This window comes from Kitasatospora sp. NPDC089797, from assembly GCF_040684795.1.
Classification (GTDB): Bacteria; Actinomycetota; Actinomycetes; order Streptomycetales; family Streptomycetaceae; genus Kitasatospora.
In genome coordinates, this window is sequence record NZ_JBFBGS010000042.1 from 1 (window position 1) to 55,553 (window position 55,553).

51 protein-coding genes and 1 pseudogene (1 of these 52 running past the window's edge) are annotated in these 55,553 nt (G+C 72.8%); 23 read left to right on the top strand and 29 right to left on the bottom strand.

Annotation, left to right across the window (positions count from 1 at the left end; all coding sequences use genetic code 11):
• Window positions 1-99 precede the first annotated feature (99 nt).
• On the bottom strand, window positions 100-1,305 hold the full coding sequence (locus AB0O91_RS29025; RefSeq protein WP_363439051.1) for a D-alanyl-D-alanine carboxypeptidase: 1,206 nt from the start codon (window positions 1,303-1,305) through the stop codon (window positions 100-102).
• Between the two features lie 140 nt (window positions 1,306-1,445).
• On the opposite strand from AB0O91_RS29025, the gene AB0O91_RS29030 reads away from it, so the two are divergent.
• Together AB0O91_RS29030 and AB0O91_RS29035 are read left to right on the top strand one after the other, a co-directional pair.
• On the top strand, window positions 1,446-1,703 hold the full coding sequence (locus tag AB0O91_RS29030) for a hypothetical protein (RefSeq protein ID WP_363439054.1): 258 nt from the start codon (window positions 1,446-1,448) through the stop codon (window positions 1,701-1,703).
• Between the two features lie 102 nt (window positions 1,704-1,805).
• Window positions 1,806-3,422: a hypothetical protein gene (locus tag AB0O91_RS29035; protein ID WP_363439057.1), complete on the top strand. Its 1,617-nt coding sequence runs from the start codon at window positions 1,806-1,808 to the stop codon at window positions 3,420-3,422.
• Window positions 3,423-3,503: 81 nt separating this feature from the next.
• Here AB0O91_RS29035 and AB0O91_RS29040 read toward each other — a convergent pair whose 3' ends face one another.
• The 7 genes from AB0O91_RS29040 to AB0O91_RS29070 all read right to left on the bottom strand — a co-directional run bounded on the left by AB0O91_RS29040 (window position 3,504) and on the right by AB0O91_RS29070 (window position 10,514).
• Window positions 3,504-4,274: a succinate dehydrogenase iron-sulfur subunit gene (locus AB0O91_RS29040; protein ID WP_363439059.1), complete on the bottom strand. Its 771-nt coding sequence runs from the start codon at window positions 4,272-4,274 to the stop codon at window positions 3,504-3,506.
• Window positions 4,274-6,016: a succinate dehydrogenase flavoprotein subunit gene (gene sdhA, locus AB0O91_RS29045; RefSeq protein WP_363439062.1), complete on the bottom strand. Its 1,743-nt coding sequence runs from the start codon at window positions 6,014-6,016 to the stop codon at window positions 4,274-4,276. The genes AB0O91_RS29040 and sdhA overlap by 1 nt, the downstream gene beginning before the upstream one ends.
• A 51-nt stretch (window positions 6,017-6,067) precedes the next feature.
• Complete coding sequence (gene sdhD / locus AB0O91_RS29050) at window positions 6,068-6,559, bottom strand: succinate dehydrogenase, hydrophobic membrane anchor protein (RefSeq protein ID WP_350511246.1); 492 nt, start codon at window positions 6,557-6,559, stop codon at window positions 6,068-6,070.
• Window positions 6,560-6,567: 8 nt separating this feature from the next.
• Entirely contained in the window at window positions 6,568-6,948 is a 381-nt protein-coding gene (gene sdhC / locus AB0O91_RS29055) for a succinate dehydrogenase, cytochrome b556 subunit (protein WP_188308537.1), read from the bottom strand.
• A 268-nt stretch (window positions 6,949-7,216) separates the two neighbouring features.
• Entirely contained in the window at window positions 7,217-7,702 is a 486-nt protein-coding gene (locus tag AB0O91_RS29060; RefSeq protein ID WP_350511505.1) for a 2-oxo-4-hydroxy-4-carboxy-5-ureidoimidazoline decarboxylase, read from the bottom strand.
• A gap of 338 nt (window positions 7,703-8,040) precedes the next feature.
• Entirely contained in the window at window positions 8,041-9,684 is a 1,644-nt protein-coding gene (locus AB0O91_RS29065; RefSeq protein ID WP_363439065.1) for an alpha/beta hydrolase, read from the bottom strand.
• Window positions 9,685-9,758: 74 nt separating this feature from the next.
• On the bottom strand, window positions 9,759-10,514 hold the full coding sequence (locus tag AB0O91_RS29070; protein WP_363439068.1) for an SDR family oxidoreductase: 756 nt from the start codon (window positions 10,512-10,514) through the stop codon (window positions 9,759-9,761).
• Window positions 10,515-10,848: 334 nt separating this feature from the next.
• Between AB0O91_RS29070 and AB0O91_RS29075 the strand changes: the two genes are divergently transcribed.
• From AB0O91_RS29075 to AB0O91_RS29110, 8 genes are all read left to right on the top strand, one after another.
• On the top strand, window positions 10,849-12,102 hold the full coding sequence (locus AB0O91_RS29075; RefSeq protein WP_363439071.1) for an amidohydrolase: 1,254 nt from the start codon (window positions 10,849-10,851) through the stop codon (window positions 12,100-12,102).
• A gap of 256 nt (window positions 12,103-12,358) precedes the next feature.
• Window positions 12,359-13,414, top strand: coding sequence for a BMP family ABC transporter substrate-binding protein (locus AB0O91_RS29080; protein WP_363439073.1), 1,056 nt, complete (start codon window positions 12,359-12,361; stop codon window positions 13,412-13,414).
• A gap of 213 nt (window positions 13,415-13,627) precedes the next feature.
• Entirely contained in the window at window positions 13,628-15,292 is a 1,665-nt protein-coding gene (locus AB0O91_RS29085; protein ID WP_363439219.1) for an ABC transporter ATP-binding protein, read from the top strand.
• 3 nt (window positions 15,293-15,295) lie between these two features.
• Window positions 15,296-16,453 (top strand): ABC transporter permease, encoded by a 1,158-nt coding sequence (locus AB0O91_RS29090; protein ID WP_363439076.1) that lies wholly within the window; start codon window positions 15,296-15,298, stop codon window positions 16,451-16,453.
• Window positions 16,450-17,715: an ABC transporter permease gene (locus AB0O91_RS29095; protein WP_363439079.1), complete on the top strand. Its 1,266-nt coding sequence runs from the start codon at window positions 16,450-16,452 to the stop codon at window positions 17,713-17,715. Before AB0O91_RS29090 ends, AB0O91_RS29095 begins: the two co-directional genes overlap by 4 nt.
• The gene (locus AB0O91_RS29100; RefSeq protein ID WP_363439082.1) at window positions 17,712-18,122 is read left to right on the top strand and encodes a cytidine deaminase; all 411 of its coding nucleotides are present in this window, start codon (window positions 17,712-17,714) and stop codon (window positions 18,120-18,122) included. The genes AB0O91_RS29095 and AB0O91_RS29100 overlap by 4 nt, the downstream gene beginning before the upstream one ends.
• 122 nt (window positions 18,123-18,244) lie before the next feature.
• Complete coding sequence (locus tag AB0O91_RS29105) at window positions 18,245-19,522, top strand: thymidine phosphorylase (RefSeq protein WP_363439084.1); 1,278 nt, start codon at window positions 18,245-18,247, stop codon at window positions 19,520-19,522.
• A 209-nt stretch (window positions 19,523-19,731) separates the two neighbouring features.
• Complete coding sequence (locus tag AB0O91_RS29110; protein WP_363439087.1) at window positions 19,732-19,965, top strand: helix-turn-helix domain-containing protein; 234 nt, start codon at window positions 19,732-19,734, stop codon at window positions 19,963-19,965.
• A gap of 62 nt (window positions 19,966-20,027) precedes the next feature.
• On the opposite strand, the gene AB0O91_RS29115 is transcribed toward AB0O91_RS29110, so the two are convergent.
• Window positions 20,028-20,582: a Uma2 family endonuclease gene (locus AB0O91_RS29115; protein WP_363439090.1), complete on the bottom strand. Its 555-nt coding sequence runs from the start codon at window positions 20,580-20,582 to the stop codon at window positions 20,028-20,030.
• A 26-nt stretch (window positions 20,583-20,608) separates the two neighbouring features.
• Window positions 20,609-21,901 (bottom strand): MFS transporter, encoded by a 1,293-nt coding sequence (locus AB0O91_RS29120; protein ID WP_363439093.1) that lies wholly within the window; start codon window positions 21,899-21,901, stop codon window positions 20,609-20,611.
• A 92-nt stretch (window positions 21,902-21,993) separates the two neighbouring features.
• Between AB0O91_RS29120 and AB0O91_RS29125 the strand changes: the two genes are divergently transcribed.
• The 3 genes from AB0O91_RS29125 to AB0O91_RS29135 all read left to right on the top strand — a co-directional run bounded on the left by AB0O91_RS29125 (window position 21,994) and on the right by AB0O91_RS29135 (window position 24,862).
• The gene (locus AB0O91_RS29125) at window positions 21,994-22,962 is read left to right on the top strand and encodes a LysR family transcriptional regulator (protein ID WP_363439096.1); all 969 of its coding nucleotides are present in this window, start codon (window positions 21,994-21,996) and stop codon (window positions 22,960-22,962) included.
• Window positions 22,963-23,111: 149 nt separating this feature from the next.
• A complete protein-coding gene (locus AB0O91_RS29130; protein WP_363439099.1) occupies window positions 23,112-24,269 on the top strand; it encodes an adenosine deaminase in 1,158 nt (385 codons plus the stop codon).
• A 212-nt stretch (window positions 24,270-24,481) separates the two neighbouring features.
• Window positions 24,482-24,862: an ATP-binding protein gene (locus AB0O91_RS29135; protein ID WP_363439102.1), complete on the top strand. Its 381-nt coding sequence runs from the start codon at window positions 24,482-24,484 to the stop codon at window positions 24,860-24,862.
• 34 nt (window positions 24,863-24,896) lie between these two features.
• Here the strand turns inward: AB0O91_RS29135 and AB0O91_RS29140 are convergent, their stop codons facing one another.
• Window positions 24,897-25,082: a PspC domain-containing protein gene (locus tag AB0O91_RS29140; RefSeq protein ID WP_207813471.1), complete on the bottom strand. Its 186-nt coding sequence runs from the start codon at window positions 25,080-25,082 to the stop codon at window positions 24,897-24,899.
• Between the two features lie 372 nt (window positions 25,083-25,454).
• Between AB0O91_RS29140 and AB0O91_RS29145 the strand changes: the two genes are divergently transcribed.
• On the top strand, window positions 25,455-26,849 hold the full coding sequence (locus AB0O91_RS29145; RefSeq protein WP_363439105.1) for a hypothetical protein: 1,395 nt from the start codon (window positions 25,455-25,457) through the stop codon (window positions 26,847-26,849).
• A 73-nt stretch (window positions 26,850-26,922) separates the two neighbouring features.
• Here AB0O91_RS29145 and AB0O91_RS29150 read toward each other — a convergent pair whose 3' ends face one another.
• Window positions 26,923-27,468, bottom strand: a complete 546-nt coding sequence (locus tag AB0O91_RS29150) for a hypothetical protein (RefSeq protein ID WP_363439108.1) — start codon at window positions 27,466-27,468, stop codon at window positions 26,923-26,925.
• Between the two features lie 160 nt (window positions 27,469-27,628).
• Between AB0O91_RS29150 and AB0O91_RS29155 the strand changes: the two genes are divergently transcribed.
• Entirely contained in the window at window positions 27,629-28,303 is a 675-nt protein-coding gene (locus AB0O91_RS29155; protein ID WP_363439110.1) for a PhzF family phenazine biosynthesis protein, read from the top strand.
• On the opposite strand, the gene AB0O91_RS29160 is transcribed toward AB0O91_RS29155, so the two are convergent.
• From AB0O91_RS29160 to AB0O91_RS29175, 4 genes are all read right to left on the bottom strand, one after another.
• The gene (locus AB0O91_RS29160; protein ID WP_363439113.1) at window positions 28,273-28,896 is read right to left on the bottom strand and encodes a VanZ family protein; all 624 of its coding nucleotides are present in this window, start codon (window positions 28,894-28,896) and stop codon (window positions 28,273-28,275) included. The genes AB0O91_RS29155 and AB0O91_RS29160 overlap by 31 nt on opposite strands.
• Before the next feature lie 168 nt (window positions 28,897-29,064).
• Window positions 29,065-29,391 (bottom strand): hypothetical protein, encoded by a 327-nt coding sequence (locus AB0O91_RS29165; protein ID WP_363439116.1) that lies wholly within the window; start codon window positions 29,389-29,391, stop codon window positions 29,065-29,067.
• A complete protein-coding gene (locus tag AB0O91_RS29170; protein WP_363439119.1) occupies window positions 29,388-30,926 on the bottom strand; it encodes a HAMP domain-containing sensor histidine kinase in 1,539 nt (512 codons plus the stop codon). Before AB0O91_RS29170 ends, AB0O91_RS29165 begins: the two co-directional genes overlap by 4 nt.
• A gap of 59 nt (window positions 30,927-30,985) precedes the next feature.
• Window positions 30,986-31,663, bottom strand: coding sequence for a response regulator transcription factor (locus AB0O91_RS29175; RefSeq protein ID WP_360495283.1), 678 nt, complete (start codon window positions 31,661-31,663; stop codon window positions 30,986-30,988).
• Between the two features lie 637 nt (window positions 31,664-32,300).
• Between AB0O91_RS29175 and AB0O91_RS29180 the strand changes: the two genes are divergently transcribed.
• Window positions 32,301-32,909 (top strand): SigE family RNA polymerase sigma factor, encoded by a 609-nt coding sequence (locus tag AB0O91_RS29180; RefSeq protein ID WP_363439222.1) that lies wholly within the window; start codon window positions 32,301-32,303, stop codon window positions 32,907-32,909.
• Between the two features lie 222 nt (window positions 32,910-33,131).
• Here the strand turns inward: AB0O91_RS29180 and AB0O91_RS29185 are convergent, their stop codons facing one another.
• The 4 genes from AB0O91_RS29185 to deoC all read right to left on the bottom strand — a co-directional run bounded on the left by AB0O91_RS29185 (window position 33,132) and on the right by deoC (window position 37,417).
• Entirely contained in the window at window positions 33,132-33,755 is a 624-nt protein-coding gene (locus tag AB0O91_RS29185) for an ATP-binding protein (protein ID WP_363439225.1), read from the bottom strand.
• A 239-nt stretch (window positions 33,756-33,994) separates the two neighbouring features.
• Window positions 33,995-34,921 (bottom strand): aldehyde dehydrogenase family protein, encoded by a 927-nt coding sequence (locus tag AB0O91_RS29190; RefSeq protein ID WP_363439122.1) that lies wholly within the window; start codon window positions 34,919-34,921, stop codon window positions 33,995-33,997.
• Window positions 34,914-36,395, bottom strand: a complete 1,482-nt coding sequence (locus tag AB0O91_RS29195; protein WP_363439125.1) for an aldehyde dehydrogenase family protein — start codon at window positions 36,393-36,395, stop codon at window positions 34,914-34,916. Before AB0O91_RS29195 ends, AB0O91_RS29190 begins: the two co-directional genes overlap by 8 nt.
• Before the next feature lie 5 nt (window positions 36,396-36,400).
• A complete protein-coding gene (deoC, locus tag AB0O91_RS29200) occupies window positions 36,401-37,417 on the bottom strand; it encodes a deoxyribose-phosphate aldolase (protein WP_363439128.1) in 1,017 nt (338 codons plus the stop codon).
• Window positions 37,418-37,585: 168 nt separating this feature from the next.
• On the opposite strand from deoC, the gene AB0O91_RS29205 reads away from it, so the two are divergent.
• Window positions 37,586-38,266, top strand: a complete 681-nt coding sequence (locus AB0O91_RS29205; RefSeq protein ID WP_363439131.1) for a PH domain-containing protein — start codon at window positions 37,586-37,588, stop codon at window positions 38,264-38,266.
• Window positions 38,267-38,329: 63 nt separating this feature from the next.
• Here AB0O91_RS29205 and AB0O91_RS29210 read toward each other — a convergent pair whose 3' ends face one another.
• The 3 genes from AB0O91_RS29210 to AB0O91_RS29220 all read right to left on the bottom strand — a co-directional run bounded on the left by AB0O91_RS29210 (window position 38,330) and on the right by AB0O91_RS29220 (window position 41,658).
• Window positions 38,330-40,048 carry a phospho-sugar mutase gene (locus AB0O91_RS29210; protein WP_363439134.1) on the bottom strand — a complete coding sequence of 573 codons (1,719 nt, stop codon included), beginning with the start codon at window positions 40,046-40,048 and terminating at the stop codon, window positions 38,330-38,332.
• A 157-nt stretch (window positions 40,049-40,205) separates the two neighbouring features.
• Entirely contained in the window at window positions 40,206-41,027 is an 822-nt protein-coding gene (locus AB0O91_RS29215; protein WP_363439137.1) for a purine-nucleoside phosphorylase, read from the bottom strand.
• 193 nt (window positions 41,028-41,220) lie between these two features.
• Window positions 41,221-41,658: a gamma-glutamylcyclotransferase gene (locus tag AB0O91_RS29220; protein WP_350511220.1), complete on the bottom strand. Its 438-nt coding sequence runs from the start codon at window positions 41,656-41,658 to the stop codon at window positions 41,221-41,223.
• Between the two features lie 99 nt (window positions 41,659-41,757).
• On the opposite strand from AB0O91_RS29220, the gene AB0O91_RS29225 reads away from it, so the two are divergent.
• Both AB0O91_RS29225 and AB0O91_RS29230 read left to right on the top strand, forming a co-directional pair.
• Complete coding sequence (locus AB0O91_RS29225; RefSeq protein WP_363439140.1) at window positions 41,758-43,206, top strand: NAD(P)H-quinone dehydrogenase; 1,449 nt, start codon at window positions 41,758-41,760, stop codon at window positions 43,204-43,206.
• A 200-nt stretch (window positions 43,207-43,406) separates the two neighbouring features.
• Window positions 43,407-44,402 carry a DeoR/GlpR family DNA-binding transcription regulator gene (locus AB0O91_RS29230; protein WP_363439143.1) on the top strand — a complete coding sequence of 332 codons (996 nt, stop codon included), beginning with the start codon at window positions 43,407-43,409 and terminating at the stop codon, window positions 44,400-44,402.
• Window positions 44,403-44,510: 108 nt separating this feature from the next.
• Here the strand turns inward: AB0O91_RS29230 and AB0O91_RS29235 are convergent, their stop codons facing one another.
• The 6 genes from AB0O91_RS29235 to AB0O91_RS29260 all read right to left on the bottom strand — a co-directional run bounded on the left by AB0O91_RS29235 (window position 44,511) and on the right by AB0O91_RS29260 (window position 50,157).
• On the bottom strand, window positions 44,511-46,286 hold the full coding sequence (locus AB0O91_RS29235; protein WP_363439146.1) for a biotin carboxylase N-terminal domain-containing protein: 1,776 nt from the start codon (window positions 46,284-46,286) through the stop codon (window positions 44,511-44,513).
• Window positions 46,287-46,522: 236 nt separating this feature from the next.
• The gene (locus tag AB0O91_RS29240; protein ID WP_363439148.1) at window positions 46,523-47,299 is read right to left on the bottom strand and encodes a hypothetical protein; all 777 of its coding nucleotides are present in this window, start codon (window positions 47,297-47,299) and stop codon (window positions 46,523-46,525) included.
• Between the two features lie 66 nt (window positions 47,300-47,365).
• Window positions 47,366-47,968 (bottom strand): nucleoside triphosphate pyrophosphatase, encoded by a 603-nt coding sequence (locus tag AB0O91_RS29245; protein WP_363439150.1) that lies wholly within the window; start codon window positions 47,966-47,968, stop codon window positions 47,366-47,368.
• Between the two features lie 61 nt (window positions 47,969-48,029).
• Window positions 48,030-48,170: a hypothetical protein gene (locus tag AB0O91_RS29250; RefSeq protein ID WP_350511215.1), complete on the bottom strand. Its 141-nt coding sequence runs from the start codon at window positions 48,168-48,170 to the stop codon at window positions 48,030-48,032.
• Window positions 48,171-48,316: 146 nt separating this feature from the next.
• Window positions 48,317-48,538, bottom strand: coding sequence for an acyl-CoA carboxylase epsilon subunit (locus tag AB0O91_RS29255; RefSeq protein WP_363439152.1), 222 nt, complete (start codon window positions 48,536-48,538; stop codon window positions 48,317-48,319).
• Window positions 48,539-48,567: 29 nt separating this feature from the next.
• Window positions 48,568-50,157, bottom strand: coding sequence for an acyl-CoA carboxylase subunit beta (locus AB0O91_RS29260; protein WP_363439228.1), 1,590 nt, complete (start codon window positions 50,155-50,157; stop codon window positions 48,568-48,570).
• Window positions 50,158-50,520: 363 nt separating this feature from the next.
• Here AB0O91_RS29260 and AB0O91_RS29265 point away from each other — a divergent pair, with 363 nt between their 5' ends.
• The 4 genes and pseudogenes from AB0O91_RS29265 to AB0O91_RS29280 form a co-directional block, all read left to right on the top strand.
• A complete protein-coding gene (locus AB0O91_RS29265) occupies window positions 50,521-51,414 on the top strand; it encodes a biotin--[acetyl-CoA-carboxylase] ligase (protein WP_363439155.1) in 894 nt (297 codons plus the stop codon).
• A gap of 173 nt (window positions 51,415-51,587) precedes the next feature.
• Window positions 51,588-52,709, top strand: a complete 1,122-nt coding sequence (locus tag AB0O91_RS29270) for an adenylate/guanylate cyclase domain-containing protein (RefSeq protein WP_363439158.1) — start codon at window positions 51,588-51,590, stop codon at window positions 52,707-52,709.
• A 374-nt stretch (window positions 52,710-53,083) separates the two neighbouring features.
• Window positions 53,084-54,202: pseudogene (locus AB0O91_RS29275) on the top strand (sensor domain-containing diguanylate cyclase); the annotation flags it as partial.
• A gap of 1,013 nt (window positions 54,203-55,215) precedes the next feature.
• A protein-coding gene (locus tag AB0O91_RS29280; protein WP_363439160.1) for a hypothetical protein crosses the window boundary here: on the top strand, window positions 55,216-55,553 show its 5' portion. The gene runs 85 nt beyond the window's last position; the window shows 338 of its 423 coding nt (coding positions 1-338); it begins with the start codon at window positions 55,216-55,218; its stop codon lies off the right edge, out of view.

The window sequence follows — 55,553 nt, forward strand, 5'->3', positions numbered from 1 at the left end:
AAGGCTGGGCACTGATCTCGGCCGCCTACGATTCGGAGGAGGCGGCGGCGCCGACGGCGGCCCGCCCCCCGGAGTGAGGGGGCCGGGCCGCCGCGCGGATCACCGCCAGGTCCGGCCCGCCCGGGCCACCGCCCGGCGCCGCAGGGCCACCGCGGCACCGGCCGCGACCACCACCCCGACCAGCACGGCCGTCCAGCCGCCCGGGCCGAAGCCGTCGTCCCCGGCGGCGTCGGCCGCGGGCCGGTCCGACGCGGGGTGCGGCGGCGGCGCGGGCGCCCCGGCGGTGCCGCCGGCCTGGCCGGTCGGCTCCTCGCCGCCCGCCTGCTTCTCGTCCACCAGCCGGCCGACCGGCCGCACCTTGCCGGCCGCGGCGAAGCCCCAGTCCAGCAGCTCGGCCGTCTCGTCGTAGACCCGCTGGTAGCTGGCCGGGTGCATGACCGTCACCAGCAGGGTGCGCCCGCCGCGCTCGGCGGCGCCGACGAAGGTCGAGCCGGCGTTGGTGGTGGTCCCGTTCTTCACCCCGATCAGGCCCGGGTACTTGCCCAGCAGCCGGTCGGTGTTGGCGATCCCGAAGCTGCCGCGCTGGCCGGTGTTCCGGTCGACGGCGCCTGGGAACATCGCCTCCTTGGTCGCGCAGTACATCCGGAAGTCCGGGTTGCGCAGGCCGGAGCGGGCGAACAGGGACAGGTCGTACGCCGAGGACAGCTGGCCGTCCATGTCGTAGCCGTCCGGGGAGACGACCTTGGTGTCCCGGGCCTGGAGGGCGTCGGCCCGGGCCTGCATCTCGTTGACGGTCGGCTGGATGCCGCCGTTCATGTGCGACAGGACGTGCACGGCGTCGTTGCCCGAGCTCAGGAACACCCCGCGCCACAGGTCCTCGACCCGGTAGTCCAGGTTCTCCTTGATGCCGACCAGGCTGCTGCCGGCGCCGATGTTCTGGATCTCCTCGTCGGCGACCCGGTGCACCGCGTTGCGGTCGAACTTGGGCAGCACGGTGTCCGCGAAGAGGATCTTCAGGGTGCTCGCCGGGGGCAGTCCGAGGTGGGGGTTGTAGGACGCCAGGACGTCCCCCGACGTGGCGTCGGAGACTATCCAGGACTGGCCGGTGAGGTCCGTCGGCAGCGCCGGCGCGTCCGCCGACGGATCGACCTGGACCCCGGGGAGGCCGAGCCGCTCCCCGCCGATCGCGGTCGACGGGGGCGGCGCCTGCGGGGCCGCGACCGCCGCCGGGGCGGCGAGCAGAACCGGGAGGGCCGCGGTGACCGCGGCGCACAACTGCGCGATGGTGTGGCGGGGTGTGGACACCGGTTGACCGTACCCAGAACGACGCCCCGTCGTCCGCCACACCGGACGGGTCCTCCGCACGAGGGGCCCGCCCTACGCCGATCGGCCGCCCGCGCATACTGGGGAGGCACACCGCCGCCCACCCCGCCGAGGACCGCCCCATGAAGCTCAGCCGCCGCACCTCCTGGTTCCTGACCGCCTTCGGCGTCTGGTCGATCATCATCTGGACCACCTTCGTCAAGAACCTCTGGAAGGACTCCGGCGGCCAGGCCTTCGCGAACGGCGACCACTCCCAGCCCACCGCCTTCTTCTGGATCCACCTGCTGCTCGCCGTCACCTCCTTCCTGCTCGGCATCGCCGTCGGTGCCATCGGCCTCCGCGGCCTGCGTGCCACCCGCCGCACGCCGGCCACGGACTGACCGCGGTTTATCCCTGTTGCCGCTGTCGGTACCCGCTGGCAAGATCCTCACCGTTCTCACGCACGTACCGGACGTGCTGATCACAAGGGGTGGGGGATCTCCATGACACTTTCGCGTGCCCGCAGACTCGGCGGGGTCACCGCGGCGGCGGTGGCCGCCGGTCTGCTCGTACCGACGGCGGCGGTGGCCGACACCGCCCCGGCCGTCACCGGCACCGCCCAGGGGGGCAACGCCAACACCGTCAAGGCCTGCGACCCGGTGGCCGATCCGACCTGGATCGGACGGACCATGGACGGCCCGGCGCTCAACGTCAAGGTCACCGGCACCGCTGCCCGGTTCAGCGTCTGGGACGTGACCACGGGCGCCGAGGAGCCGGTGTTCACCGGCGAGGCCAACGCGGGCTACAACCAGCAGGCCGGGCTCACCGTCCCCAAGCTGCTGGACGGGCACAGCTACGCCTGGCACGCCTGGGCGCTGCAGGGCACCCAGACCTCCGCCCCGTCGGCGGACTGCCACTTCACGGTGGACACCACCGGCCCGACCGTCACGGTCTCCTCGACCGACTTCCCGGCGAGCGGCAAGGCCACCAAGTACGCGGGCCAGAAGGGGACCTTCGTCCTCAAGGGCACCGACCCGGCACCGGCCGGCGGGGAGTCCTCCGGCATCGCCTGCTTCCGGTACGCCTGGAACTACATCGGGGTGGCGGGCTGCGACGCGGCGAACGCCGTGGAGCCGGGGGACGACGGGACGGCCAAGGTCGACCTCAAGGTCCTGGACTGGGGCAGCAACAACCTCATCGTCCAGGCGATCGACAACGCGGGCAACGTCTCCCAGACGACCTACTCCTTCTACGCCCCGTCCAACCCGAACCCGCCGAAGACCCTCGGCGACGTCGACGGGGACGGTGTGGCGGACATCCTGCTGCCGGACGCCAAGGGCAACCTGCAGTACATCGGCGTCAACGCGACCGACTCCACGCCGACCACCACGATCCCCGCCAACCGGTCTCCGCGCGACGGAAGTTGGGCGCAGCTCCAGGTGGTCCACCGGGGTTGGTCCGATGCCCATGCGCCGTCGATGGACGACATCTTCATCCACAAGCCCGGCGACGCGTACCTGTCCCTGTACCGGAACTTCGACTACGGTTCCTTCACCCAGTCGATGACGGGCGCGAGCCGCTCCACCGACTGCGTGGACGACTCCGGGCAGGCCGTTCCGTGTCCCGCCGACTACGCGAAGAACTGGTCCAAGGCCGACCAGATCGTCGCGTTCGGTCCGGTGACCGATGCCACCTCGCCGTCGCTGCTGACGCTGGAGAACGGCAACCTGTGGCTGCACGCGGGCGGTGACTTCAGCTTCGGCTTCCAGAAGGTCCGCAAGCTCACCACCTCCGGCGCCTGGAGCGGCTACGACCTGGTCGCCCCCGGCCCGGACGCGGCCGGCAACCTGGCCCTCTGGGCCCGTGACCGGGCCACCGGCGAGCTGCACGCGTACCCGGTCCCGAAGAAGGCCGACGGCACCTTCGACTTCTCCGCCCTCGCGGACCCGAAGGCGGACGTCGTGGCCACCGGCTTCACCACGGCCGCCTTCCCGACGCTCGGCAGCTCGGGCGACGCGGACGGCGACGGCAAGCCGGACCTGTGGGCCGTCACGGCCGACCGGCACCTGGTGATGTACAGCGGCTGGAGCGACGCGAACGACCTGGGCGCGCTGAACTGACCCCGGAGCGCACGAGGGCCCCCGTCCGATCGGCGGATCGGACGGGGGCCTTCGCGTGGATCCGAGCGGATCAGCCCGGGATCAGAAGCGGCGGGTGACCAGCGCCCGCTTCACTTCCTGGATCGCCTTGGTGACCTCGATGCCACGCGGGCAGGCCTCCGAGCAGTTGAAGGTGGTGCGGCAACGCCACACGCCCTCACGGTCGTTGAGGATCTCCAGGCGCTGCTCGGCACCCTCGTCGCGCGAGTCGAAGATGAAGCGGTGCGCGTTGACGATGGCGGCCGGGCCGAAGTACTGGCCGTCGTTCCAGAACACCGGGCAGGACGACGTGCACGCGGCGCACAGGATGCACTTGGTGGTGTCGTCGAAGCGCTCGCGGTCCTCGGCGGACTGCAGGCGCTCGCGGGTCGGCTCGTTCCCCTTGGTGATGAGGAACGGCATGACGTCCTTGTACGCCTGGAAGAACGGGTCCATGTCCACGACCAGGTCCTTGAGGACCGTCAGGCCCTTGATGGCCTCGATCGTGATCGGCTTCTCCGGGTCGACGTCCTTGATCAGGGTCTTGCACGCCAGCCGGTTGCGGCCGTTGATCCGCATCGCGTCGGAGCCGCAGATGCCGTGGGCGCAGGAACGGCGGTAGGTGAGGGTGCCGTCCTGCTCCCACTTGATCTTGTTGAGCGCGTCCAGGACGCGCTCCTTCGGGTCCATGGTCAGCTGGTAGTCGACCCACACCGGGTCCGGGTGCTCCTCCGGGTTGAACCGGCGGATCCGGAAGGTGACGGTGATCAGCTGGGTGACACCGGCCTCGACCGCGTCCAGAGCGGCCGAGTGCTCCACAGTCGGAGTGCTCATCAGTACTTACGCTCCATCGGCTGGTAGCGGGTCGTGACGACCGGCTTGTAGTCGAGGCGGATGGAGGTGCTGCCGTCGGCGGCGACCTCCTGGTACGCCATGGTGTGCTGCATGAACTTCACGTCGTCACGGGTCGGGAAGTCCTCGCGGTAGTGGCCGCCGCGGGACTCCTCACGGGCCAGCGCGGAGACGGCCAGCACCTCGGCCAGGTCGAGCAGGTTGCCCAGCTCGATGGCCTCCAGGAGGTCCGTGTTGTAGCGGAAGCCCTTGTCCTGGATGGACACGTGCTTGTAGCGCTCGCGCAGCGCGGCGATGTCCTCGACCGCCTGCTTCAGGGTGGCGCCGGTGCGGTACACCATGGCGTTGGCGTCCATGGTCTCCTGCAGCTCCTTGCGGATCTGCCCGACGGACTCGGTGCCGGTCGACTCGCGCAGCTTGTCGACCATGCCCTGGACCAGCTCGTCCGCGTTCTCCGGCAGCGGGACGAACTCGTTGGCGTTGGCGTAGTCGGCGGCGGCGATGCCCGCGCGACGGCCGAACACGTTGATGTCCAGCAGCGAGTTGGTGCCCAGGCGGTTGGCGCCGTGCACGGAGACGCAGGCGACCTCGCCGGCCGCGTACAGGCCCGGGACGACGTCGGTGTTGTTGCGCAGGACCTCACCCTCGACGTTGGTCGGGATGCCGCCCATGGCGTAGTGCGCGGTGGGCTGGATCGGGATCGGGTCCGTGTAGGGCTCGATGCCGAGGTAGGTGCGCGCGAACTCGGTGATGTCCGGGAGCTTGGCGTCCAGCTGCTCCGGCGGCAGGTGGGTGAGGTCCAGGTAGACGTGGTCGCCCTCCGGACCGCAGCCGCGGCCTTCGCGGATCTCGGTGTAGATCGCGCGGGAGCAGACGTCACGGGACGCGAGGTCCTTCATGACGGGGGCGTAGCGCTCCATGAAGCGCTCGCCGTCCTTGTTGCGCAGGATGCCGCCCTCGCCGCGGGCGCCCTCGGTGAGCAGGATGCCCATGCGCCAGATGCCCGTCGGGTGGAACTGGAAGAACTCCATGTCCTCCAGGGGCAGCCCGCGGCGGTAGGCCACGGCCTGGCCGTCACCGGTGAGGGTGTGGGCGTTGGAGGAGACCTTGAAGAACTTGCCGGTGCCGCCGGAGGCGAACACGACCGACTTGGCCTGGAAGACGTGGATCTCGCCGGTGGCCAGCTCGTAGGCGACGACGCCGGCCGTCTTGCCCTCGTTGAGCAGCAGGTCGAGGACGTAGAACTCGTTGAAGAACTCGACGCCGTGCTTGACGCAGTTCTGGAACAGCGTCTGGAGGATCATGTGGCCGGTGCGGTCGGCCGCGTAGCACGAGCGGCGGACCGGGGCCTCGCCGTGGTTGCGGGAGTGGCCGCCGAAGCGGCGCTGGTCGATCCGGCCCTGCTCGGTGCGGGAGAAGGGCAGACCCATCTTCTCCAGGTCGAGGACCGCGTCGATGGCCTCCTTGCACATGATCTCGGCGGCGTCCTGGTCGACCAGGTAGTCACCGCCCTTGACCGTGTCGAAGGTGTGCCACTCCCAGTTGTCCTCCTCGACGTTGGCCAGGGCGGCGCACATGCCGCCCTGGGCCGCGCCGGTGTGGGAGCGGGTCGGGTAGAGCTTGGTCAGGACGGCGGTGCGGCTGCGCTGCGTCGACTCGATGGCCGCGCGCATGCCGGCGCCGCCGGCGCCGACGATGACGGTGTCGTACTGGTGAATCTGCATGGGGGGTTAACTCGCCTCTGGCCTCTGCCGATGGTCGATGGTGCTCGCGGCTCAGATGTTGGGGTCGAAGGTGAAGATCACCAGGGTGCCGAGCAGCACGGTGAAGACCGTGGCGGTACCCATGAGCCCCTTGAGCCAGAGCCGGGTCGAGTCCTTCTCGGCGTAGTCGTTGATGACCTGACGCATGCCGTTGGCGCCGTGCAGCATGGCGAGCCAGAGCATCAGGAGGTCCCAGCCCTGCCAGAACGGCGAGGCCCAGCGGCCGGCGACGAAGGCGAACCCGATCTTGGAGACGCCGCCGTCGAGCACCAGCATGATCAGCAGGTGGCCGAGGATCAGCACGACCAGGACGACACCGGACAGGCGCATGAAGAGCCAGGCCAGCATCTCGAAGTTGGTGCGGGTGCGGCGCGGCGTCTTCTTGGTCCGCTTGCGCGGCGGCTCGATGACGAAGGCGTCGGCCGGGTTACCGGTGCCGAGGCCCTTGCCGGTGTGCGCCTGCTTCGAGGGGACGACGATCGCGTCGGAGTATTCCGTGGACATCAGTCAGCTCACTTCCCGAACCAGGCGATCAGCGTGTGCTGCAGGATGCCGTAGAAGGAGCCGGCCATCAGGACGACCCAGACTCCGACGACGGACCACAGCATCTGCTTCTGGTACTTCGGGCCCTTGGACCAGAAGTCCACGGCGACGACGCGCAGGCCGTTGAGTGCGTGGAACAGGATGGCGGCCACCAGGCCGTACTCCATCAGGTTCACGAGCGGAGTCTTGTACGTCTGAATGACGGTGTCGTAGGACTCCGGCGACACTCGCACCAGGGCGGTGTCCAGGACGTGGGCGAACAGGAAGAAGAAGATGAGGACGCCGGTGACTCGATGAGCCACCCAGCTCCACATGCCTTCCCGGCCGCGGTACAGCGTTCCAGCCGGCACGGAAAAACCCTCCGGAAGCGATTGGGGGCTCGGCCGGCTTCGGTGTCGGTCAGCCCGGCCGGGTACGGTCCACCGGCCGCCAGCATCCTATCGACGCCGTGTCGGGAACCGCCTCCGGGGTCCCCAGGTGTGATCAATCAGGCACTTCTGGCCTAGCGGAGCCGGAACCGAGCGCCCCTTGGTCACCCTGGGTGCCCGCCCGGACGCGAAGCGCGTCCGGGCGGCGCCGGATTCACTCCGGGGGGTGAGCCGGTACGGCCGTACCGGCTCAGCGCGCCCCGGCCTCCGAGTGGGTGGCGACCAGGTGCTCCAGCCGGGTGAGGGCGATCCGGCGGAGTTCGTCCGCCGCGATCAGCCGCTCCTCGTCCGGGTCGTTGGCCAGCCGGGTGCGGATGGAGGAGAGTACGGCGTCGAGCATCTCCTCCGGGTCGACGCCGTCCAGGCAGACCACGAAGACGTGGCCGAACCGGGCCTCGTAGGCGGCGTGGGCCGCCCGCAGCGCGGTGTGGGCGGCCTGGCTGCCCGGGGCGCGCATGCCGAGCAGGGGCTGGGGCATCCAGCTCTCGTCGGCCAGGGCCTCGGTGAGGTCCGCCGGGCGGAGGTCGTAGGAGGCCTCGCTGGCGGCGGCCAGCAGGGACTCTATGTCGGGGTACGGGCGGTGGGCGGTGAGTCGCAGGGCCCAGCGGTGGCTGCCGCAGCAGGCCAGCAGGGCTTCCTCGGCGGCGCCGGCGTCCGCCTCGTTGAAGCGGTGCAGGCCGAGGAGGGTCGGCTCGGTGCTGGCGTCGGGCCGCTGTGACGGGATCTCGCTGGCCAGCGGGTCCTCCTCGTGAGGGCGGGAAGGCCGATGGGGTGGGGTGGTGGAGCAGCTGAAGTATGGAGGCTGCGGGGGGCGCGCGGCGCCGTTCCGGCAGCTCCTCAACGGTAGTTGAGCGGTCATCAGTTGGGGAGGGCGCGCGCGGAATTCATCCGGACGAGCTATCAAGTTGTGACGTTGACACCACTGCGTCATCCTCCGTCCCGCTTCCGTCCGCTACGACGGGCCCGGCGGTGCGGCCGCCGGGCCCGTCGGACGACCGGTCCGCGGTCGGCGGTTCAGCTGCAGCGGGTGCCCTCGGCGGGCATGGTGCCGTCGGTCAGGTAGGCCTCCATGGCCCGGTCGATGCAGGTGTTGCCCTTGCCGAAGGCGGCGTGGCCCTCACCGACCCGGGTGAGCAGGGTGGCCTTGGCGAAGCCCTGGGCCAGCTTCTCGGCGGAGGCGTACGGGGTGGCCGGGTCGCCGGTGGTCCCGACCACCAGGATCGGGGCGGCGCCCTCGGCGCGGACGGTGTGCGGCTTCTCCTGGGTCTTGAAGGGCCAGTAGGCGCAGCCGGGCTCGCTGTAGTCGGCCACGGTGACGCCCTTGGAGAGCAGCGGCGCCTCCTGGAGCAGCCGGTCGACGGCCTGCTGGGCGTGCTCGGGGGTCGGCGCGGGGCGGGCGGCGTCGGCGCAGCTGATCGCGGTGTTGGCTTCGTCCATCGGGCTGTAGTGGCCCTTCTGGTCGCGGCCGTTGTAGTCGTCGGCGGCGGCCATCAGGTAGTCGCCCTTGCCGCGCTTCATGGCCCAGCCGAGGCTGTTCCGCAGGTACTCCCAGGAGGTCTTCTCGTCGCCGTAGAGCAGCGAGACGACGCCCGTCCAGGCCATGTCGCGGCCGAGCTTGCGGCCGTCCTTGGCGGTCAGCGGCTTGTCGTGGAGGCCGTCCAGGAAGTCGGCGGCCTTCTTGGCGGCCTTGTCCCTGTTCGTGCCGAGCGGGCACTCGTCGGCGTGGTTGTCCACGCAGTCGGCGGCGAAGCGCTCGAAGGACTTCTCGAAGCCGACCTGCTGGTCGACGCCGTGGTCCAGGGTGTCCTGGGCCGGGTCGACGGCGCCGTCGAGGATCAGCCGGCCGGTGTTCTGCGGGAACTCCTCGGCGTACAGGGCGCCGAGGTAGGTGCCGTAGGAGATGCCGAGGTAGTTGAGCTTCTTGTCGCCGACCGCGGCGCGCAGCACGTCCAGGTCGCGGGCGGTGTTGCGGGTGCCGACGAAGGGCAGCAGCTTGCCGGACTTGGCCTGGCAGGCGGCGGCGTGGTCGGTGGACTGCTTGACCTGGGCGGCCTTGCGCTCGGCCGGGTCGTCCGGGGCGTCCTGCTGGTTGGCGGCGTCGAGCTGCTGGTCGTCGTAGCAGACCACGGGCGAGCTGTCGCCGGTGCCGCGCGGGTCGAAGCCGATCACGTCGAAGCGGCTGTGCAGGGTGCCGTCGTAGTCCTTGGCGCCGTACTTGACCATCTCGACGCCGGAGGCGCCGGGGCCGCCGGGGTTGACCATCAGCGAGCCGATCCGCTTGCCCTGGTCGGCCGCCGCGTACTTGATCAGCGCGAGGTCGATCGCGTCGGCGGCGGGGGCGGTGTAGTCGAGCGGGACGTGCAGCTTGCCGCACTGCATGCCGGAGGTGTCGATCTTCGCCTGTTCGGCCCGGGGGTCGGCCGGGCAGTCCGCCCAGGTGATCCGCTGGCCGTAGAAGGCCTTGAGGGCCGGGTCCGCCTCGCCCTTGGGCTTCGGGGTCGGGGTCGTGGTGGGGCTCGCGGTGGACGGCGCGGTGGCGCCGGAGGCCTTGTCCTGGGCCGTCGGGGCGGTGTCGTTGCAGGCGGCGGTGAGCAGGAGGGTGCCGGCCGCGAGGGCGGTCAGCAGCACCCGTGGGCGGGCGGCCCGGAAGATCGTCATCGCACGTGTGTACCACTGGTGTGCGACACGTGTTCGATCGGGGGTGTCGGGCCGCCCGTCCGCGACCGGGCCGGTCAGCCGCGGTGGACCTTGTGGTTGGCGGCCTGGGCCCGGGGGCGGACCACCAGCAGGTCGATGTTCACGTGCGGGGGCCGGGTGACCGCCCAGGCCACGGTGTCCGCGATGTCCTCGGAGGTCAGCGGCTCGGCCACGCCCGCGTACACCGCGTCGGCCTTGTCGGCGTCGCCGCGGAAGCGGGTCAGCGCGAAGCCCTCGGACTTCACCATCCCGGGCGCGATCTCGATCACCCGGATCGGCTCCCCGCACAGCTCCAGCCGCAGCGTCGCCGCGATGGTGTGCGCGGCGTGCTTGGCCGCGACGTACCCGCCGCCGCCCTCGTACGCGGCGAGCGCGGCGGTCGAGGAGAGCACCAGCACGGTGCCGTCGCCGGTGGCGCGCAGCGCGGGCAGCAGCGCCTGGGTCACGTGCAGCACGCCGAGCACGTTCACCTCGTACATGGCCCGCCAGTCGGCCGGGTCGCCGTGCTCGACGCTCTCGGCGCCGATCGCGCCGCCGGCGTTGTTCACCAGGACGTCCACCCGGCCGACCTCGGCCGCGAAGGCGTCCACGGCGGCCCGGTCGGTGACGTCCAGGGTGATCGCCCGCGCCGAGCCGCCCCGCTCGCCGATCTCCTTGGCCAGCGCCTCGATCCGCTCGGTCCGGCGGGCGGTCAGCACCACCTCGAAGCCCTCGGCGGCCAGCCTGCGGGCGGTCGCCGCGCCGATCCCGCTGCTGGCACCGGTGACCACGGCCACCTTCTGCTCGCTCATTGCCACTCCCTGGGGCTCATCCGGTCGTTCACCCGATCATCTCAACCCCGCCCGCGCGCCGCCGGAGGGGCCGGTGCCCGCCGTGCGGGGCCGGCGCACGGGCGCCCCGGTGGGCCGCTGCCGAAGCCGCCTGAGTCACCTTCACGGCCCAGCGGTCGTCAAGCAGATGCGGCCGTGACCACCGCAGCGGGTGATCGTTGCACAGGGCAAGCAAACCGGGGAAGGCGGCTGAAACGAGATGTCATACCCACCTGTCAGGCCGGTATGCGCCCATCCGGGGAGTAGTTTCCTGGAACTCGGGCCAAATCCCCCCAACGGGCCTATTCTTGGGGAGATGAACCCCCCTGAGCCCGCTCAGCCGGGCAGCACTCCGGCCGTCGCCCTCCCCGCCGCCGAACTGCGCGCCCGGGTCCGCAGGCTGGAGCCCGAGCTGATCGCCTTCCGCCGTGATCTGCACCGGCACCCGGAGCTGGGCCGACAGGAGTTCCGCACCACCGGCCTGCTGCGCGACCGGCTGGTGGCGGCGGGCCTGGAGCCGCGGGTGCTCCCCGGCGGCACCGGTCTGCTGGTCGACCTGGTCCCGGCCGGCACCGCCCCGGGTACCGAGTTCCTGGCCTTCCGCGCCGACATCGACGCGCTGCCGATCGACGACGCCAAGACCGACGTGCCCTACCGCTCCAGCGTCCCCGGCCGGGCCCACGCCTGCGGCCACGACGTGCACACCGCGGTGGTGCTCGGCCTCGGCCTGGTGCTGGCCGGGGCGCTGCGGTCCGGTGAGCTGCGCCGCCCGGTCCGGCTGGTGTTCCAGCCGGCCGAGGAGGTCATGCCGGGCGGTGCGCTGGACGTCATCAAGGCGGGCGGGATGGACGGCGTCGGCCGGATCTTCGCGGTGCACTGCGACCCCAAGGTGGAGGTCGGCCGGATCGCGCTGCGGGTCGGCGCGATCACCTCCGCCTGCGACCGCCTGGTGCTGCACCTGGACGGCCCGGGCGGGCACACCGCCCGCCCGCACCTGACCACCGACCTGGTCACCGCGATCGCCAGGATGGCCGCCGACCTCCCGGCCGCGCTGGCCCGCCGGATGGATCCGCGCTGGGGCGTCAGCCTGGTCTGGGGCCGGATCGCCTCCGGCTCCGCGCCCAACGTCATCCCGCAGCACGCCGAGTTGGAGGGCACCGTCCGCTGCCTGGAGCTGGCGGGCTGGCGCGAGGCGCCGGACCTGCTGCACGAGTTGATCGCCAAGCTCGCCGAGACCTACCGGGCCAAGTGGACGCTGGACTACCACCGCGGGGTGCCGCCGGTGGTCAACGAGGCAGTCTCGGTAGGGCAGTTGGAGGCGGCGATGACCGCCCGCTTCGGCGGGGGCGGCGCCGAGGTGGTGGAGGGCACCGAACAGAGCCTGGGCGGTGAGGACTTCTCCTGGTACCTGGAGCACGCCCCGGGCGCGCTGGCCCGGCTCGGCGTCCGCGCCCCGGGCGACACCACCGTCCGCGACCTGCACCAGGGCCGCTTCGACGTGGACGAGCGGGCGATCGGCGTCGGCGTGGAACTCTTCGCGGCGCTGGCCCTGGAGGGCGACCGGAGCTGACCGTTGCCCGGGGGTTTGTGGCGGGCGCGTGACACGGTTGTCGAGATCGGGCGTTTCGAACGGTTCCGTACACTGGCCCGGACCAAGTCTCGGATTCACCGTCCGCGCACGGGAAAAAGGGCTCGGGGACGGCCTTCAGACCACGGTTTGATAACAACCCGAATGCTCCGGCACCCCGTAACACAACCGTGTTCTACGCGCGTTACGGTGGCGTCCGACCACGCTAATCGGGTGCGTGTGAGAAGGAGAAACTCCCTTGCGCCGTTCAATGAAGCTCGCCGCGGTTGTGCTCTCGGGTTCCCTGGGCATCGCCTCGCTCGCCGCTTGCGGCGCAAAGAGCACTGACAGCAACGCCTCGTCCGGCTCGTCCGACAGTCTCAAGGTCGGTATGGCCTACGACATCGGCGGCCGCGGCGACCAGTCCTTCAACGACTCCGCCGCGCGCGGTCTGGACAAGGCCAAGTCCGACCTGGGCGTCTCCGTCACCGAGGCCGAGGCCAAGCAGGGCGAGGCCGAGGCCGACAAGGAGACCCGGCTGAAGAACCTGGTCGACGCCGGCTACAAGACCATCATCGCGGTCGGCTTCGTCTACCAGCCGGCGGTCAACAAGGTCGCGAAGGACAACCCGAACGTCAAGTTCGCGATCATCGACTCGAACGACAAGGACCAGCCGGCGAACGTCACCTCGCTGCTCTTCGCCGAGCAGGAGGGTTCGTACCTGGCCGGCGTCGCCGCCGCGAACAAGTCGAAGAGCCACCACATCGGCTTCATCGGCGGTGTGCAGACCGAGCTGATCAAGAAGTTCGAGGCCGGTTACAAGGCGGGCGCCAAGTTCGCCGACCCGAACATCCAGATCGAGACCACCTACCTCACCACCCCCCCGGACTTCTCCGGCTTCGGTGCGCCCGACAAGGGCAAGGAGGCCGCGCAGGGCCAGCTCGACAAGGGCGCGGACGTCATCTACTCCGCCGCCGGTGCCTCCGGCAACGGCGCCATCGAGGCCGTCGCCAACGCGGGCAAGCTCGCCATCGGCGTCGACTCCGACCAGGCCAACCAGCCGGCCCTGGCGAAGTTCAAGAACAGCATCCTGACCTCGATGGTCAAGAACGTCGACACCGCGGTGTTCCAGTACATCCAGTCGGTCAAGTCGGGCACGCCGTTCACCGGCATCAAGCTCTTCGACCTGAAGGCCGGCGGTGTCTCGCTCGCCACCACGGGCGGCAAGATCGACGACATCCAGGACAAGCTGAAGGCCGCCGCCGACTCCATCACCAGCGGCGCCACCACCATCCCGACCGCGCCGGCCAACTAAGGCCCGCGCGTCCTCGGACGCGATCCGCGCCCGCCGCCTGCCCGGCGGCGCGAAGACCGGCTCAGTTCACGGGAGGGGCCCGGCAGGGTGCGCTCAAGGCGTACCCCCGGGCCCCGTTCCGTCCCCCCGTTCCCCCCTTCTTGGCCCTCCGAGCGCAACGTCGCGCCTCCAGACCACCAGGAGACCGCCATCACCGCATCCGACCCCGTCCCCCTGCGCAAGGACGGCACCCCCAGCGCGGGGACGGCGACCCCGGCCGTCGAACTGCGCGGCATCACCAAGCGCTTCCCCGGTGTCGTGGCCAACCACGACATCAACCTCACCGTCCGCACCGGCACCGTGCACGCCCTGATGGGCGAGAACGGCGCCGGCAAGTCGACGCTGATGAAGATCCTCTACGGCATGCAGAAGCCGGACGAGGGCACCATCGCGATCAACGGTGAGCAGTGCGAGTTCGGCACCCCCGGCGACGCCATCGCCCGCGGCATCGGCATGGTGCACCAGCACTTCATGCTCGCCGACAACCTCACCGTGCTGGAGAACGTCGTCCTCGGCGGCGAGAAGCTCCACGGCATCGGGGCCAGGGCGAAGGCGAAGATCAAGGAGCTCTCCGACCAGTACGGCCTGGGCGTGCGCCCGGACGCCCTGGTCGAGGACCTCGGTGTGGCCGACCGCCAGCGCGTCGAGATCCTCAAGGTGCTGTACCGCGGCGCCAAGATCCTGATCCTCGACGAGCCGACGGCCGTGCTCGTCCCGCAGGAGGTCGACGCGCTGTTCGACAACCTGCGCGAGCTCAAGGCCGAGGGCGTCACCGTCATCTTCATCTCGCACAAGCTGCACGAGGTGCTCGCGGTGGCCGACGCGATCAGCGTCATCCGGCGCGGCACCACGGTCGGCGACGCCGACCCCAAGGCGGTCACCGCCCGCCAGCTGGCCGAGCTGATGGTCGGCGCCGAGCTGCCCTCCCCGGAGAGCCGCGAGTCGACCGTCACCACCACCGAGATGCTCGACGTCCAGGGCCTGCGGATCGCCAAGACCGACGCCGAGGGCATCGAGCGCGTCGTCCTGGACGACATCTCGCTGCGCATCCACAAGGGCGAGATCCTCGGCATCGCCGGTGTCGAGGGCAACGGCCAGGCCGAACTGGTCGAGGCCATCATGGGCATGCTGCCGCTGGACGCCGGCACCGTCGTCCTGGACGGCAAGGACCTCTCCGGCAGCCAGACCCGGCTCCGCCGCGAGGCCGGCATCGGCTACATCCCCGAGGACCGCCACAAGCACGGCCTGCTGCTGGAGGCCCCGCTCTGGGAGAACCGGATCCTCGGCCACGTCACCGAGGCGCCCAACTCCAGCGGTGTGCTGCTCAAGCCGGCCGCCGCGCGCGAGGACACCTGGCGGATCGTCGAGCAGTACGACGTCCGCACCCCCGGCATCGAGGTCACCGCGGCGTCGCTCTCCGGCGGCAACCAGCAGAAGCTGATCATCGGCCGCGAGATGAGCCACCAGCCCAAGCTGCTGATCGCCGCGCACCCCACCCGCGGTGTGGACGTCGGCGCGCAGGCGCAGATCTGGGAGCACATCCGGACCGCCCAGCGGGACGGCCTGGCCGTCCTGCTGATCTCGGCCGACCTGGACGAGCTGATCGGCCTCTCCGACACCATCCGGGTCATCTACCGCGGCCGCCTGGTCGCCGACGCCGACCCGGCCACCGTCACCGCCGAGGACCTCGGCACCGCGATGACCGGTGCCGCCGCCGGCCACCTGGAGTCCGAGCCGGAGGCCGTCGCCGAGGCGCAGGCCGTCGCCGCCGAGGGCACCGAGGCCGCGGCCGAGCACCCGCACACCGACACCGCCGACGACCCGCAGGCGGGGGAGTAACCCATGACCAGTCCCAACCCCGCCGTCAAGCGCGGTCTCGCGCAGCGGATCAGCGGTGAGCGGATCGTGCTCGCACTGGCGGCGCCCGTGCTCGCGGTGGTGCTCTCCGTCGCGATCTGCTCCGTCCTGCTGGCGACTTCGGGCAAGAACCCGTTCGACGCGTGGAACGTGATGATCACGTTCGGCACCAAGTCGGACGGCCAGGTGCTGATCCTCAACCGGACCACCACCTACTACCTGGCCGCCGCCGCCGCGGCGTTCGGGTTCCGGATGAACCTGTTCAACATCGGCGTCGAGGGCCAGTACAAGGTCGCGGCGCTGTTCGCGGCCTACGTCGGTGCCCAGGTCGACCTGCCGGCCTTCGTCCAGATCCCGCTGCTGCTGGTCACCGCCATGGTGGTCGGCGGCCTGTACGCGAGCATCGCCGGTCTGCTGAAGGTCTACCGCGGCGTCAGCGAGGTCATCTCGACCATCATGCTGAACTCGATCGCGCTCGCGATCATCGGCCTGCTGCTCGTCCCCGGCATCTTCGCGCCGAAGGTCAGCAGCACCAGCAACTCGATCCAGACCAACCCGGTCTCGCAGTCCAGCCACTTCTTCGGCATCGAGACGGCCGGCGGCACCCTCTGGGGCTTCCTGTTCGTCGCGATCCTGGTCGGCGTGGTCTTCCAGTTCGTGCTGACCCGCACCCGCTTCGGCTTCGACCTGCGGGCCACCGGCCGTTCGGAGTCCGCCGCGACCGCCTCCGGCGTGAACGTCAAGAAGATGGTCGTCATCTCGATGGCCGCCTCCGGTGCGATCGCCGGTCTGATCGGCCTGCCCGAACTGCTGCAGAACTCGTACTACTTCGGTCAGAGCTTCCAGCCCGGCCTGGGCTTCCTGGGCATCTCGATCGCCCTGCTGGGCCGCAACAGCCCGATCGGCATGGCCTTCGCCGCCCTGCTGTTCGCGTTCCTGGACACGACCGGGTCCCAACTGCCGCTCCAGGGCGGCTTCCCGTCCGAGATCGTCGCGGTCATGCAGGGCACCATCGTCATCTGTGTCGTCGTCGCGTACGAACTGGTGCGCCGCTACGGCCTGAAGCGCCAGCAGCAGAAGGTCGGCGCCCAGATCGCCGCCCAGGCTGTCGCGGCCGCTGAGAACAAGGAGGTGTCGGCATGAGCACCGCCACCGCTGCTCGTCCGAAGGCGCCCGGCGCGCCCGCGAAGAAGCGCAAGCTGTCCTGGCCGGTCGTCCTGCTCCTGATCGCGGGCGCCCTGGTGCTGTTCTCGGCCGTGGGCATGGCCACCGGCAACCACTCGCTGACCTCCTCCGGGCAGGTCACCGCCGCGCTCAGCGCCGCGGTCCCGATCGGCATGGCCGGTCTGGGCGGTCTCTGGGCCGAGCGGGCCGGCGTGGTCAACATCGGCCTCGAAGGCATGATGGTCGCCGGCACCTTCTGCGGAGCCTGGGCCGGTTACCTGGTCAACCCCTGGGTCGGCCTGCTGGCCGGCATGGCCGGCGGTGCGCTCGGCGGTCTGCTGCACGCGGTCGTCACCGTCACGTTCGGCGTCGACCACATCGTCTCCGGCGTCGGTATCAACCTGCTGATCCCCGGCATCTGCGCGTACGTCAACCGGATCTACTACAAGGACTACCTCTCGGCGGGCGCCGGGCAGAACCAGTCCCCGCCGGCCGACCCGCTGCCGTACATCACCGTCCCGGGGTTGTCCTCGGGCCTGAAGAGCATCGAGAACCACCACTGGTTCCTGGTCTCCGACATCGCCGGCGTGCTCGGCGGCCTGGTCACCAACCTCTCGGTGGTCGTGGTGCTGGCCGCCGCGCTGATCGTGGCCAGCTACTTCCTGCTCTGGCGCACGGTGTTCGGCCTGCGGCTGCGCTCCTGCGGTGAGAACCCGACCGCCGCCGAGTCGCTGGGCGTCAACGTCTACAAGTACAAGTACCTGGCGGTCATCGCCTCGGGCGCCTTCGCGGGCCTCGGCGGTGCGTACCTCTCGCTGGTCGCCGCGCACTTCTACAAGGACGGCCAGACCCTGGGCCGCGGCTTCATCGGCCTCGCGGCGATGATCTTCGGCAACTGGATGCCCGGCGGCCTCGCCATGGGCGCGGGCCTGTTCGGCTTCACCGACAGCCTCCAGCTCCGCGACCCGGAGTCGGTGCACGTGCTGATCCTGATCGTCGCGATCGCGATGGCGCTGCTCGCCCTGTGGCAGCTGTACCGCCGGAAGTTCACCGCCGCGGTGGTCTCCTTCGTGGTGGCCGGCGGCCTGGCCGCCTGGTACGCGCTGACCGACGAGGTCCAGCGCCCGCTGATCGTCGCCACGCCGTACGTGATCACCCTGGTGGTGCTCGCGCTGGCGTCGCAGCGGCTGCGGATGCCCAAGGCGGACGGCCAGATCTACCGCAAGGGCCAGGGCAAGTGACGGCCCCGACGGCTCCGGCGCCGGACGCGGTCGACTGGGAGCGGCTGCGCGCGGCGGCGCGCGAGGCGATGGGCCGCGCGTACGCCCCGTACAGCAAGTTCCCGGTCGGCGCGGCGGCGCTGGTGGACGACGGCCGGCTGGTCAGCGGCTGCAACGTGGAGAACGCCTCGTACGGGCTCGGGCTGTGCGCCGAGTGCGGGCTGGTGTCCGCGCTGCACGCCTCCGGCGGCGGCCGGCTGGTCGCCTTCACCTGCGTCGACGGCGCGGGTGAGCTGCTGATGCCGTGCGGCCGCTGCCGCCAACTGCTGTACGAGCACGGCGGCCCCGGGCTGCTGGTCGAGCTGCCCTCCGGCGTGAGGCCGATGAGCGAGGTCCTGCCGGACGCGTTCGGGCCGGAACGGCTGTAAGCCCGGCGGGCTATGGCACCGCCGATTGTTACGCGCGTAGAGTGTCGCGAGTGGGCCGGAACCCGGTCATCTCGCGGCACTCTTCGCTTTTTGACGCATCTGAAACCCCTCTTGGAGCACGCATGGACGCCATCTCCGTCATCAGGACCAAGCGCGACCGCGGCGAGCTGAGCGACGCTCAGATCGACTGGGTCATCGACGCCTACACCCGCGGCGAGGTCGCCGACGAGCAGATGTCCGCCCTGGCCATGGCGATCCTGCTGAACGGCATGAAGCCGCACGAGATCAGCCGCTGGACCGACGCCATGATCCGCTCCGGCGTCCGGATGGACTTCTCCTCGCTGCCGCTGCCCACCAGCGACAAGCACTCCACCGGCGGCGTCGGCGACAAGATCACCCTCCCGCTCGCCCCGCTGGTCGCCGCCTGCGGCGCCGCCGTCCCGCAGCTGTCCGGCCGCGGCCTCGGCCACACCGGCGGCACCCTGGACAAGCTGGAGTCCATCCCGGGCTGGCGCGCCCTGCTCTCCAACGACGAGATGATGGACGTCCTGCGCGGCGCCGGCGCGGTCATCTGCGCGGCCGGCGACGGCCTCGCGCCCGCCGACAAGAAGCTGTACGCGCTGCGCGACGTCACCGGCACCGTCGAGGCCATCCCGCTGATCGCCTCCTCGATCATGTCCAAGAAGATCGCCGAGGGCACCGGCGCCCTGGTGCTGGACGTCAAGGTCGGCTCCGGCGCCTTCATGAAGAACCTGGACGACGCCCGCGAACTCGCCCGCACCATGGTCGGCCTGGGCACCACCGCCGGGGTCAACACCGTCGCCCTGCTCACCGACATGTCCACCCCGCTCGGCCTCACCGCGGGCAACGCGCTGGAGGTCCGCGAGTCCGTCGAGGTGCTGGCCGGCGGCGGCCCGGCCGACGTCGTCGAGCTCACCCTCGCACTGGCCCGCGAGATGCTCGCCGCGGCCGGCGTGCACGGCAAGGACCCGGCCGACGCGCTGCGCGACGGCTCCGCGATGGACCACTGGCGCCGCATGATCACCGCCCAGGGCGGCGACGTCGACGCCGCGCTCCCGGTCGCCCGCGAGCAGCACGTCATCCCCGCGCCCGCCTCCGGCGTGCTCACGGAGCTGGACGCCTACGCGATCGGCGTCTGCGCCTGGCGCCTGGGCGCCGGCCGCGCCCGCAAGGAGGACCCGGTCCAGGCCGGCGCGGGCGTCGAGATGCACGCCAAGCCGGGCGACACCGTGGTGGCCGGCCAGCCCCTGCTGACCCTGCACACCGACACCCCGGAGCGCTACGACTACGCCATCGAGGCGCTCCAGGGCGGCATCGCCGTCGCCCCGGAGGGCACCGCGTTCACCCCGAACCCGATCGTCCTCGACCGCATCGCGTAGTCATCCGACTACTCCATGTGCGGCAGCGTGGTTCACGCTGCCGCACATGGGAGTTGACCGCTTCACGGTCGAGATCGAACCGGAAGTCCGCGACTGGCTCAGTGCGCTTCCGGCACGGCACTACGCTCTGGTCGAGGAACGCGTCGATCATCTGGCCGAGTGCCCGACCACGCTTGACGAGCCACGCTCGAGGTGTAAGGAGAGCAGTGGTGAACCACTCACAGTGGAAGACCCGCCGCACGGCTCTCGGCCTCTCGCCCGCCGAGGTCGCCCGGCGGGCCGGGATGACGGTGGACGAGATCGAGTGCATCGAGGAGGCCGGGACCGTGCCCACGCTCCCGCTGCTGCTGCGGCGGCTGGCGGGGGCACTGGAAGCGGAGATCGACATCCACGTCACGCCCGACGCCCAGGCTGCTGTGCGCTTCCAGGCGCCGGCCGCCTGAACGGGCACCGCCGAGGAGCCCGTAGCCGGCCACCAGGTGCGGGTTCCTTCGCGTAGACCGGGTCAGGCGTACGTGCGCAGCCCGCTGGTGTCGAGGGTCCAGGGGCCGACCGCGACCCGGTCGCCGAAGGCGAACTTCTCGCGGGACTCGTAGCCCGGCTCGGAGTGCACGACGCCGGTGCCGGTGCGGGGATCGACGATCAGGTAGTACGGGATACCCATGGCCGCGTAGTCGCGGACCTTGTTGTGGTAGTCGTTCTCGGGGTTGGAGGCGGAAACGACCTCCACCACGAGCACCACCTCGTGCGGGAGAACCGCTCGCTGCTCGCCCTCCAAGGTCGCCTCGGGGAAGACCATCAGATCCGGGTTGCGCAACTGGCCGAGGCCGGCGTCCTGCAAGTCCGCACCGTGGTAAGCGATGTGACCCGGGTGGGTGGACGGCAGCTGGACGTTGAGCTGTCGGGCGATGCGCAGCACGGCGAGTTCGTGGCGCTTCACCGGCGACATCATCATGACGATCTGACCGTCGGCGATCTCGATCTTTCCTATCCCCGGCACCTTCGGCAGCTGATCCGCGATCTCGAGCAGCCGGGCGTACTCAGCAGGATCGATGCTCATGTTCCGGAGTGTATCGGCGCCCGCTGTCAAGCGTCGGCGACCGTTCGCCTCGTGGTGTGCGCCCGGTGGGTGGCGTAGAGGGTGACCGCGGCGGCGAGGGCCATGGCGGTGAGGCCGACGGTGGCGGCGCCGGGCCAGCCGGTGGCGTGGTAGGCGTCGGCGCCGAGGGTGCCGCCGAGGCTGTTGCCGAGGTAGTAGGCGATCAGGTAGAGCGCGGAGGCCTGGGCGCGGCCCTCGGTGGCGGTGCGGCCGACGGCCGCGGAGGCGGTGGCGTGGCCGGCGAAGAAGCCGGCGGTGATCAGCACCAGGCCGAGCAGCGCGCAGAGCAGCGAGTCGGCGAGCGAGAGCAGCAGGCCGGCGGCGGTGACGCCGATGGCGACGTAGAGGGCGCCGCGGCGGCCGAGCCGGCCGGAGAGGCGGCCGGCCGCGGCGGAGGTGCCGGTGCCGACCAGGTAGACCGCGAAGATCGAGGCGGCGACCGACTCCGGCAGGTGGAAGGGGGCGGAGACCAGCCGGTAGCCGACGGTGTTGTAGACCGCGCCGAACACCGCCATGAACAGCATCGCGAGCGCGTACAGCCGCACCAGCAGCGGGTTGCGCAGGTGTCGGCCGACGGTGCGGGCGAGCGCGCGGGCGTCCACCGGGGCCGGGGTGAAGTGCCGGGCGGCGGGGATCAGCAGCCGGAAGGCGAGCGCGGCGAGCAGTGCGAGGGCGGCCGAGGAGGCCAGGCCCCAGCGCCAGCCGAGGGCGGCGGCGGTCCAGCCGGAGACCAGCCGGCCGCCCATGCCGCCGATGCTGTTTCCGGCCACGTACAGGCCCATCGCGGAGGCCAGCGCGGTGGGGTGGACCTCTTCGGCGAGGTAGGCCATCGCGGTGGCGGGGAGCCCGGCGAGGAGGACGCCCTGGAGCCCGCGCAGCGCGACCAGGGTGGTGAGGTCGGGCAGGAAGGGCAGGACGACGGCGAGGGCGGTGGCGGCCAGCACGGAGGCCGTCATCACCGCGGTGCGGCCGTACCGGTCGGAGAGCGCACTGGCGGGGAGCAGCCCGAGGGCGAGGCCGAGGGTGGCGGCGGAGGCCGTCCAGCTGGCCTGGCCGGGGGTGAGGTCGAGGTCGGTCGAGAGGATCGGCAGCAGGCCCTGGGTGGAGTACAGCAGCACGAAGGTCGCGACCCCGGCGGCGAACAGGGCCAGGTTGGCGCGGCGGAAGGCGGGTTGGCCGGGGCGGTGGCGGTCGTCCTGGTCGGGGGTGCGGTCGGCGGAGGCATCCGGGGCGGGCGCGGGCGCCGTGGTGACGGATGCCCCGGTATCGGAGGGCTGCATGACCTCGACGGTAGGCCCGGCGCGCTTGATGCGTCCAATGCATGAAGAGTGGATGATCGATGCACTGGCGTATGAATCGAGGTGGGACGGGGATGGCCGTGGCGGATGTGCCGGACGGGGTGGACCAGCGGTACCGGGTGGCCGAGTTGGGGCCGGACAGGTCGGCCGTCCGGCTGGCGCCGCGGCTGGCCCGGTTCGCCGCGGTGGCCCGGCTGGAGCACGTGACGCGGGCGGCGACGCTGCTGGGGGTGCCGCAGCCGACGCTGTCGCGCGCGGTGGCCCGGCTGGAGGAGGAGCTGGGGGTGGACCTGCTGGAGCGGCAGGGCCGGACGGTCCGGCTGACCAAGGCGGGCCGGCTGCTGCTGGCCTCGGTGGAACGGGCGTTGGCGGAGCTGGAGCGGGGTGCGGAGGCGGCCCGGGCGGAGGCGGATCCGGCGGTCGGCCGGGTGACCTTCGGCTTCCTGCACACGATGGGCCCGGACGCCGTCCCGGCGCTGCTGCGCGGCTTCCGGGCGGCGCACCCGCAGGTGCGGTTCCAGCTCGTGCAGGACTACGGGATGGCGATGCTGGAGCGGTTGCGGGCGGGGGAGTTGGACCTGTGCCTGGTCGCGCCGCTGCCGGACGACCCGGCCTTCACCGCCCGGCTGCTGGACGAGCAGCGGCTGCACCTGGCCGTCCCGGCGGACCACCGGCTGGCCGGGCGGCGGCGGATCCGGCTGGCCGAGGTGGCCGAGGAGACGTTCGTCGGGCTGGAGCGGGGGTACGGGCTGCGCATGATCACCGACGGCTTCTGCGCGCGGGCCGGGTTCGTGCCGCGGCTGGCCTTCGAGGGCGAGGAGACGGAGACGCTGCGCGGGCTGGTGGCGGCCGGGCTGGGGGTGGCGCTGCTGCCGCCGGCCCTGGTGCCGCGGCCCGGGGTGGTGGAGCTGGAGGTGACCGCGCCGCGGACCCGGCGGGCGATCGGCCTGGCCTGGGCGGCGGGGCGGCCGCTGACGCCGCCGGTGGCGGCGTTCCGGGACTTCGTGCTGTCCCGGCGGGGGCGGTTGCTGGACCACGACTGAGGTGTCGACCGGCCGGAGGCAGCCGGAGGCGGCCGGTGGCGGCCATTGGTGGATCCTCTGGACCGGGCGGTGGAATTCCGGGCCGGGTTTGGACCATTCGGTGCTGTTCGCGGTGGTCGGTCTACGCGCGTAGGGGCTATATTTCCGCAATGGAGAAGCAGATCCCCGTCACCACCGCGGGCACCGGCCCGCGCATCCCCACCGCCGACCAGATCCGCCGTGCGCCGAAGGTCCTGCTGCACGACCACCTCGACGGCGGGCTGCGCCCGGAGACCATCGTCGAGCTCGCCGCCGCCACCGGCTACGAGGGCCTCCCCACCACCGACCCCAAGGAGCTCGGCGAGTGGTTCCGCGAGGCCGCCGACTCCGGCTCGCTGGTCCGCTACCTGGAGACCTTCGCCCACACCTGCGCCGTCATGCAGACCCGTGAGTCCCTGGTCAAGGTCGCCGCGGACTGCGCCGAGGACCTGGCCGCCGACGGCGTCGTGTACGCCGAGGTCCGCTACGCCCCCGAGCAGCACCTGGAGGCCGGCCTGACCCTGGACGAGGTCGTCGACGCCGTCCAGGAGGGCTTCCGCCTCGGCGAGGCCAACGCCCGTGCGGCCGGCCACCGGATCCGCATCGGCACCCTGATCACCGCGATGCGGCACGCCGCCCGCTCGCAGGAGATCGCCGAGCTGGCCAACCGTCACCGCGACCGCGGCGTCGTCGGCTTCGACATCGCGGGCGCCGAGGCCGGCTTCCCCCCCACCCGCCACCAGGCCGCCTTCGACTACCTCAAGGGCGAGAACAACCACTTCACCATCCACGCGGGCGAGGCCTTCGGCCTGCCGTCGATCTGGGAGGCCCTGCAGTGCTGCGGCGCCGACCGGCTCGGCCACGGCGTGCGGATCGTGGACGACATCACGGTGAACGAGGACGGCGGCGTCGAGCTCGGCCGGCTGGCCGCGTACGTGCGCGACAAGCGGATCCCGCTGGAGATGTGCCCGACCTCCAACCTCCAGACCGCGGCGGCCGCTTCGTACGCCGAGCACCCGATCGGGCTGCTCAGCCGGCTGAAGTTCCGGGTCACCGTGAACACCGACAACCGGTTGATGAGCGGCACCAGCATGAGCCAGGAGTTCGGCCACCTGGTCGAGGCCTTCGGCTACACCCTGGGCGACATGGAGTGGTTCACGGTGAACGCGATGAAGTCCGCGTTCCTGCCCTTCGACGAGCGGCTGGCGATGATCAACGACGTGATCAAGCCGGGCTACGCCGAGCTCAAGGCGGAGTGGCTGTTCAGCGCGGGTGCCGGCGCCAACTGAGCCGCCGGTCCCACCGGGTCGGATGAACGCCGCTTCCTGGCACAGAAGTTGGCGTTCATCCGACTACTCACTCGGGTGAGTGAACGCCCTTTGGAGCTCGCGCGGCCCGGTCACTACGGTGTGCCAGTCATTGCTGACAGGCCGTGGCGGCGGTCGCCCGTCGGCCGCACCGTGCGACGTCGGCCACCGACGAAGACCCAAGGGGACGAACCATGAAGCAGGCTCTCAAGGCCGCCGGTACCGCGGCGCTCGGCATCGCCATCGCGGCGGTCGGCGCCGGCACCGCCTCCGCGGCGGCCGGCCAGGCGGCCGGCGGCCTCGGGCTGCCCACCGGCGCGGTCACGAACCCCGCGGTGACCGGTGCGGTCACCGACACCGCCGCCAAGCTGCCCGGTGGCGACAAGGTCGCCGGCACCCTCGGCACCCTGACCCCGTCCGCCGGTCAGCCCGCCGCCGCCCCGGCCCCCGAGGCCGCGCCCGCCGCCCCGGTCGCCGGCGTCACCCAGCAGCGCGCCGCCCTCCCGGGCGTCCCCGGCCTGGACAAGACCCCGATCGGCGGCCTGACCGGCGCCCTGCCGGGTCTGGGCGGCTGACCCCGGCCCCGCGCCGGTACCACGACGGGCCGCCTCACGGCTCCTGGGGGAGCAGCACCCACAGCGCGAGGTAGATCAGGAACTGCGGGCCGGGCAGCAGGCAGGAGAGCAGGAAGATCAGCCGGACGGTCCACGGGGTCAGGCCGAAGCGCTCGGCGATCCCGGCGCAGACACCGGCGATGACGCGGTTGTGACGGGGACGGGCGAGACGCGCGCTCATCTGGACTCCTAGGGCTGGCGGCCCGGGCCGGTCGGTCCGGCGGGCGTACCTCCATACTCCGCCGTCGACGGCCCGAAAACCTCCGCCCACCAGGCGATTCCCGGGGTCGACAGCTCACCGCGAAGACGTAGACCGGGATCGGGGTCGACTCAGGGTCACCCTGAGGACAAAGGTCCCGGCGGAGTTTCCGGGAGGGCGAAAACCCGGTCGCCGGAAGGCCTTGCGGGAGGGATATGATTCCGCGGTCGCTGATGGTGGGGGGCATCCCAGCGGCGCCGGTACGGCCTTGTTCGGCCTGGCCCCAACGGGCCCCTCACGCCTGCGATTTCGCACTTTTGCCGGGCCACGCCCGAATTCTCCCGTGAGGTTTCCTTGCGTCATCAGCCCCGCCGACTGCTCGCCGTGGCCGCCGCTGCCGTGCTGGTCCCCGGCCTCGCCCTGACCGCCGCCCCGGCCGCCCTCGCGATCCCGACGACCGGCTCGACGACCGGCCCGACGACCGGTCCGACCGTGGGCCCGACGACCGGTCCGACCGCGGGCCCGACGGCGCCCGACCGGCAGGACCAGGCCTCGCTGATCAAGATCACCACGAGCGGCATGCCGACCACGGTCAAGGCCGGCACCTCGGTCGAACTCACCTCGACCCTCAGGAACACCGCCGACCACCGGATGGACGTGACGACCGGCTTCGTCGTCACCACCGTCCGGGGCAGCGGGCCCCGCCCGAGCCGACTGGAGCTGGCGTACCAGCGCCCCGGTGACACCCGGTGGAAGGACGCTACGGCGCTCGGCACCGACGCCGGCGGCCTCTGGGACCTGGACCCGTTCGCCACCGAACTCCACCTGGAGTCCGGCGCGGAGTACGTCTACCGGCTGCGCCTGACCTTCGCCGCCGATGCCGCCCCCGGACCGGCCGGCGCCGCCCTCAGTGCGGTGGTCTCGGACCCGACCCTGCCCCCGGAGCAGCGCGGCGCCCCGGCCTGGGGCAGCACCCCGGGCTTCACCGTCGAGAGCGGCACCCCGACCACTCCGGCCCCGGTCGGGCTCCCGGACGTGACGATCGAGGGTCTGCCCGCCACCTTCGTCGCCGGAGGCGAGGCGAAGCCCTTCAGGGCGGTGTTCGGCAACCACACCGGCACCGACCTCCGGGTCGTCCCCGCGATCGTGTTCCAGGGCGAGGGCATGCTCCGCGCCGACATGGTGAAGCTCGAGTTCCAGACCCAGGCGGGGCTCTGGATCGCCGGTACGCCGGAGTGGCACGACCTCCCCGGCACCCGGCTGGGCGTGCAGTTGAGCAGCGGTTCCAAGGACGCCGACGTCATCGCGCTGCCGAACGGCGGGACCCGCACCGTCAACCTGCGGCTCGCCTGGACCAAGGAGGCCCCGGCGGCGGCCGAGTCGGTGTTCGCCGACGGCTACAGCCTGGCCGGTCCGGGCGGGACCGAGCGCGGGACCTCCAGCCCCGGGGTCGACTTCCGGATCGAGGCCGCCACGGGCGCCACCGGCACCCCGGCCCCGACCGCCCCCGCCACCCCGACCGATGCCCCCGCCGTGCCGGCCGTCCAGGTCGCCGCCGACGCGCCGGTCCCGGCCGCCGCCCCCGCGCAGGCCGCCGCCCCGGCCCCGGCCGCCACCCGGCTGGCCTCGACCGGCGGCGGCTCCTCCTCCGCCCCGACGGCGATCACCGGTGCCACCGCGATCGCCCTCGGCCTCGGCATCCTGGTCGTCGCCCGCCGCCGCAACCGCGCCGGGAACAGCGGCAACTGACCCGGTGACAGCACGAGGCCCGCCCGCCCCCGCCGTGCTGCGGGGTCGGACGGGCCTTCCGGCGTCCCGGTGATCAGCCGGCCGGGTGCGGCGGCTGGACCGGCGGCGCGGGCTGGGCGTACGGGTTGTCCGCCACCGGCTGGGCCGGCGCGCCCGGCTGCGGGTACGCCGCGGCGCCCTGCTGCGGGGCGTTCGGGTTGAACGCGGCCTGCTGGGCGGCGTTCGGGGCGTACGGCGCGTTGGGGTTGTACGGCGCGTTCGGGTTGTACGGCGCGGTGGGGTCGTGCGGGGCGTTGCCCAGGTACGGCGAGGCCGACGGGTTGGCCGGCTGCTTCTTCGCGTTGCTGCGCTCGATGATGGCCTTCACCGAGGCGACGATCATCAGGACCGGCAGGATGAACGCCTTGAAGAAGATGAAGTACTCGCGGCCCTCGAAGACGAACGCGAGGTAGTACGCGTACCCCAGGAACCCGAGACCGAAGAGCACGTTGAGGGCCCGCAGGCCGGCCTTCGTGCCGCCGCCGACGGCCCCGAGGACCAGCATGATGGCGCCGCTGAGCGCCAGCAGGACGACGTACCAGGAGAACAGCGGGTCGACGCTGAAGTCGAGATTGTTCAAGGGGGTTTTCCTGTGGGAGGAGAAAGAAATGACGGCGGGCGCCGTCCGGGGACGAGAGCGCACAGTACTAGGGGCGACCGACATTCGTCCTCGCCTTTTCATCACGGTGTCATTGCGCCGGGTCCGCGCTGCACCGGAACGGTAATTGACGAGGTGGGAAATGACTGTTTATGAGGTGCTGCGGGTCTTTTGCGGGCCGGACGGCCGGCACGGGAACGCGCTCGGGGTGGTGCGGGACGGTGCCGCGCTGCCGGGGCGGGCGGAGCGGCAGGCCTTCGCCCGCGAACTCGGCTTCAGCGAGACGGTGTTCGTCGACGACCCGGAGCGCGGGGAGATCGACATCTACGCCCCGGGCCTGCGCCTGCCGTTCGCCGGCCACCCGTGCGTGGGCGCCGCCTGGCTGCTCGGGGTGGAACGACTGGTCACCGAGGCCGGGGTGGTGGCGGTGCGGCGCGAGGGCGGGCTGACGCTGATCGGGGCCCGGCCGGAGTGGGCCCCGCCCCGCACGCTGCGGCAGTACGGGTCGCCGGCCGAGGTGGAGGGGCTGGCGGTGCCGCCGCCGGGGGAGTGGGTGTACGCCTGGGCCTGGCAGGACGAGGCGGCCGGCACGGTGCGGGCCCGGGCCTTCCCCGGGCGCGGGGACGGCATCGACGAGGACGAGGCGACCGGCGCGGCCGCCCTGCTGCTGGCCGACCGGCTCGGGCGGGCGCTGACCGTCACCCAGGGCCGGGGTTCGCAGCTGACCGCGGGCCCGCGGCCGGACGGGCTGGTGGAGGTCGGCGGCCGGGTGGTCCGGGCGGCGGGTCAGCCGGCGGGCGGCGTCGGTTCCGCGTAGGCGCGCGGCCGGCCCGCGGCCGCGACCGTCATCGTCGGGGTGACGGTCGCGGTCACCGGCGGGACGGTCAGGACGACCGCCCGGGGCGTCCGCGGCGTCGGGCGGTCGTCGCGCAGCAGGCGGCGCAGGCCGGGGACGAGCGCCAGGTGGGTGATCATCACGCCGAGCACGGCGAACAGTATGTGGTCGACGTTGAGCACGTGCCCGGGCGTCCAGGAGGAGAGGAACTCCAGTCCGGTCGCCAGCAGGGCGGAGGCGCCCGCGGTGCGCAGGAAGGAGGGCAGCCAGGGGGCCCGGACCCGGCCGCCGGCCAGCGGCAGCAGCACGCCCAGCGGGGCGAGCAGCAGGAACTCGCCGACCACCTGCCAGGTGCTGGAGGAGCGGAGCGAGGCCAGCGGGGTCAGGTTGGCGTCGTACACCCAGGCCACCGGCAGCGGTCTGAGCACCAGCCAGAGCGCCAGCGTCAGGTGGAGGGCCAGGCCCGCCAGCCCGGCCCGGCGGAGGGAACGGTGGACGGCCGCCGCCGGCGCCGGCCTGGTCTCGGTCCGTGCGCCGGAACGCTGGTCGCGTGTCCTGGTGCCATCTCGCTGCACGGGGGGAAGGACGTGGGCCGGTGGCGCGGCGGTTCCACTCCGGTGGTGAACATTCCGGGACGCGCCCCCGTTTCCCGTCCCGCGTCCCGGCCCCACCCGGCGGTCGGTTGCCCGTTACCCGGCGGCCCTGTGCCCGCTGCCCGGCGGCCGCCCGCCCCTACGCAGCGGCTACCGGCACGACGGCGAGGCCGTCGGCAGCGCGCTGAACGCGTTGTTCGGCGGCGGCGAGCCGGGGCCGACCGGGGAGGGCGTGGGGCTCGGGGCGGCGCTCGGCCGGGCCGCGCCGCGGGCCGGGGTGACGGCCGGGGCCGCCGGGACGGGCGGGGTGGGCAGCGCGGTCGGTATGTGCGGGGCGGTCGGGCAGGCCGTCCGGCTGGCGGGCGCGCCGGCGTCGACCGGGACGGCGGTCGGCCGGATGCCGCAGCCGGTGGCCAGGGCGAGCAGGAGCAGCGCGCCGGCGGCCCGGCGCAGGGTGGTGCGGGTGGGGGAGGTCACGTGGCGTCCTTGTACTCGGCGTCGCCGGTGGGGCCGCTGCCGGTCCCGCCCGTGGACGGCGGCGGTGGGGTGAGCGGCAGGGTGAGGGTGAACACCGCGCCGACCTCCCCGTTCGCCGCCGTGATCGTCCCCCCGTGGATCCGGGCGTTGGCCATCGCGATGGACAGTCCCAGTCCGCTGCCCTCGGAGCGGGCCCGTCCGCGGTCGGCCTTGTAGAAGCGGTCGAAGACGTGCGGCAGCACGTCCTCGGGGATGCCGGGGCCGCTGTCGGACACCTCGACGACGACGGAGTCCGCCGTCTGCCGGACCTTGACCCGCACCGGCGAGCCGCCGTGCTTGAGCGCGTTGCCGATCAGGTTGGCGAAGACGACGTCGAGCCGGCGCGGGTCGACCACGGCCAGGATGCCGCGCGGGGCGTCCAGTTCGACCGCGTCGTACCAGGCCCGGCCGTCGATGCAGGACATGATCAGGTCCGCGACGTCCACCTCGTCGGCGACCAGCTTGGCGGTGCCCGCGTCGAAGCGGGTGACCTCCATCAGGTTCTCCACCAGGTCGGACAGCCGCCGGGTCTCGCTGACCACCAGCCGGACGGCGGGCTCGATCATCGGGTCCAGCGACTCGGCCTCGTCCTCCAGGATGTCGGTCACCGCGGTCATCGCGGTGAGCGGGGTGCGCAGCTCGTGCGACATGTCGGCGACGAACCGCCGGCTCTGCGCCTCGCGCGCGCTCAGCTCCTCGACCTGCTCGTGCAGCGATTCCGCAGCCCGGTTGAACGTCCGCGCCAGGTCGGCGAGTTCGTCGGAGCCGTCGACCTCCAGCCGGGTGTCGAGGTGGCCCTCGCCGAGCCGCTTGGCGGCCTCGCCGAGCCGCTTGACCGGCCGCAGCACGGTGGCCGAGGCGGCCTGCGCGAGCAGCGCCGAGCCGATCAGCGCGAGCAGGGTCGCGATGGCCAGCGACCAGCCGAGGGTGTTGAGGTCGGCCCGCTCGTTCTCCAGCGACTTGAACATGTACGCCGTCGGGCCGTTCGGCACCACCTTGGTGCCGCCGATGACGAACGGGCGGCCCTCCAGGTTCTGCCGTTGCCAGTACAGGTGGTACGGGTACGGGTTGCTCTCGCTGACCTCGCGCGGCTTGGCGACGGTGGACTGCAGCGCCGCCGGGACGTCGGCCAGGGTGAACTTCGTCGGGGCGGAGGAGGCCGGGCACTCGGGGTGCGCCTGGTCGACCACGACCACTTCGTAACTCAGGCCGGAGCTCGCCACGTTGGTGGCCAGGGTGGCGAGGTCCGAGCAGCTGGCGTTCAACGGCAGGTCGGAGACGTTGCGGCTGAGCGAGACCCGGAAGTCGTTCAGCGCGGTGTCCTGGGCGCGCTTGAGCACCGCGTCCCGGTTGAGCCAGTACGCGATGCCGGAGGCCGAGACGGCGGCGAGCAGCGCGACGGCCGCGAACACCGCGATCAGCCGCACCCGGAGCGAGCGCAGCCGCCGCCACGGGCCGGACGAGAACCGCCGGGCGGTCTGCTGATGGTCAGTCACAAGAGCCTGTCGTCGTACGGGAGTTCAGGGCAGAGAGCAGGGGGAGGGAGCGGGGGGCGTCAGGCGGGCGGGTCCAGCCGGTAGCCCACCCCGCGGACGGTGCGGATCAGCGTGGGCGCGGACGGCACGTCCTCGACCTTGGCCCGCAGCCGCTGCACGCAGGCGTCCACCAGGCGGGAGTCGCCGAGGTAGTCGTGCTCCCAGACCAGCCGCAGCAGCTGCTGCCGGGAGAGCGCCTGCCCGGGGCGGCGGCTGAGCTCCAGCAGCAGCCGCAGCTCGGTCGGGGTGAGCTGGAGGTCGAGGCCGTCCTTGGTGACGGTCATCGCGGCCCGGTCGATCACCACGCTGCCGTACGCGGACGAGTCCGAGCTCTCCCGCTCGCCGCGCCGCAGCACGGCCCGGATCCGGGCGTCCAGCACCCGCGGCTGGACCGGCTTCACCACGTAGTCGTCCGCACCGGACTCCAGACCCACCACCACGTCGATGTCGTCTGAGCGCGCGGTGAGCAGGATGATCGGCAGCTGGTCGGTGCGGCGGATCCGACGGCAGACCTCGAAGCCGTCGATTCCGGGCAGCATCACGTCCAGCACGATCAGGTCGGGCCGCTGCTCCTTGAAGAGCCTCAGACCGTCCTCACCGGAGGCGGCGGTGGCCACGCGGTGGCCCTGGCGGGTGAGGGCGAGTTCGAGGCCGGTCCGGATGGCGTCGTCGTCCTCGATCAGTAGGAGGAAAGGCACGGCCCCATTTTGGCCCACCGGAAGCGTCGATTCACCCCCCGGACCGGTGACCGCCCGTATGGGAACCGGAAGGACGGCCCCCGGCGTCCGGTACGGAGGGAGGCGGACCGGGACGAACGGCCCGTCCCTGTGACACCCCTGTGACAGTCGGCGGACAGCGCCATCACAACCGGCGGGCAGGATTTTCCATGTCGCCGCAGGACAGCGGGCCGCAAGGGCCGGCTGGAGGGCGGCAACAGGAACCGCTCGTACCGAACCAAGGGGGCGCACGATGAACGCCACGCTTCAGACCCGGACCAACCCGGCTGTCCGCACCGCGCGTTCGTCAGCGACCACTCACCGGACCCGGTACGAGATCAGGACCGACGAGAACTCCGGTGCCGTGACCGTACGGGGGTGCGCGCACAGCACCGGTGGAAACCCTGTCGCCCGCCGGGTGAGCGGCGGCAGGACAGGGGAGCTGTACGGGATCGGCCGACTGGGGAGTGCGGCCGACTCCGGCACCACCCTCACGCTGCGGGGGATCCTCCCCGTCCGCGTCGAGGGCAAGGACGCCCGGGGGGGCGACCTGGGGAAGAACGGTCTGCGGACGGTCGGCTCGGGGGAGTCGGCCGGCCGCGAGGCCGCCGGTGCGACGCTGCTGCGGCTGAACCCCGCACCGGCCCGCACCACCGAGGCGGGACAGGGGGACGCGCAGGGGGAGCACCCGGCCGTCGCGGAGGACCACATCACGGAGTTCACCGCGTACGTCCGCGAGCGCCGCGCCTCCCTGTACGCCACGGCGTACCACCTCACCGGTGACCGCTACGAGGCCGAGGACCTGCTGCAGAGCGCGCTCTTCAGCACCTACCGGGCCTGGGGCCGGATCACCGACAAGGCCGCGGTCGGGGGCTACCTCCGCCGCACCATGACCAACCTGCACATCTCCGCCTGGCGGCGCCGCAAGGTCAACGAGTACCCGACCGAGGAGCTGCCGGAGACGGCCGGCGACACCGACGCGATGGGCGGCACCGAGCTGCGCACCGTGCTCTGGCAGGCGCTGGCGAAGCTGCCGGAGAACCAGCGGACCATGCTGGTGCTGCGCTACTACGAGGGCAAGACCGACCCGGAGATCGCCGACGTGCTGGGGATCAGCGTCGGCACGGTCAAGAGCAGCATCTGGCGCGCCCTGCGCCGGCTGCGCGAGGACGAGCACCTGAACAAGTCGGGCGACACCGTCCGGGCGTTCGGCGAGCTGGTCGCGTAACGGTTCGGGGACACGAGGACTCCCGTCGGGGGACGGGTAGCGGACGGTAGCGGTTCGGGGACACCGGCTCGGGGGAGCGGGGTCCGTGGGGAGCCGGCACCGTTCGTCGAGGCGACGGCCCGGTGCGGGGGAGACGCACCGGGCCCGTCGTCGTTCCCGCGTTTCCGGGGCCCGCCGGTTCGGAGCGCGGACAGGTTCCCGCGCTCCCGGGGCCCCGTCGGCTCAGACCGCGGACAGTTCCCGCGGCCCGGCCGCCGTGCGGACCCGCCGTTCGGCCTCCGGCCCGGCGCACGGGTACGAGCCCAGCTCGACCTGCCGGCCGACGATGGCCCGCTCGGCCCGCATCAACCGGAATCCCCGGCGCAGCAGCACCGGCAGCGACTTGCGGCCCTCACGGACGTCCCGGCGCAGCCGGCGCCAGGCCGTGGTGAGGGCGCCGTTGCGCAGGCAGAGGGCGTCGCCGAGCAGGCCCTCGGCCGCGCACTGGGCGACGATCTCGGCGGCGAAGATGCCCTCGGCGATGAACGCGGCCGCGCCGTCCAGGTCCAGGGCGCGGGTGGCGACCCGGCCGTTGTCCGGGATCGAGTACACCGGCACCTCGGTGCGCCCGTGCTCGTACAGGGCGCGGATGGCGGCCACGGCCTGGTCACGGTGCCAGGCGAGCGGGGAGTCCCAGTCCACGGCGCCGTCCGGCAGCCGGGGCAGGGTCGGGTCGTCCCCGTCCTTGTAGAAGTCGTCCAGCTGGAGCACCGGCAGTCCGCTGCGCTCGGCCAGCGAGGACTTCCCCGATCCGGAGGGCCCGGAGAGCAGGATCACCCGGGCGTGGGCCGTCGGCGCGGGGTTCATGGGGGAGTCACTCACGGGACACCAGTCTGACGCATCGGGGCCGGTTGCCGAAACCGGTCGGAGCCCACCTTCTGCGCCGGGGCGGCCGGGGGCGGGGGACCGGCTCGGCCGGGAAAACCGACGGACCCGCGCCAGGGGGGGAGAGGCGCGGGTCCGTCCTGTGACCGTCCGGGCCCTGGGGGGGAGAGGGCACGGGGGACGGCCAGTCTGTGGAGTTGTGACGCTCGGGTGACGGAGGGTCAGATCCCCATCGGGTGCCAGACCGTCTTCGTCTCCAGGAAGGAGAGTAGCCGCTCGGTACCGGGCGCATCGGTCCAGTCCCGGGCGAACGGGTCCAGCTCCGGACGCACCACCCGCTTCAGGGTATCCGCGGCGGCGGCCTCCAGGGCGGGCGCCGCGCCGGGGCCGTCGGCGGCGATGGCACCGGTGAGGTCCAGCGCGTTGACGTCCTGGTGCGAGGCCAGGGTGGGCGCGATGTCCGCGGTCCGGCCCGAGATGATGTTGACCACGCCACCGGGGACGTCCGAGGTGGCCAGCACCTCGCCCAGCGAGAGCGCGGGCAGCGGGGCGTCCGCGGCGGCCGCGACCACGACCGTGTTGCCGGTGGTGATCGCCGGGGCGATCACCGAGACCAGGCCGAGCAGCGAGTGCCCGTACCCGGCCTGCGGGGCGACGATCCCGACCACGCCGGTCGGCTCCGGGGTGGAGAGGTTGAAGTACGGCCCGGCCACCGGGTTGGCGCCGCCCGCGATCTGGGCGACCTTGTCCGTCCAGCCCGCGTACCAGACCCAGCGGTCGATCGCGGCGTCCACCAGCGCGGCGGCCTTCTTCGGGCCGATGCCCTCGGAGAGCGACACCTCGGCGGCGAACTGCTCGCGCCGGCCCTGGAGCATCTCGGCGACGCGGTACAGCACCTGGCCGCGGTTGTACGCGGTGGTGCCGGCCCAGCCCTTGACCGCCGCGCGGGCGGCCAGGACGGCGTCCCGGGTGTCCTTGCGGGTGCCCAGCGGGGCGTTGGCGAGCCACTCGCGCTTCCCCGCCGCGCCGGCGGCAGACGTCGCCTTGGTCACCTCGTACACCCGTCCGCTCTCGGAGCGCGGGAACTTCCCGCCGACGTACAGCTTGTAGGTCTTGAGGACGTCAAGACGCGTTGCGACATCAGACATCGAGGTAGGCCTCCAGACCGTGGCGGCCACCCTCGCGGCCGTAACCCGACTCCTTGTAGCCGCCGAACGGCGAGGTCGGGTCGAACTTGTTGAAGGTGTTGGCCCAGACCACGCCGGCCTTGAGCCGGTTGGCCGTCCAGAGGATGCGCGAGCCCTTCTCCGTCCAGATGCCGGCGGAGAGGCCGAACGGGGTGTTGTTGGCCTTCTGGACCGCCTCGTCGGGGGTGCGGAAGGTCAGCACCGACAGGACCGGGCCGAAGATCTCCTCCTGGGCGATCCGGTGGGCCTGGCTGACGCCGGTGAACAGGGTCGGCTTGAACCAGAAGCCGGTGCCCGGGAGTTCGCACTCCGGCGACCAGCGGTCCGCGCCCTCGGCCTCGCCGGCCGCGGTCAGCTCGGTGATCCGGGCCAGCTGGGCGGCCGAGTTGATCGCGCCGATGTCGGTGTTCTTGTCCAGCGGGTCGCCGACCCGCAGGGTGGCCATCCGGCGCTTCAGGGCGTCCAGCACCTCGTCCTGGACGGACTCCTGGACCAGCAGGCGGGAACCGGCGCAGCAGACGTGGCCCTGGTTGAAGAAGATGCCGTTGACGATGCCCTCGACCGCCTGGTCGATCGGCGCGTCGTCGAAGACGATGTTGGCGGCCTTGCCGCCCAGCTCCAGCGACAGCTTCTTGCGGCTGCCGGCGACCTGCTTGGCGATCGCCCGGCCGACCGGGGTGGAGCCGGTGAAGGCGACCTTGTTGACGTCCGGGTGCGCGGTGAGCGCGGCGCCGGTGCGGCCGTCGCCGGTGACGATGTTGACGACGCCCTTGGGCAGGCCGGCCTGGCGGCAGATCTCGGCGAAGCGCAGGGCGGTCAGCGGGGTGGTCTCGGCCGGCTTCAGGACGACCGTGTTGCCGGTCGCCAGCGCGGGCGCGATCTTCCACGCCAGCATCATCAGCGGGAAGTTCCACGGGATGACCTGGCCGGCCACGCCCAGCGGGCGCGGGTTGGCGCCGAAGCCGGCGTAGTCGAGCTTGTCCGCCCAGCCCGCGTAGTAGAAGAACCACGCGGCGACGGTCGGGATGTCGAAGTCGCGGGTCTCGCGGATCGGCTTGCCGTTGTCGATCGACTCCAGCACGGCCAGCTCGCGGGCGCGCTCCTGGATGATCCGGGCGATCCGGAACAGGTACTTGGCGCGCTCGCTGCCGGGCAGCGCCGACCAGTCGGCGAAGGCCTTGCGGGCGGCGGCGACGGCGCGGTCCACGTCCTCGTCGGTGCCCCGGGCGAACTCGGCGAGCACCTGCTCGGTGGCCGGGTTGACCGTCTTCAGGGCCTCGCTGCCGGAGGAGTCGACGAACTCGCCGCCGATGAAGTGGCCGTAGGAGGTGGCGATGTCGCCGGCGGCGGCCGGGGACTCCGGGGCCGGGGCGTAGTCGAACAGGCCGCCGGCCGGCTTGGCCGCGGGCTCCTCGATGGTCTTCTTCTTGGCCATGGTGATCAGTCCACCGTCACGTAGTCGGGGCCGGAGTAGCGGCCGGTGGCCAGCTTCTGGCGCTGCATCAGCAGGTCGTTGAGCAGGCTGGAGGCGCCGAAGCGGAACCAGTGCGGGGTCAGCCAGTCGTCGCCGAGGGTCTCGTTGACCATCACCAGGTACTTCATGGCGTCCTTGGTGGTCTTGATGCCGCCGGCGGGCTTCACGCCGACCTGGACACCGGTGGCGGCGCGGAAGTCGCGGACCGCCTCCAGCATCAGCAGGGTGACCGGCGGGGTCGCGTTGACGGCGACCTTGCCGGTGGAGGTCTTGATGAAGTCGGCGCCGGCCAGCATCGCCAGCCAGGAGACCCGGCGGACGTTGTCGTAGGTCTGCAGCTCGCCGGTCTCGAAGATCACCTTGAGGTGGGCGTAGCTGCCGTCGGCGCGCTTGCACGCCTCCTTGACGGCGACGATCTCCTGGTAGACGTCGAAGTAGCGGCCGGACAGGAAGGCGCCGCGGTCGATCACCATGTCGATCTCGTCGGCGCCCGCGGCCACCGCGTCGGCGGTGTCGGCGAGCTTGACCGGGAGGGCGGCGCGGCCGGCCGGGAACGCGGTGGCGACCGAGGCGACCTGGATGTCGGTGCCGCGCAGGGCGTCCTTCGCGGTGGCGACCATGTCCGGGTAGACACAGATGGCGGCGACGCGCGGGGTGGTCGGGTCGGTCGGGTCGGGGGTCCTGCCCTTGGCGCACAGGCCGCGCACCTTGCCGACCGTGTCCGCGCCTTCCAGCGTGGTCAGGTCGATCATGGAGATCGCCAGGTCGATGGCGTGGGCCTTCGCCGTGGTCTTGATCGAGCGGGTGCCGAGGGAGGCGGCGCGGGCTTCGAGGCCGACCTGGTCGACGCCGGGCAGGCCGTGCAGGAAGCGGCGGAGCGAGGCCTCGGACGCCGCAACGTCCGCGAGGCCGCTGCCCGCGATGCCTGGGGGCACCTCCCGGCCGCCAGGCTGGGGGAGGGCATTGGCTGCAACAGTGGACATAGTCACCACACCAGCATATCTACGCGCGTAGCCGACCGCTAGGTCGACCACCTTTCCACCCGCTTTTCGTGGCCGGACCGAGACCTCAGGGGCCGGGCGCCCCCGGTCCGGGATTCGTGGCCGGACCGAGACCCGCTGGTGAGGGGTGCATGGGGCAGAATCGACGCCATGACCGAATCCGACGGCAAGCCCCACCCGGGCCCGGCCGCCCCCGGCGGGGAACCCGAGTACGCGGACCGCGTGTACCGCTCCGTCCCCGGCGTGATCTCCGGCGTGTTCCTGCTGGCCGTCGCCGCCTGGCTGATCGGCGACGCGGTGGTGACCGGCAGCGGGAAGACCCCGTACGTCGCGCTCGCGGCGCTGCCGGTGTTCGCGCTCCCGGTGTTCGCCTACACGCTCCGCCCGGCGGTGTTCGCCGACAGCGACCGCCTGGTCGTGCGCAACCCCTGGCGCACCATCACCGCCCCCTGGGCCTCGGTCGACGCGCTGCGCGCGGGCTACTCGGTCGAGCTGCTCTCCGGCGAGAAGAAGTACCAGGTGTGGGCCGTCCCGGTGTCGCTGCGCCAGCGCAAGCGGGCCAACCGCGCCCGCAGCCGCAGCAGCGCCGAGCACGCCTCCCGGACCGGTCTGGGGATGGGGCTCGCCGCCCGGACCAACCCGGCCGTCCAGGGCTCGCCCGATCCCACCCGGGCCTGGTCCGACCAGGTGACCGACGTCCTCACGGAGATGGCCGAACGCCACGGCCGCCGCCCCGGCGCGGCCGGTCCGCTGGTGGTGCGCTGGTGCTGGTGGGTCATCGCCCCGGCCCTGGCGGGCCTGGTCGCCCTGATCACGGTGATCGCGGTCTGAGACCGCGTACGCGCAAGGCCCGCCGGTCCCGGACCGGCGGGCCTTGCGCGTACGTTCCCGGGGTCAGATGCCCGCGGCCTCGGCGAGGTCCCGCTTGATCGTCTCCAGCAGGGCGGCGGCGCGCTCCCGGGCGTCGGCCAGGTCGGCCGCGGCGGCGACCGGGAGGACGACCTCCAGGTAGCACTTGAGCTTGGGCTCGGTGCCGGACGGGCGGACCACGATCCGGGCCGAACGGACGGCGTCGCCCGCCAGGTAGTAGCGCAGGCCGTCGGTGGGCGGCAGCTCGGCGGAGCCCGCCGACAGGTCGTCGGCGCGGGTGACGGTCAGCCCGGCCAGCACGGTGGGCGGCTGCTCGCGCAGCCGGCGCATGGCGTCGGCGATCAGCGAGAGGTCCTGGACCCGGACAGACAGCTGGTCGGTGGCGTGCAGGCCGTGCTCCAGCGCCAGGTCGTCCAGCAGGTCGCCCAGCGTGCGGCCGGACCGCTTGAGGGTGGCGGCCAGCTCGGCGACCAGCAGGGCGGCGGTGATGCCGTCCTTGTCCCGGACGCCCTGCGGGTCGACGCAGTAGCCGAGCGCCTCCTCGTAGCCGTAGCGCAGGCCCTGGGCGCGGGAGATCCACTTGAAGCCGGTCAGCGTCTCGGCGTAGCCCAGGCCGGCGGCCTCGGCGATCCGGCCGAGCAGGGTGGCGGAGACGATGGTGGTGGCGAAGGTGCCCTCGGCCTTCTTGGCGACCAGCGCCGAGCCGAGCAGCGCGCCGACCTCGTCGCCGCGCAGCATCCGCCAGCCGGAGGTGCCGTTGCCGCCGCCCGCCGCGTTGCCGTGGACCGGGACGGCCACCGCGCAGCGGTCGGCGTCCGGGTCGTTGGCGATCACGATGTCCGGGCCGACCGCGGCGGCGGTGCGGAAGGCGAGGTCCATCGCCCCGGGCTCCTCCGGGTTGGGGAAGGCCACGGTCGGGAAGTCCGGGTCCGGCTCGGCCTGCTCGGCGACCACCGTCGGGGCCGGGAAGCCGGCCCGCTCGAAGGCGGCGACCAGGGTGTCGCGGCCGACCCCGTGCATCGGGGTGTAGACCACGTCCAGCTCGCGCGGGCTGTGCGCGTCGACGATGGAGACGGCCCGGGTCAGGTAGGCCTCGACGACGTCCTCGCCGAGCACCTCCCAGCCCTCGGCGGCGCGCCGGACGTCGTCCAGCGAGCCGATCGCGTCGATCTCGGCGGCGATCCCGGCGTCGGCCGGCGGGACGATCTGCGAGCCGTCGCCCAGGTAGACCTTGTAGCCGTTGTCCTGCGGCGGGTTGTGGCTCGCGGTGACGGTCACGCCGGCGGCCGCGCCCAGGTGGCGGACGGCGAAGGCGAGCACCGGGGTCGGCAGCGGGCGGGGCAGCAGCGCGGCGCGCAGGCCGGCGCCGACCACCACGGCGGCGGTGTCCCGGGCGAAGTCGTACGACTTGTGGCGGGCGTCGTAGCCGATCACCACCAGGTCGCCCAGGCCCTGCTTCTTCACGTACCCGACCAGACCGGCGGCGGCCCGGATCACCACGGCGCGGTTCATCCGCATCGGACCGGCCCCGAGCTCGCCGCGCAGCCCGGCGGTGCCGAACTGGAGGCGGTCGGCGAAGCGCTCGGCGAGCTCGGCCCAGGCGAGCGTGCTGTCCTCGTCGGCCTCGGGGCCCTCGGCGCGGGCCAGCAGGGCGGCCAGCTCCTCGCGGGTCTGCGGGTCGGGGTCCTCGGCCAGCCAGGTCCGGGCCCGGGCGAGGAGGTCGGTGGTGGGTGCCTGCGTCATGTTGCCTGCTCCATCGGGAAGTGCGTCGGTGTGTCGGCCGGAGGGTTCCGCGCGAAGGGAAGAGGTGTGCACACGCGGACGGGGCCCGCGGGACGGCGTGATCGGTGGATCACGCGCCCGCGGGCCCCGTCGCTCATGATTCTGCGCCCGGCAGGCGTCAGATCCGCTCCAGGACCTTCGCCAGCAGCTCGCCCATGCGCTCGGCGGAGGCCTTGCCGGCCTCCAGGACCTCGGCGTGGTTGAGCGGCTCGCCGGTCATCCCGGCGGCCAGGTTGGTGACCAGGGAGATGCCGAGCACCTCGGTGCCGGCCTCGCGGGCGGCGATGGCCTCCAGGGTGGTGGACATGCCGACCAGCTCGCCGCCGATCACCCGGGCCATGTTGACCTCGGCCGGGGTCTCGTAGTGCGGGCCGCGGAACTGGACGTAGACGGCCTCGTCCAGGCTCGGGTCGACCTCGCGGCACAGCGCGCGCAGGCGCTTGGAGTAGAGGTCGGTGAGGTCGACGAAGTTGGCGCCGACGATCGGGGAGTCCGCGGTCAGGTTGATGTGGTCGCTGATCAGGACCGGCTGACCCGGGGTCCAGCCCTGGCGCAGGCCGCCGCAGCCGTTGGTCAGGACGATGATGCCGCAGCCGGCCGCGGCGGCGGTGCGCACGCCGTGGACGACGGTGGCCACGCCGTGGCCCTCGTAGTAGTGGTTGCGGCCGAGGAAGATCAGGGCGCGCTTGTCGCCGATCTTCACCGAGCGGATCTTGCCGGCGTGGCCGGCCACGGCGGGGGCGGGGAAGCCCGGGAGCTCGGTGACCGGGAACTCGGCCACGGTCTCGCCCAGGGCGTCGGCGGCCGGCACCCAGCCGGAGCCCATCACCAGGGCGACGTCGTGCCGCTCGGCACCGGTCAGCTCGCGCAGGCGCTCGGCGGCGGCCTGGGCGGCGGCGTAGGGGTCGGCGGAGACGACCGACTGAGGAGAAGCGTTCACGGGTCCGAGGATAGACGGCTTTCGGCTACGCGCGTAGAAATTCCGCCGCGGCATGCCGGATCGTTACCCGGTTGACCCGAAAACACAGCTCGGCGGTGCTGTCCGGGCCGCCGGGCTGTCGGTACGTACAGGAATCCGCACGGAAACGGCAGCCCGGCCGGGACGAAAGGCCGGGGTGAAAAGGGTCCCCGGTTCAGCAGGGGCGGCGGCGCAGGTCCAGCACGTAGTCGTGCGGGGCGCCGGCGCTCTCGGCCGCGTCGGCGATCAGGCCGAGGTAGCGGGCCGCGGGCAGGCCGCCCTCGTAGTCGTTGAGCACGTACGTCCAGACCGGGATGTCGCCGTCCAGGGTCTGGGCGCGCAGCTTGATCTTGCGGTAGATGCCGAGCTGGACGCCCTCCCAGCGGTCCAGGCCCTCCTCGTCCATCGGCGCGATGTCGTAGAGGGAGACGAACACCCGGTCCTTGCCGTCCTCGACGACGGTGGCCAGCGAGCCCTCCCAACCGAGCTGCTCGCCGCCGAAGGTGAGCCGCCAGCCGTCCAGCCACCCCGTGCCGCGGAGCGGGGAGTGCGGGGCTCGGCGGGTCATCTGCCGGGCATCGAGGTTGGTGGCATACGCGGCGTAAAGGGGCATGGTCGCCAGCGTAGCCCGGGTGGCGCACGGGACGGGGGCGAGTGGACGGACGTTCTGAGCCCGGACCCCCTTGTGGCGCCGCTCCCGGCGTGCGGGACAATGGGGTACGTGACTCGGATCGTGATCATCGGTGGCGGACCCGGCGGCTACGAGGCGGCCCTGGTGGCGGCCCAGCTCGGCGCGGAGGTGACCGTCGTCGACCGCGACGGTCTGGGCGGATCGGCGGTGCTCACGGACTGCGTGCCGTCGAAGACCCTGATTGCGACCGCGGAGGTGATGACCACCTTCGACAGCTCGTACGAGGAGCTGGGCATCACGGTCGACCGGGACGGCGCCGCCGAGGACCGGAAGGTCATCGGCGTGGACCTGGGCAAGGTCAACCGCCGTGTGAAGCGCCTCGCGATCGCGCAGTCCCACGACATCACCCAGTCCGTCACCCGCGCCGGGGTCACCGTGCTGCGCGGCCGCGGCCGCCTCGGGGCCGGCGGGCAGGCCGTGGACGGCTCCCGCGAGGTGCTGGTGGACGGCCCCGACGGCGCCGTGCAGTCGCTGCGCGCCGACGCGGTGCTGATCGCCACCGGCGCCCACCCGCGCGAGCTCCCGGACGCCCAGCCGGACGGCGAGCGGATCCTCACCTGGACCCAGGTGTACGACCTGGAGGAGCTCCCGAGCGAGCTGATCGTGGTCGGCTCCGGCGTGACCGGCGCCGAGTTCGCCGGTGCCTACCAGGCGATCGGCTCCAAGGTCACCCTGGTGTCCAGCCGCGACCGGGTGCTGCCGGGCGAGGACCCGGACGCCGCCGAGGTGCTGGAGGAGGTCTTCCGTCGCCGCGGCATGAACGTGATGAGCCGCTCCCGGGCGGAGAGCGCCAAGCGGATCGGCGACCGGGTCGAGGTGACCCTCGCGGACGGCAAGGTGATCGAGGGCAGCCACTGCCTGATGGCGGTCGGCTCGATCCCCAACACCGCGGAGATGGGCCTGGAGGAGGCCGGGGTCAAGCTCAACGACTGGGGCCAGATCCAGGTCGACCGGGTCTCCCGCACCAGCGCCCCGGGCGTCTACGCGGCCGGCGACTGCACCGGCGTCTTCATGCTCGCCTCGGTGGCGGCCATGCAGGGCCGGATCGCGATGTACCACGCGCTCGGCGACGCGGTGCAGCCGCTGAACCTGAAGACCGTGGCCTCCAACGTCTTCACCGACCCGGAGATCGCCACCGTCGGCTACACCGCCGCCGACGTGGAGTGCGGCAAGATGGACGCCGTCGAGGTCAAGCTCCCGCTGCGCGGCAACCCGCGGGCGAAGATGCAGGGCATCCGGGACGGCTTCGTGAAGCTGTTCTGCCGCCCGGGCACCGGCATCGTGGTCGGTGGCGTGGTCGTCGCCCCCCGCGCCAGCGAACTGATCCACCCGATCGCGCTCGCGGTGGACGCCAATCTGACGGTCGAACAGGTGGCCAGCGCCTTCACCGTCTACCCGTCGGTCTCCGGCTCGACCGCCGAGGCCGCCCGGCAGCTGCACATCCGCAAGCGGGTCGACGGCGAATCCTGAGCTCAAGGCGCACAGTTGGGGGCGGCTGCCGATCGGCGGCCGCCCTTCGCACAGGCATGATCGTCACCCGGACGGCGGGCGCAGTTCCGGGTTGTTGACGGCGCGTATTGTACGGTCACGCGCCGCACGTGCGTGAGCAATTCCGGCTACCAGCTGCAAACGCCTGAAAGCAGACGGTCACGCAGGTTACCGTCGGTTCTGTGTTTGCAGCAGAACGTCGCCAGTTGATCCTCGAAATGGTGCGCGCCAACGGAGCGGTCTCGCTCCGGGAGTTGGCCCGCGTCGTCCAGACCTCCGAAGTGACCGTGCGCCGTGACGTGCGGGCGCTGGAGGCAGAAGGGCTCCTCGACCGCCGGCACGGCGGCGCGGTGCTCCCCGGCGGCTTCAGCCGCGAACCCGGCTACCCGCAGAAGACCCACCTGTCCGCGGCGGAGAAGAGCGCCATCGCGGACCTCGCCGCCGGGCTGGTGGAGGAGGGCGACGCGGTGGTGGTCGGGGCCGGCACCACCACCCAGGAGCTGGCCCGCAGACTGGCCCGGGTGCCCGGGCTGACGGTGGTCACCAACTCGCTGCTGGTCGCCCAGGCGCTGGCGCACGCCAACCGGGTCGAGGTGGTGATGACCGGCGGCACCCTGCGCGGCTCCAACTACGCGCTGGTGGGCAGCGGCGCCGAGCAGTCGCTGCAGGGGCTGCGGGTCACCAAGGCCTTCATCTCCGGCAGCGGGCTGACCGCCGAGCGGGGGCTTTCGACGGCGAACATGCTGTCCGCGAGCGTGGACCGGGCCATGGTGCTGGCGGCCGCCGAGGTCATCGTCCTCGCCGACCACACCAAGCTCGGCGCGGCCGGCATGTTCCAGACCGTCGCCACCGAGACCATCACCCGGCTGGTCACCGACGAGCAGGCCGCCGCGGACGACACCACCGCCCGGGAGCTGGACGCGCTCGCCGACTGCGGGGTGCAGATCGAGCTGGCGCCGCTCGGGGCCGCACCGGGCGGTGACGCCCCGGTGCACGGCACCGGCAGCGGGCCGGTGCACCAGACCCAGCCCGGCCCGCTGGGCCGCCGTCCGGTCCCGCCGCCGGGCGCCGCCCCGCTGCCCGGCCAGCGCCGCCCCGGCGCCCACGGCGGCGGCCCGGTGGGCCCGGGCGGCATGCCGGTCCGGCTGGCCGAGATGGGCCTGCCGCGCGGGCGTTGAGCCCGGTCCGGCCGTGGCCCGCCGAGCGGGCGGGCCACCCCTGGAAACCCGACCGGTCCGCACCCCTCGAAGGGAGTACGGACCGGTCGTGGATTGACGGACCGCGGGTCAGTCCTTGATCTCGCACAGCGCGGCGCCGCTGCTCACGCTCGCGCCCACCTCGGCCTTGAGACCGACGACGGTGCCGGCCTTGTGCGCGTTCAGCGGCTGCTCCATCTTCATCGCCTCCAGGACCACGATCAGTTCGCCCTCGGCGACGACCTGGCCCTCCTCGACGGCGACCTTGACGATGGTGCCCTGCATCGGCGAGGCCAGGGTGTCACCGCTGATGGCCGAACCGGCCTTCTTGGCGCCCACCCGGCGCTTCGCCTTGGCCCCGCCCGCCGGGCCGGCCGCCGGGGCCGCCGCGACGCCCAGCGAGGACGGCAGCGAGACCTCGATCCGCTTGCCGCCGACCTCGACGACCACGGTCTCCCGGGTCTCCGCCTCCTCGGCCTCGCCGGCCGAGCCCGCGAACGGCGGGATGGTGTTGTCGAAGTCGGTCTCGATCCAGCGGGTGTAGATCGTGAACGGTCCGTCGCCGCCGTGCACCTCGGGCGCGAACGCCGGGTCGGTGACGACCGCCTGGTGGAACGGGATGGCGGTGGCCATGCCCTCCACCCGGAACTCGTTCAGCGCCCGCCGGGCCCGCTCCAGGGCCTGCTTGCGGTCGCGGCCGGAGACGATCAGCTTGGCCAGCAGCGAGTCCCAGGCCGGGCCGATGACCGAGCCGGTCTCGACGCCGGAGTCCAGCCGCACGCCCGGGCCGGACGGCGGGGCGAACAGCGTCACGGTGCCGGGCGCGGGCAGGAAGTTGCGGCCCGGGTCCTCGCCGTTGATGCGGAACTCGAAGGAGTGACCGCGCACCTCGGGGTCGCCGTAGCCCAGCTCCTCGCCGTCGGCGATCCGGAACATCTCGCGGACCAGGTCGATCCCGGTGACCTCCTCGGTGACCGGGTGCTCCACCTGCAGACGGGTGTTGACCTCCAGGAAGGAGATCGTGCCGTCCATCGCGACCAGGAACTCGCAGGTCCCGGCACCCTCGTAGCCGGCCTCCTTGAGGATGGCCTTGGAGGCGCGGTACAGCTCGGCGTTCTGCTCCGCGGTCAGGAACGGCGCGGGCGCCTCCTCGACCAGCTTCTGGTGCCGGCGCTGCAGCGAGCAGTCACGGGTGGAGACGACCACCACGTTGCCGTGCTTGTCCGCGAGGCACTGGGTCTCCACGTGCCGCGGGTTGTCCAGGTAGCGCTCGACGAAGCACTCGCCGCGCCCGAAGGCGGCGACCGCCTCGCGCACCGCGGAGTCGTACAGCTCCGGGATCTCCTCCAGCGTGCGGGCGACCTTCAGGCCGCGGCCGCCGCCGCCGAACGCCGCCTTGATGGCGACCGGCAGGCCGTGCTCCCGGGCGAACGCGACGACCTCGTCGGCGCCCGCGACCGGGTCCGGCGTGCCGGCCACCAGCGGGGCGCCGGCGCGCTGGGCGACGTGCCGGGCGGTGACCTTGTCACCGAGGTCGCGGATGGCCTGCGGGGGCGGGCCGATCCAGGTCAGGCCCGCGTCGAGGACGGCCTGGGCGAATTCGGCGTTCTCCGACAGGAACCCGTAGCCGGGGTGGACGGCGTCGGCGCCGGAGTCCTCCGCGGCCTTGAGGACCTTGGCGATGTCCAGGTAACTGGTGCCGGGGGTGTCACCGCCCAGCGCGTAAGCCTCGTCGGCCGCGCGGACGTGCAGCGCATCCCGGTCCGGCTCGGCGTAGACGGCGACGCTGGCGATACCGGCGTCCGAGCAGGCCCGGGCGACGCGGACGGCGATTTCCCCGCGGTTGGCGATGAGCACCTTGCGCACTGTGGCTCCCTTCTTGAACCTCGTTGAGTTTATGGATTCCTGGGCGGTACCGGCGAGTAGCCCCAGGTTGTGAACTATCCCACACGCACCGTGATGGAAATCCGGGCCCGGTCGACCGGGTTGACGGCGACTTCGCAGGTCGCGGCCGATCCGGTCGGACGGGCGTGTTCGACGGTGGGTGACCGTGGTGCGGCGCGGCGGGACGGTGGCATGGAACACACCTTCCCGCCGCCGGGTCAAACCGCGCTCGCGCCGGTGCCGGTGCCGGTGCCGGTGCCGACGCCGGCCGCCGGGGCGGCCGCGGGGCGGCGCAGGGCCTCGGCCGTCACGTCGGCGGCCAGTTCGACCATGTCCGGCCCGTAGGCCTCCGGGTTGACCACCCGCAGGACCAGCGCGAAGGTGCCGTTCCGGCCGTGCGCGCGGGCGAGTTGGCGGTGGTGCGCCACCAGGTGGCGGACGCCGGCCTGGTTGGCGGTGCCGGTCTGGCCGGCGATCAGGAAGACCGGGCGGCCGCCGTCCGGGGTGGCGATCCGGGCCAGCAGGGTGTGGGCCTGGTCCCGGTCGGCGGCGAACTCCCGGTCGCCGACCACGATCACGTTGCTGCCCGGGCCGGGCCCGGAGGTGATCAGCACCCCCGGCAGGCCCCAGGCCAGGTGGGCGGCCATCCGCTCGTTGCTGACCGGGCCGCCCAGGCACAGCTCGGTCTTGGCGCCCAGGCCGCGGTGCGCCGCGTCGTGGGCGACCAGTTCGGGCCGGGCGCCGCACTCCTCGACCAGCCCGGCCAGCCACATCAGGGCGTAGGCGTCCCGGCGGGTCACGGTGTTGGCGTGCGAACCGGCCCCGACGCTGCGCGGCACCACGATCAGGCACTCGCTGCCGGCCGGCAGACCGAGGAACTCCCGGACCCGCTCGACCTTCCGGCGCCGCCGCAGGGCCTGGGCCAGCCAGCCGAGCGCGGCGCTGATGGCGCTGGCCACCAGGCCGAGCACCACGTTGAGCACGTTGTCGGTCATCGCCCGCGTTCCCCTCCCGGTTCGGACGCCGGTCAGCTTAGGGGCACAACGGTGCGATGCGGCAGGTCACTTGCTCCACAGGTCGATGATGCGCAGGTCGAGCTCGGCGAGCAGTCGGCGCAGCAGCGGCAGGGACAGGCCGATCACGTTGCCCGGGTCGCCGTCGATGCCGTCGACGAACGGTGCCGAGCGGCCGTCCAGGGTGAAAGCCCCGGCCACGTGCAGCGGTTCGCCGGAGGCGACGTAGGCGGCCACCTCGGCGTCGTCCGGGGTGCCGAAGCGGACGGTGGTGGAGGCGGTCTCGGAGGCCTGCCGGCCGGTCGCGGTGTCGATCACGCAGTGGCCGGTGCGCAGCACCCCGGCGCGGCCGCGCATCGACTGCCAGCGGGCCACCGCCTCGGCGGCGTCGGCGGGCTTGCCGAGGGCCCGGCCGTCCAGCTCCAGGACGGAGTCGCAGCCGATCACCAGCTCGCCGTCGGTCAGCCCGGCGGCGACGGCCTTGGCCTTGGCCTCGGCCAGGACGAGGGCCAGCTCGGCGGGGGTGGCGGCGGTGATCGCGTCCTCGTCGACGCCGCTGACCACCACGCGGGGGTCGAGCCCCGCCTGGCGCAGCAGCCCGAGGCGGGCGGGGGAGGCGGAGGCGAGGACGAGGGAGCGCTGGTCGGTCATGCCCACCAGGGTAGGGGGTGCCGGGAAGGGGACGCCGGTGTCCGCCGTTCGGGTGAACGGGTCAGGTGAAGTACCGGGTCAGCATGATCAGCACGGAGCCCACCAGCACCATGGCGGCCAGCACCTTGCCGGCCCGCTGCATCCGCTCCTGCATGCGACGGGCCTCGGGCGAGGGCTCGTCCTCGGGGTCTGACCAGAGCACTCGTCCAGAGTGCGGCGCGGGCGGGCCCGGACGCCTGAGTATCCGTACTCAGGTTTCGGGCGGAGCGGACGGTGGCGCGGGGCCGCCGGAATGCGTGCGGAGCGGGACGTCGGCCCGGCCGACTGCCCGCTCCGCACCAGGAGTTGCTAGCGCGCCCAGCCCGACGTCCGCCAGGCGTTGACGCCCGGTTGGACGGCGGGGCGGAGCAAGCGGGAGCGGTCGTTCCAGGGGGAGGCCGGGCCGGCGCCCGCCAGACGCGCCGCCTCGGCGGCGGCCTGCGCGGCGGCGGCCCGGGCCTGGACCACCGCCAGGACGGTGGCGAGCTCCTCGGGGGTCGGCTGCCCGTGCAGCACGTGGATCGGGGACATGGCGTGTTCTCTCCCGAGAGGGATGGTGCCTACAGGGGGATGTTGCCGTGCTTCTTGGGCGGCAGCACCTCGCGCTTGCCGCGCAGTGCCCGCAGGCCGCGGACGATGTGCCGGCGGGTCTCGCTCGGGGCGATCACCGCGTCCACGTAGCCGCGCTCGGCGGCCAGGTAGGGGTTCAGCAGGGTGTCCTCGTACGAGGCGATCAGCTCGGCCCGCTTCTCGTCGACGGTGCCGGCCGCCTCGGCCTCGGCGATCTCCCGGCGGTGCAGGATGTTGACCGCGCCCTGCGCGCCCATCACCGCGATCTGCGCGGTCGGCCAGGCCAGGTTGAGGTCGGCGCCCAGGTGCTTGGAGCCCATCACGTCGTACGCCCCGCCGAAGGCCTTGCGGGTGATCACGGTGATCAGCGGGACGGTCGCCTCGGCGTAGGCGTAGATCAGCTTGGCGCCGCGCCGGATGATGCCGTCCCACTCCTGCTCGGTGCCGGGCAGGAAGCCGGGCACGTCCACGAAGGTCAGCACCGGGATGTTGAAGGAGTCGCAGGTGCGGATGAAGCGCGCGGCCTTCTCGCTGGCGTTGATGTCGAGGCACCCGGCCAGGTCCATCGGCTGGTTGCCGACGATGCCGACCGCCTGGCCCTCGACCCGGCCGAAGCCGGTGATGATGTTGCCCGCGTACAGCGGCTGGGTCTCCAGGAACTCGCCGTCGTCGACGATGTGCTCGATCACCTGGCGCATGTCGTACGGCTGGTTCGCCGAGTCCGGCACGATGGCGTCGAGTTCGAGGTCCTCCTCGGTGACCGTGAGGTCGGCCTGCTCGGGGTAGGACGGCGGGTCGCTGAGGTTGTTGGAGGGCAGGTACGAGAGCAGGCTCTTGACGTACTCGACCGCCTCCTTCTCGTCCGCGGCCAGGTAGTGGGCGTTGCCGGACTTGGTGTTGTGGGTGCGGGCGCCGCCCAGCTCCTCCATGCCGACGTCCTCGCCGGTCACGGTCTTGATCACGTCCGGACCGGTGATGAACATGTGCGAGGTCCGGTCCGCCATCACCACGAAGTCGGTGATCGCGGGGGAGTAGACCGCGCCGCCCGCGCAGGGGCCCATGATCAGCGAGATCTGCGGGATGACGCCCGAGGCGTGCACGTTGCGGCGGAAGATCTCGCCGTACAGGCCGAGCGAGACCACGCCCTCCTGGATGCGGGCGCCGCCGGAGTCGTTGATGCCGATGACCGGGCAGCCGGTCTTCAGCGCGAAGTCCATCACCTTGACGATCTTCTCGCCGAAGACCTCGCCGAGCGAGCCGCCGAAGACGGTGAAGTCCTGGGCGAAGACGGCGACCTGACGGCCGTCGACGGTGCCGTAGCCGGTCACCACGCCGTCGCCGTAGGGGCGGTTCCGCTCCTGCCCGAAGTTGGTCGAGCGGTGCCGGGCGAACTCGTCGAACTCGACGAAGGAGTCCTCGTCCAGCAGCTCCGCGACCCGCTCGCGGGCGGTCAGCTTGCCCTTGGCGTGCTGCTTCTCCACGGCCGCGGACGAGCCGGAGTGCGCCGCCTCGTCCAGCCTGCGGCGCAGGTCGGCGAGCTTGCCGGCGGTGGTGTGGGGGTCGTACGGCGCCTCGGTCATCCGGTGGCTCTCCCTGATCATCGGCCGCGACCTGTTCGAGTGCGCGCGGGCCGGGATCGGGGGGTCGCGCAGGAGGGCAGGGCGGCGCTGCGAACTACCGCTGCGTAGCGTAGCCAGCGCGAAGGGCGATCCGGCACGTCCTGGCGTTATGGCCATCGACACAGTGTGTCAACGGGCGTTCTGGGGCACGATGGGGCGGTCTGGGCCCCGGGCGGCCCCGCGCCCCGGTCCGCCCCCGTCGGTCCGTCGTCCCGGTCCGCCGCCAGGGCGCCCGGTCCGCCCCGCCGGTCCCGCACCGCGGCCGGTCCCGCACCACCACGGCCCGTCCTGCCGGGGGCCCGTCCGGGTTCTAGGGTGGCCCCCATGAGCGCACCCGAGACCCCCCGCCGCAGCGGACTGCGCGGCTTCGGCCGCACCGGACCGTCCCCCTGGACCGACCTGGACCGGCCGCCGCTGGACGAGGAGGTGCTGCGCCGCGACCTGCTCGTCCCGGGCGGGTTCTGGACCGCGCTGGACGTCGTCGCCGAGACCGGCTCCACCAACAGCGACCTCGTCGAGCGGGCCCGGGCCGGCGCCCCGCAGGGCACGGTGCTGGTCGCCGAGGCGCAGCGCGCCGCCCGCGGGCGGCTGGACCGGCAGTGGACCGCCCCGGACCGCTCCGGGCTGTTCCTGTCCTTCCTGCTGCGCCCCGAGGAGGTGCCGGTCGAGCGGTACGGCTGGCTGCCGATCCTGGTCGGGGTGGCCGTCGCCGCCACCCTGGACCGGGTGGCCGGGGTGGAGGTCGGGCTGAAGTGGCCGAACGACCTCCAGGTGGAGATCGACGGCGCGGAGCGCAAGCTCGGCGGCATCCTCACCGAGCTGAGCGGCGGCGCGGTGGTGGTCGGGATGGGCCTGAACGTCTCGCTGCGCGCCGCCGAGCTGCCCGTCCCCACCGCCGCCTCGCTCGCGCTGGCGGGCGCCCGGACGACCGACCGGTCCGTCCTGCTGCGGGCCCTGCTGCGGGAGTTCGCCGGGCTGTACCGGGAGTGGACGGCGGCCGCCGGGGACCCGCACACCAGCGACCTGCTGCGCGCGTACGCGGACCGCTGCAGCACCCTCGGCCGTCCGGTGAAGGTGCTGCTGCCGGGCGACCGCGAGCTGGTCGGCGAGGCGGTGGCGATCGACGGGGACGGCCGGCTGGTGGTCCGCACCGCGGACGGCGCACGCCGGGCGGTCGGCGCGGGGGACGTGGTCCACGTCCGCCCCCAGCCGCGCTGAACGGCAGTCTTCACCTCTCCTTGACCCGGGCGGATGCTCCGGATCACGTGATTCCGTGCGAACATTCCACCTGGCAGCGGTGTGAGGCGCGCCACTGTCCGTCCGGGTGGCGGGCGGTGCGCCCGGACCGGTAGGACACGAGGCAAGTGCGGCGACCGCACGGGGACGGACCGGTGGCAGAGGACGGCAGCGGCGAGACGGCGGGCGGCCACGACCCCACGGTCGCGCTCGAACTGGAACGCCTGATCCTGGACGCACCACGCCGCTACACCCCCTACCAGGCCGCGCGCGCCGCCGACGTCCCGATGGAGCTGGCCACCCGGTTCTGGCGGGCCATGGGCTTCCCCGACATCGGCCAGTCCCGGGCGCTCACCGACGGCGACGTGATCGCCCTGCGACGCCTCGCCGGCCTGGTCGAGTCCGGGCTGCTCAGCGAGTCGATGGCGATCCAGGTGGCCCGTTCCACCGGCCAGACCACGGCCCGGCTGGCCGGCTGGCAGATGGACACCTTCCTGGAGAACCTCACCCAGGCCGTCGAGCCCGGGCTGACCCGCGCCGACGTCGCCTACCCGCTGGTCGAACTGCTGCTGCCGGAGCTGGAGCAGTTCCTGGTGTACGTCTGGCGGCGCCAGCTGGCCGCCGTGACCGGCCGGGTGGTGCAGGCCGCCGAGGACCACGAGATCACCAGCGGTCGGCTCGCGGTCGGCTTCGCGGACCTGGTCGGCTTCACCCGGCTGTCCCGCCGGCTGGAGGAGGAGGAGCTCGGCGAGCTGGTCGAGACCTTCGAGAACACCTGCTCCGACCTGATCGCCGGGCAGGGCGGCCGGGTGATCAAGACCCTCGGCGACGAGATCCTCTACGTCTCGGAGGACCCGGCCACCGCCGCCGAGATCGCGCTCAGCCTGATCGACGCGCTGGCCGAGGACGACACCATCCCGGCGCTGCGGGTCGGCATGGCCTTCGGGACGGTCACCCAGCGGATGGGCGACGTCTTCGGCACCACGGTCAACCTGGCCAGTCGGCTCACCTCGATCGCGCCCAAGGACGCGGTGCTGATCGACGGGGAGTTCGCGGCCGCGCTGGAGCAGAACGGCAGCGTCGCGCCGGCCGACTCGGAGGGGCCGGGGCTGGCGGAGGCGCTCTCGGTGGCGGCCGGGATGCCGGCCTCCGGGCTGCCGATGCCGGGGCCGGACCTGGGGGCGCGGTTCCACCTCCAGCCGATGTGGCGGCGGCCGGTGCGGGGACTGGGGCTGGTGGAGCCCTGGCTGCTGTCGCGGCGGATGAAGGCGGAGTAGCGGGGCGGTCCGGGCCGGCGGGCGTGGGCGGGTGTTTCCGGCGGGTGTGGGTGGTTCCGGCGGGTGTGGGTGGGTGTTTCCGGCGGGTGTGGGCGTGGCCGTTCCGGGCAGACGCGGGGTGCGGGCGTTCCGGCCGGGCACGGGCGTCGGGGAGCCGGTGCGGGACCGTTCGGACGGGTGCCGAACGGTTGAAGATCGTACGGTTCGGTGCGGGTCCATCCGGGCAAACGGGGCATAACCGAACGAACTCGCCATAGTCTTGGTGCAAGCGGCCGGACGGGTGCGGCCGACCGGTGGGGGCCCGGCAGGGCCGTCGGGGGTCCGGCAGGACCGGGCACAGGGAGCGAGGCGAGCCGGTGAGCAGTGAGGCGATCATGACGGACCGCGGCTGCGACTGCGACGGTCCGCACCACCACGACCCGTTGCCCGACCTCCGGCTGCAGTCGGTGGTCGAGCTCGCCCAGGACATGGCCGGGGCGCTCACCCCGCTGGAGGCCGTCCGGGCCGCCGCCGCCCGGGCCACCGAGGCGCTCGGCGCCACCATGGCCGCCGTCTCGGTCTGGGACCGCGAGTCCGGCCGGCTGCGGGTGCTGGTCAACCACGGCGACCTCGCCCCCGGCGAGGAGGAGCTGCCGGAGGACGAGTCGTACCCGGTCGCGGACTTCCCGGAGATCGTCACCTATCTGGAGGAGCGCTGGACCACCGGGCGGCTGCCGCGCGCCTGGTTGCAGACCGCCGAGAACGTCGCCCCGCACGCCGGTCACGCCCACCCGACCGCCGGCGCGTACTGCCAGGAGCGCGCCGCCGCGCTGCGCCGGCGCGGGCGTGCCTGCTGCGTGGTCGCGCCGATCGTGCTGCACGGACAGGCCTGGGGCGAGCTCTACCTCGCCCGCTCGACCGGCATGCCCGTCTTCACCGACGCCGACGCCGACTACGCGACCCTGCTCGCCGCCCAGATCTCCGCCGGGCTCGCCCAGACCGAACGCCTCGCCGACCTGCGCAAGCTCGCCTTCTCCGACCCGCTGACCGGCCTCGCCAACCGCCGGGCCGTCGACGCCCGGCTGGACACCGCGCTGGAGGCGCACAACCGGGACAACACCGTGGTCTCGCTGGTGGTCTGCGACGTCAACGGGCTCAAGCGGGTCAACGACCAGCTCGGTCACGAGATGGGCGACCGGCTGCTGGAGCGCTTCGCCCACCAGCTCTCGCTGGCCGCCGCCAAACTGCCCGGCAGCCTCGCCGCCCGGCTCGGCGGCGACGAGTTCTGCCTGCTCGTGGAGGGCCAGAAGGCCGACGAGGTGGTCGCCGTCGCCGAGGAGCTGTGCGCGCGGGCGCTCGGGCTCGCCGAGGGCGAGGGGGTCGCCTGCGGCGTCGCCTCCACCGGCGACTCGATCGGGCCGGTGACCACCCCCGACCGGCTCTTCCGGCTCGCCGACGCCGCCCAGTACCGGGCCAAGGCCGCCCGCGCCGCCCATCCGGTGGTCGCCGGGCGCAGTCACGGACCCGGCTTCTCGCCCGACCCCACCGTGCTGCTCGCCGACGCCGCCGACCCGCACCACCGTGCCGACGGACGGCGCGGACCGGGCGGCCGGGTCGGGCCCGGCGACCGGCGGCGGTTCCGCGGCGCGGCCCACAGCGCCGACCCGGGGCAGCTGCTCACCGCCGTGCTGGCCTCCCTCGACCAGGCCGCGGCCGCCCGCGCCGTCCACCCGGCCGACACCCTCGGCAAGCTCGTGGTCGTCGCCGAGGCCTCCGCCCGGCTGCTCGACGCGGTCGGCTGGTGGGTCTCGTACGTCCCGCCCGGCTCCCAGCGGATGCGCACCGCCCGGCACGCCGTGTACCGGATGACCAGCGGGCCGAGCAGCAGCCGCGCCGAGACCCAGCGCGCCCAGATCGAGGCCCCCGACGCGATCTTCGACCTGCGCCACTACCCGATGACCCGCCGGGCCGTCCGCGGCGGGGCGTTCGCGCTGCGGGCGGGCGCGGCGGGCAACGACCCGGCGGAGGAGGCGATGCTGGTGGTCTCCGGCTACCGCGGCATGGTCGCGGCGGGCGGCCAGAACCCGGCCGGGGGCTGGCTGGTCGAGCTCTTCGCCGACGACGCGACCCTGCCGCTGGGCCAGGTCGCCTGTGCGATGCGGGCGTTGGTGGCGGTCGCGCTGGCGGGGGCGGCTTCCCCGCCAGTGCCCTGAGGGCTCTGGGGGCCGGCGGCGGTTCCGGCGGGCCGGGGCGGGCCGGCCGCGGGGCGTGATCACCCCGACGCCCGTCGATGGCAACTCCCTTGGAAAACAACGGACTTCGCCGGATCCGGTCGTGGGCGCACGTGTTGTGCCGCCCGAGGGCGGGCACGCTGACCCTGCGGGGCGGAGCGTACGGCCGCCGGTCGGTGATGTGCCGGTCCGGTGACCGGGGTGTCGCGGGTGGGTCGCGGTCGGGGGGCCGGGGTGCCGTGGCGGGGTGGGGCGGTGGGAAGGTGACGGGGCGGCGGATCGGGGAGCGGGGGTCGATGGTGGGCGGACGACGGGCGGGCGGACGGACGGCGGGTGCGGCGGTGGCCGGGGCGCTGGTGTGCGGGGTGCTGGTGTGCGGTGGGGTGGCGGCGGCCGCTCCGGCGTCGGCGGTTGCTCCGGCGTCGGCGGACCAGGGGGTGCGGGCGGCCCGGGTGGCGCCGGTGGTGCGCGCGGCGGGCCCGGCCGCCGGGGCGGGCCCGGCGGCGCGGCGGACGGCGCCGGCGCGGCAGCTGCGGGCCGGGCTGCGGGCGCACCAGATCACCGACCGCTCCGCGGCGCGGCGCTACCACAAGACCCGGCGCAGTGTGGTCGGGCGCGCGCTGGACGCGGTGTT

Excerpts from the sequence above, each read along its gene's own strand:
- AB0O91_RS29030 (WP_363439054.1), top strand. The coding sequence starts at position 1,446 with ATGAAGCTCAGCCGCCGCACCTCCTGGTTCCTGACCGCCTTCGGCGTC.
- AB0O91_RS29035 (WP_363439057.1), top strand. The coding sequence starts at position 1,806 with ATGACACTTTCGCGTGCCCGCAGACTCGGCGGGGTCACCGCGGCGGCG.
- AB0O91_RS29040 (WP_363439059.1), bottom strand. The coding sequence starts at position 4,274 with ATGAGCACTCCGACTGTGGAGCACTCGGCCGCTCTGGACGCGGTCGAG.
- sdhA (WP_363439062.1), bottom strand. The coding sequence starts at position 6,016 with ATGCAGATTCACCAGTACGACACCGTCATCGTCGGCGCCGGCGGCGCC.
- sdhD (WP_350511246.1), bottom strand. The coding sequence starts at position 6,559 with ATGTCCACGGAATACTCCGACGCGATCGTCGTCCCCTCGAAGCAGGCG.
- AB0O91_RS29065 (WP_363439065.1), bottom strand. The coding sequence starts at position 9,684 with ATGACGATCTTCCGGGCCGCCCGCCCACGGGTGCTGCTGACCGCCCTC.
- AB0O91_RS29070 (WP_363439068.1), bottom strand. The coding sequence starts at position 10,514 with ATGAGCGAGCAGAAGGTGGCCGTGGTCACCGGTGCCAGCAGCGGGATC.
- AB0O91_RS29075 (WP_363439071.1), top strand. The coding sequence starts at position 10,849 with ATGAACCCCCCTGAGCCCGCTCAGCCGGGCAGCACTCCGGCCGTCGCC.
- AB0O91_RS29090 (WP_363439076.1), top strand. The coding sequence starts at position 15,296 with ATGACCAGTCCCAACCCCGCCGTCAAGCGCGGTCTCGCGCAGCGGATC.
- AB0O91_RS29095 (WP_363439079.1), top strand. The coding sequence starts at position 16,450 with ATGAGCACCGCCACCGCTGCTCGTCCGAAGGCGCCCGGCGCGCCCGCG.
- AB0O91_RS29105 (WP_363439084.1), top strand. The coding sequence starts at position 18,245 with ATGGACGCCATCTCCGTCATCAGGACCAAGCGCGACCGCGGCGAGCTG.
- AB0O91_RS29115 (WP_363439090.1), bottom strand. The coding sequence starts at position 20,582 with ATGAGCATCGATCCTGCTGAGTACGCCCGGCTGCTCGAGATCGCGGAT.
- AB0O91_RS29120 (WP_363439093.1), bottom strand. The coding sequence starts at position 21,901 with ATGCAGCCCTCCGATACCGGGGCATCCGTCACCACGGCGCCCGCGCCC.
- AB0O91_RS29125 (WP_363439096.1), top strand. The coding sequence starts at position 21,994 with ATGGCCGTGGCGGATGTGCCGGACGGGGTGGACCAGCGGTACCGGGTG.
- AB0O91_RS29130 (WP_363439099.1), top strand. The coding sequence starts at position 23,112 with ATGGAGAAGCAGATCCCCGTCACCACCGCGGGCACCGGCCCGCGCATC.
- AB0O91_RS29135 (WP_363439102.1), top strand. The coding sequence starts at position 24,482 with ATGAAGCAGGCTCTCAAGGCCGCCGGTACCGCGGCGCTCGGCATCGCC.
- AB0O91_RS29140 (WP_207813471.1), bottom strand. The coding sequence starts at position 25,082 with ATGAGCGCGCGTCTCGCCCGTCCCCGTCACAACCGCGTCATCGCCGGT.
- AB0O91_RS29155 (WP_363439110.1), top strand. The coding sequence starts at position 27,629 with ATGACTGTTTATGAGGTGCTGCGGGTCTTTTGCGGGCCGGACGGCCGG.
- AB0O91_RS29185 (WP_363439225.1), bottom strand. The coding sequence starts at position 33,755 with ATGAACCCCGCGCCGACGGCCCACGCCCGGGTGATCCTGCTCTCCGGG.
- AB0O91_RS29190 (WP_363439122.1), bottom strand. The coding sequence starts at position 34,921 with ATGTCTGATGTCGCAACGCGTCTTGACGTCCTCAAGACCTACAAGCTG.
- AB0O91_RS29195 (WP_363439125.1), bottom strand. The coding sequence starts at position 36,395 with ATGGCCAAGAAGAAGACCATCGAGGAGCCCGCGGCCAAGCCGGCCGGC.
- deoC (WP_363439128.1), bottom strand. The coding sequence starts at position 37,417 with ATGTCCACTGTTGCAGCCAATGCCCTCCCCCAGCCTGGCGGCCGGGAG.
- AB0O91_RS29205 (WP_363439131.1), top strand. The coding sequence starts at position 37,586 with ATGACCGAATCCGACGGCAAGCCCCACCCGGGCCCGGCCGCCCCCGGC.
- AB0O91_RS29210 (WP_363439134.1), bottom strand. The coding sequence starts at position 40,048 with ATGACGCAGGCACCCACCACCGACCTCCTCGCCCGGGCCCGGACCTGG.
- AB0O91_RS29220 (WP_350511220.1), bottom strand. The coding sequence starts at position 41,658 with ATGCCCCTTTACGCCGCGTATGCCACCAACCTCGATGCCCGGCAGATG.
- AB0O91_RS29225 (WP_363439140.1), top strand. The coding sequence starts at position 41,758 with ATGGGGTACGTGACTCGGATCGTGATCATCGGTGGCGGACCCGGCGGC.
- AB0O91_RS29240 (WP_363439148.1), bottom strand. The coding sequence starts at position 47,299 with ATGACCGACAACGTGCTCAACGTGGTGCTCGGCCTGGTGGCCAGCGCC.
- AB0O91_RS29245 (WP_363439150.1), bottom strand. The coding sequence starts at position 47,968 with ATGACCGACCAGCGCTCCCTCGTCCTCGCCTCCGCCTCCCCCGCCCGC.
- AB0O91_RS29255 (WP_363439152.1), bottom strand. The coding sequence starts at position 48,538 with ATGTCCCCGATCCACGTGCTGCACGGGCAGCCGACCCCCGAGGAGCTC.
- AB0O91_RS29260 (WP_363439228.1), bottom strand. The coding sequence starts at position 50,157 with ATGACCGAGGCGCCGTACGACCCCCACACCACCGCCGGCAAGCTCGCC.
- AB0O91_RS29265 (WP_363439155.1), top strand. The coding sequence starts at position 50,521 with ATGAGCGCACCCGAGACCCCCCGCCGCAGCGGACTGCGCGGCTTCGGC.